Source organism: Oceanotoga sp., from assembly GCF_030445905.1.
Classification (GTDB): domain Bacteria; phylum Thermotogota; class Thermotogae; order Petrotogales; family Petrotogaceae; genus Oceanotoga; species Oceanotoga teriensis.
Window position 1 is genome coordinate 1 of sequence record NZ_JASUSU010000015.1, and the last position, 57,671, is coordinate 57,671.

52 protein-coding genes and 4 tRNA genes (1 of these 56 running past the window's edge) are annotated in these 57,671 nt (G+C 27.0%); 37 read left to right on the plus strand and 19 right to left on the minus strand.

Annotated elements, in window-relative coordinates; all coding sequences use genetic code 11:
* The first annotated feature begins 307 nt into the window (after window positions 1–307).
* Genes PWP28_RS06015 through PWP28_RS06025 form a run of 3 tightly spaced genes read left to right on the plus strand, consistent with a single transcriptional unit; the run spans window position 308 to window position 12,246 of the window.
* Window positions 308–2,188, plus strand: coding sequence for a hypothetical protein (locus PWP28_RS06015; RefSeq protein ID WP_308644417.1), 1,881 nt, complete (start codon window positions 308–310; stop codon window positions 2,186–2,188).
* A gap of 1 nt (window position 2,189) precedes the next feature.
* Entirely contained in the window at window positions 2,190–6,932 is a 4,743-nt protein-coding gene (locus PWP28_RS06020) for a hypothetical protein (protein WP_308644418.1), read from the plus strand.
* 10 nt (window positions 6,933–6,942) lie between these two features.
* Window positions 6,943–12,246, plus strand: coding sequence for a hypothetical protein (locus PWP28_RS06025; protein WP_308644419.1), 5,304 nt, complete (start codon window positions 6,943–6,945; stop codon window positions 12,244–12,246).
* Between the two features lie 70 nt (window positions 12,247–12,316).
* Here the strand turns inward: PWP28_RS06025 and ackA are convergent, their stop codons facing one another.
* Window positions 12,317–13,534, minus strand: a complete 1,218-nt coding sequence (ackA, locus tag PWP28_RS06030; RefSeq protein ID WP_109606329.1) for an acetate kinase — start codon at window positions 13,532–13,534, stop codon at window positions 12,317–12,319.
* A gap of 170 nt (window positions 13,535–13,704) precedes the next feature.
* Entirely contained in the window at window positions 13,705–14,973 is a 1,269-nt protein-coding gene (gene glyA / locus PWP28_RS06035) for a serine hydroxymethyltransferase (RefSeq protein WP_305081429.1), read from the minus strand.
* 242 nt (window positions 14,974–15,215) lie between these two features.
* On the opposite strand from glyA, the gene PWP28_RS06040 reads away from it, so the two are divergent.
* From PWP28_RS06040 to PWP28_RS06080, 9 genes are read left to right on the plus strand one after another with little or no spacing between them, the layout of a single operon-like run.
* Window positions 15,216–16,451, plus strand: a complete 1,236-nt coding sequence (locus PWP28_RS06040) for a PLP-dependent aminotransferase family protein (RefSeq protein ID WP_109606333.1) — start codon at window positions 15,216–15,218, stop codon at window positions 16,449–16,451.
* A gap of 14 nt (window positions 16,452–16,465) precedes the next feature.
* Entirely contained in the window at window positions 16,466–17,533 is a 1,068-nt protein-coding gene (gene buk, locus PWP28_RS06045; protein ID WP_308644420.1) for a butyrate kinase, read from the plus strand.
* 2 nt (window positions 17,534–17,535) lie between these two features.
* Window positions 17,536–18,438 (plus strand): bifunctional enoyl-CoA hydratase/phosphate acetyltransferase, encoded by a 903-nt coding sequence (locus PWP28_RS06050; RefSeq protein WP_308644421.1) that lies wholly within the window; start codon window positions 17,536–17,538, stop codon window positions 18,436–18,438.
* Between the two features lie 10 nt (window positions 18,439–18,448).
* The gene (buk, locus tag PWP28_RS06055; protein WP_264150488.1) at window positions 18,449–19,516 is read left to right on the plus strand and encodes a butyrate kinase; all 1,068 of its coding nucleotides are present in this window, start codon (window positions 18,449–18,451) and stop codon (window positions 19,514–19,516) included.
* A 10-nt stretch (window positions 19,517–19,526) separates the two neighbouring features.
* Window positions 19,527–20,192: a cobalamin biosynthesis protein CobQ gene (locus PWP28_RS06060; RefSeq protein WP_308644422.1), complete on the plus strand. Its 666-nt coding sequence runs from the start codon at window positions 19,527–19,529 to the stop codon at window positions 20,190–20,192.
* Between the two features lie 15 nt (window positions 20,193–20,207).
* Window positions 20,208–20,429, plus strand: coding sequence for a ferredoxin family protein (locus PWP28_RS06065; RefSeq protein ID WP_109606341.1), 222 nt, complete (start codon window positions 20,208–20,210; stop codon window positions 20,427–20,429).
* Between the two features lie 14 nt (window positions 20,430–20,443).
* Window positions 20,444–21,505 (plus strand): 3-methyl-2-oxobutanoate dehydrogenase subunit VorB, encoded by a 1,062-nt coding sequence (locus PWP28_RS06070; RefSeq protein ID WP_109606343.1) that lies wholly within the window; start codon window positions 20,444–20,446, stop codon window positions 21,503–21,505.
* A gap of 12 nt (window positions 21,506–21,517) precedes the next feature.
* Window positions 21,518–22,273, plus strand: a complete 756-nt coding sequence (locus PWP28_RS06075; RefSeq protein WP_109606345.1) for a thiamine pyrophosphate-dependent enzyme — start codon at window positions 21,518–21,520, stop codon at window positions 22,271–22,273.
* Entirely contained in the window at window positions 22,270–22,812 is a 543-nt protein-coding gene (locus PWP28_RS06080) for a 2-oxoacid:acceptor oxidoreductase family protein (protein ID WP_109606347.1), read from the plus strand. Before PWP28_RS06075 ends, PWP28_RS06080 begins: the two co-directional genes overlap by 4 nt.
* 47 nt (window positions 22,813–22,859) lie before the next feature.
* Here the strand turns inward: PWP28_RS06080 and PWP28_RS06085 are convergent.
* From PWP28_RS06085 to PWP28_RS06130, 10 genes are all read right to left on the minus strand, one after another.
* A tRNA-Ser gene (locus PWP28_RS06085) sits at window positions 22,860–22,948 on the minus strand.
* Window positions 22,949–23,272: 324 nt separating this feature from the next.
* Window positions 23,273–23,755 (minus strand): hypothetical protein, encoded by a 483-nt coding sequence (locus PWP28_RS06090; protein ID WP_109606348.1) that lies wholly within the window; start codon window positions 23,753–23,755, stop codon window positions 23,273–23,275.
* An 11-nt stretch (window positions 23,756–23,766) separates the two neighbouring features.
* Window positions 23,767–24,564: a hypothetical protein gene (locus tag PWP28_RS06095; RefSeq protein ID WP_308644423.1), complete on the minus strand. Its 798-nt coding sequence runs from the start codon at window positions 24,562–24,564 to the stop codon at window positions 23,767–23,769.
* Complete coding sequence (locus PWP28_RS06100; protein ID WP_109606352.1) at window positions 24,554–24,808, minus strand: carbon storage regulator; 255 nt, start codon at window positions 24,806–24,808, stop codon at window positions 24,554–24,556. The genes PWP28_RS06095 and PWP28_RS06100 overlap by 11 nt, the downstream gene beginning before the upstream one ends.
* A gap of 1 nt (window position 24,809) precedes the next feature.
* A complete protein-coding gene (gene fliW, locus PWP28_RS06105) occupies window positions 24,810–25,274 on the minus strand; it encodes a flagellar assembly protein FliW (RefSeq protein WP_109606354.1) in 465 nt (154 codons plus the stop codon).
* A 71-nt stretch (window positions 25,275–25,345) separates the two neighbouring features.
* The gene (flgL, locus tag PWP28_RS06110; RefSeq protein ID WP_308644424.1) at window positions 25,346–26,230 is read right to left on the minus strand and encodes a flagellar hook-associated protein FlgL; all 885 of its coding nucleotides are present in this window, start codon (window positions 26,228–26,230) and stop codon (window positions 25,346–25,348) included.
* A 12-nt stretch (window positions 26,231–26,242) separates the two neighbouring features.
* Entirely contained in the window at window positions 26,243–28,696 is a 2,454-nt protein-coding gene (gene flgK / locus PWP28_RS06115; protein ID WP_308644425.1) for a flagellar hook-associated protein FlgK, read from the minus strand.
* A gap of 2 nt (window positions 28,697–28,698) precedes the next feature.
* Entirely contained in the window at window positions 28,699–29,181 is a 483-nt protein-coding gene (flgN, locus tag PWP28_RS06120; protein WP_109606361.1) for a flagellar export chaperone FlgN, read from the minus strand.
* Window positions 29,182–29,183: 2 nt separating this feature from the next.
* Complete coding sequence (locus tag PWP28_RS06125; RefSeq protein ID WP_264150481.1) at window positions 29,184–29,453, minus strand: flagellar biosynthesis anti-sigma factor FlgM; 270 nt, start codon at window positions 29,451–29,453, stop codon at window positions 29,184–29,186.
* A gap of 115 nt (window positions 29,454–29,568) precedes the next feature.
* A complete protein-coding gene (locus tag PWP28_RS06130; RefSeq protein ID WP_109606365.1) occupies window positions 29,569–30,216 on the minus strand; it encodes a peroxiredoxin in 648 nt (215 codons plus the stop codon).
* 230 nt (window positions 30,217–30,446) lie between these two features.
* Between PWP28_RS06130 and PWP28_RS06135 the strand changes: the two genes are divergently transcribed.
* Window positions 30,447–31,631, plus strand: a complete 1,185-nt coding sequence (locus PWP28_RS06135) for a hypothetical protein (protein ID WP_109606367.1) — start codon at window positions 30,447–30,449, stop codon at window positions 31,629–31,631.
* A gap of 25 nt (window positions 31,632–31,656) precedes the next feature.
* Here PWP28_RS06135 and PWP28_RS06140 read toward each other — a convergent pair whose 3' ends face one another.
* Window positions 31,657–31,929, minus strand: coding sequence for a stage V sporulation protein S (locus PWP28_RS06140; RefSeq protein WP_109606369.1), 273 nt, complete (start codon window positions 31,927–31,929; stop codon window positions 31,657–31,659).
* Window positions 31,930–31,981: 52 nt separating this feature from the next.
* Window positions 31,982–32,058, minus strand: a tRNA-Arg gene (locus PWP28_RS06145).
* A gap of 200 nt (window positions 32,059–32,258) precedes the next feature.
* Here PWP28_RS06145 and PWP28_RS06150 point away from each other — a divergent pair.
* The 10 genes from PWP28_RS06150 to rpmB all read left to right on the plus strand — a co-directional run bounded on the left by PWP28_RS06150 (window position 32,259) and on the right by rpmB (window position 39,314).
* Window positions 32,259–32,558, plus strand: coding sequence for a hypothetical protein (locus PWP28_RS06150; RefSeq protein WP_264150480.1), 300 nt, complete (start codon window positions 32,259–32,261; stop codon window positions 32,556–32,558).
* 16 nt (window positions 32,559–32,574) lie between these two features.
* Entirely contained in the window at window positions 32,575–32,877 is a 303-nt protein-coding gene (gene zapA, locus PWP28_RS06155) for a cell division protein ZapA (RefSeq protein WP_158274908.1), read from the plus strand.
* Between the two features lie 7 nt (window positions 32,878–32,884).
* A complete protein-coding gene (murI, locus tag PWP28_RS06160) occupies window positions 32,885–33,688 on the plus strand; it encodes a glutamate racemase (RefSeq protein WP_264150478.1) in 804 nt (267 codons plus the stop codon).
* Window positions 33,688–34,545 (plus strand): RNase adapter RapZ, encoded by an 858-nt coding sequence (gene rapZ / locus PWP28_RS06165; protein ID WP_109603947.1) that lies wholly within the window; start codon window positions 33,688–33,690, stop codon window positions 34,543–34,545. The genes murI and rapZ overlap by 1 nt, the downstream gene beginning before the upstream one ends.
* A 6-nt stretch (window positions 34,546–34,551) precedes the next feature.
* A complete protein-coding gene (gene yvcK / locus PWP28_RS06170) occupies window positions 34,552–35,490 on the plus strand; it encodes a gluconeogenesis factor YvcK family protein (protein WP_109603948.1) in 939 nt (312 codons plus the stop codon).
* Window positions 35,491–35,492: 2 nt separating this feature from the next.
* On the plus strand, window positions 35,493–36,434 hold the full coding sequence (gene whiA, locus PWP28_RS06175; protein ID WP_109603949.1) for a DNA-binding protein WhiA: 942 nt from the start codon (window positions 35,493–35,495) through the stop codon (window positions 36,432–36,434).
* Window positions 36,431–36,883, plus strand: coding sequence for a transcriptional regulator NrdR (gene nrdR / locus PWP28_RS06180; RefSeq protein WP_109603950.1), 453 nt, complete (start codon window positions 36,431–36,433; stop codon window positions 36,881–36,883). The genes whiA and nrdR overlap by 4 nt, the downstream gene beginning before the upstream one ends.
* Window positions 36,884–36,985: 102 nt before the next feature.
* The gene (gene greA / locus PWP28_RS06185) at window positions 36,986–37,462 is read left to right on the plus strand and encodes a transcription elongation factor GreA (protein WP_264150477.1); all 477 of its coding nucleotides are present in this window, start codon (window positions 36,986–36,988) and stop codon (window positions 37,460–37,462) included.
* Window positions 37,463–37,487: 25 nt separating this feature from the next.
* Window positions 37,488–38,999, plus strand: a complete 1,512-nt coding sequence (lysS, locus tag PWP28_RS06190; RefSeq protein WP_305081418.1) for a lysine--tRNA ligase — start codon at window positions 37,488–37,490, stop codon at window positions 38,997–38,999.
* A 123-nt stretch (window positions 39,000–39,122) separates the two neighbouring features.
* Window positions 39,123–39,314 carry a 50S ribosomal protein L28 gene (rpmB, locus tag PWP28_RS06195; RefSeq protein WP_109603953.1) on the plus strand — a complete coding sequence of 64 codons (192 nt, stop codon included), beginning with the start codon at window positions 39,123–39,125 and terminating at the stop codon, window positions 39,312–39,314.
* Between the two features lie 135 nt (window positions 39,315–39,449).
* On the opposite strand, the gene PWP28_RS06200 is transcribed toward rpmB, so the two are convergent.
* Both PWP28_RS06200 and PWP28_RS06205 read right to left on the minus strand, forming a co-directional pair.
* Window positions 39,450–39,527: transfer RNA gene (locus PWP28_RS06200), tRNA-Ile, on the minus strand.
* 84 nt (window positions 39,528–39,611) lie between these two features.
* Window positions 39,612–39,689 (minus strand) — tRNA-Ile (locus tag PWP28_RS06205).
* A 111-nt stretch (window positions 39,690–39,800) separates the two neighbouring features.
* Here PWP28_RS06205 and PWP28_RS06210 point away from each other — a divergent pair.
* The gene (locus tag PWP28_RS06210) at window positions 39,801–39,971 is read left to right on the plus strand and encodes a hypothetical protein (RefSeq protein ID WP_308644426.1); all 171 of its coding nucleotides are present in this window, start codon (window positions 39,801–39,803) and stop codon (window positions 39,969–39,971) included.
* Window positions 39,972–39,985: 14 nt separating this feature from the next.
* On the opposite strand, the gene murJ is transcribed toward PWP28_RS06210, so the two are convergent.
* Together murJ and upp are read right to left on the minus strand one after the other, a co-directional pair.
* Window positions 39,986–41,470 (minus strand): murein biosynthesis integral membrane protein MurJ, encoded by a 1,485-nt coding sequence (murJ, locus tag PWP28_RS06215; RefSeq protein WP_264150475.1) that lies wholly within the window; start codon window positions 41,468–41,470, stop codon window positions 39,986–39,988.
* 54 nt (window positions 41,471–41,524) lie between these two features.
* On the minus strand, window positions 41,525–42,154 hold the full coding sequence (gene upp, locus PWP28_RS06220; protein WP_264150474.1) for a uracil phosphoribosyltransferase: 630 nt from the start codon (window positions 42,152–42,154) through the stop codon (window positions 41,525–41,527).
* Window positions 42,155–42,508: 354 nt separating this feature from the next.
* Between upp and PWP28_RS06225 the strand changes: the two genes are divergently transcribed.
* The 4 genes from PWP28_RS06225 (at window position 42,509) to murB (ending at window position 47,346) form a co-directional block, all read left to right on the plus strand.
* On the plus strand, window positions 42,509–43,087 hold the full coding sequence (locus tag PWP28_RS06225; protein WP_264150473.1) for an HAD-IA family hydrolase: 579 nt from the start codon (window positions 42,509–42,511) through the stop codon (window positions 43,085–43,087).
* 15 nt (window positions 43,088–43,102) lie between these two features.
* Window positions 43,103–44,524 carry an NAD(P)/FAD-dependent oxidoreductase gene (locus PWP28_RS06230; RefSeq protein ID WP_264150472.1) on the plus strand — a complete coding sequence of 474 codons (1,422 nt, stop codon included), beginning with the start codon at window positions 43,103–43,105 and terminating at the stop codon, window positions 44,522–44,524.
* Window positions 44,525–44,702: 178 nt separating this feature from the next.
* Window positions 44,703–46,301, plus strand: coding sequence for a methyl-accepting chemotaxis protein (locus PWP28_RS06235; protein WP_308644432.1), 1,599 nt, complete (start codon window positions 44,703–44,705; stop codon window positions 46,299–46,301).
* Between the two features lie 91 nt (window positions 46,302–46,392).
* Window positions 46,393–47,346, plus strand: coding sequence for a UDP-N-acetylmuramate dehydrogenase (murB, locus tag PWP28_RS06240; RefSeq protein ID WP_308644427.1), 954 nt, complete (start codon window positions 46,393–46,395; stop codon window positions 47,344–47,346).
* Between the two features lie 62 nt (window positions 47,347–47,408).
* On the opposite strand, the gene PWP28_RS06245 is transcribed toward murB, so the two are convergent.
* Window positions 47,409–48,482 (minus strand): hypothetical protein, encoded by a 1,074-nt coding sequence (locus tag PWP28_RS06245; protein WP_308644428.1) that lies wholly within the window; start codon window positions 48,480–48,482, stop codon window positions 47,409–47,411.
* 284 nt (window positions 48,483–48,766) lie between these two features.
* Between PWP28_RS06245 and PWP28_RS06250 the strand changes: the two genes are divergently transcribed.
* The 9 genes from PWP28_RS06250 to PWP28_RS06290 form a co-directional block, all read left to right on the plus strand.
* On the plus strand, window positions 48,767–50,314 hold the full coding sequence (locus PWP28_RS06250; protein ID WP_308644429.1) for a sodium-dependent transporter: 1,548 nt from the start codon (window positions 48,767–48,769) through the stop codon (window positions 50,312–50,314).
* Between the two features lies 1 nt (window position 50,315).
* Window positions 50,316–50,429 carry a MetS family NSS transporter small subunit gene (locus PWP28_RS06255; protein WP_305081414.1) on the plus strand — a complete coding sequence of 38 codons (114 nt, stop codon included), beginning with the start codon at window positions 50,316–50,318 and terminating at the stop codon, window positions 50,427–50,429.
* Between the two features lie 76 nt (window positions 50,430–50,505).
* Complete coding sequence (gene rfbC / locus PWP28_RS06260; protein ID WP_109603963.1) at window positions 50,506–51,036, plus strand: dTDP-4-dehydrorhamnose 3,5-epimerase; 531 nt, start codon at window positions 50,506–50,508, stop codon at window positions 51,034–51,036.
* Entirely contained in the window at window positions 51,033–51,863 is an 831-nt protein-coding gene (gene rfbD, locus PWP28_RS06265; RefSeq protein ID WP_305081413.1) for a dTDP-4-dehydrorhamnose reductase, read from the plus strand. Before rfbC ends, rfbD begins: the two co-directional genes overlap by 4 nt.
* 40 nt (window positions 51,864–51,903) lie before the next feature.
* On the plus strand, window positions 51,904–52,839 hold the full coding sequence (gene earP / locus PWP28_RS06270) for an elongation factor P maturation arginine rhamnosyltransferase EarP (protein WP_305081412.1): 936 nt from the start codon (window positions 51,904–51,906) through the stop codon (window positions 52,837–52,839).
* Between the two features lie 40 nt (window positions 52,840–52,879).
* Window positions 52,880–53,437: an elongation factor P gene (efp, locus tag PWP28_RS06275; RefSeq protein WP_305081411.1), complete on the plus strand. Its 558-nt coding sequence runs from the start codon at window positions 52,880–52,882 to the stop codon at window positions 53,435–53,437.
* 197 nt (window positions 53,438–53,634) lie between these two features.
* Complete coding sequence (locus PWP28_RS06280; RefSeq protein ID WP_308644430.1) at window positions 53,635–54,966, plus strand: methyl-accepting chemotaxis protein; 1,332 nt, start codon at window positions 53,635–53,637, stop codon at window positions 54,964–54,966.
* 114 nt (window positions 54,967–55,080) lie between these two features.
* Window positions 55,081–55,395: a hypothetical protein gene (locus PWP28_RS06285; RefSeq protein ID WP_109603968.1), complete on the plus strand. Its 315-nt coding sequence runs from the start codon at window positions 55,081–55,083 to the stop codon at window positions 55,393–55,395.
* A gap of 604 nt (window positions 55,396–55,999) precedes the next feature.
* On the plus strand, window positions 56,000–57,671 hold the 5' end (the start) of the coding sequence (locus PWP28_RS06290) for a reverse transcriptase domain-containing protein (protein ID WP_308644431.1). It continues 2,321 nt past the right edge of the window; the window shows 1,672 of its 3,993 coding nt (coding positions 1–1,672); its start codon is at window positions 56,000–56,002; its stop codon lies beyond the right edge, outside the window.

Genomic DNA, 57,671 nt, shown 5'->3' on the forward strand with positions numbered 1-57,671 from the left:
TTTATTCCTTTTTTTACTTGTTTTTATTTTTGTTGCTTTTCATTTACTTGTTTTTTATTTCATATCCCTTTTTTATTGCTCTATTTTTCAAGTCACTATGTTTGAAACAATAATCTTTTTATTTAAAGTTTCACATATCATATATATCTTACAATATAATTATAACATTTCTTGGTATAAAATATAAAAAAATTATATAACAGGAATTTGAACATGTCATATAGAAAAATTAATCGTATAAATTAAAAAAAATAAAAATTCAGACGATTAAATAATAGAAAAAAAATAAAAATTTGGAGGGGTAAAAATGAAAAAAATAAAAATCTTGATAGCTATATTAATATCATTAACCTTTATTTTAACTGCCTGTACGAATGGTGTTGGAAAGGAGAGCCTTTTTTTAACATTATCTATAAAACAACCCGATGCAACTAAATCTTTACAAACCAATCAAGAGTTAGAGTTTATACTTTCATTGAACCTTCCTCTTGCCAACAATGAATTGAGTAGTTTTAGTTTAGAAGTTGAAAAAGATAAAATTAAGGATATTATTACCCCAGACTCAACAGATGGTAAATTCGAAGTATTGAATAACAAATCTGTTAGTATAAAATATACTCCAATCGAGAATGGAAAGTATTATTTTGTTGGAAAGTATAGACTTGCAAATTCAGAAGAGATTATTTCAAAAGAAATAATAAAAGATATAGGGGCTTCCGATAATAACTACATAAAAGATATAAGGGTTTTAAATGGAACAGAAAAAAATATAGAAAATCTAGAGGGTAAAACATATGTTATAAAAAAGAGTCAAAAAAACTCTGCTTCTATAAAACTTGATATAGAGTTGAATGATCTCGGAAATCCTTCTTTAATAATATTTGATGAGGATGGAACTGAAGTAAAAAAAATAACTGATAAAGAAGATTTGTTTAATGCATTTCCAATTTCTGGTAAAGAAGATGATTTAAAAAAATTTATATTTGTACTTTATGATCCCAATAATCCAAATACAAACTTTGAAAATGAAAATTTAAAAAAAATGTTTTTGAATTTGATAGTGTCTGATGATAATTATAATCCAGAGATAACTTATATGGAAAATACAGGTTCTCTTGAAATTGTTTCTGGAAATGATATTAAAGTTGAAACTATTGCAGATACTTATAATTTAAACTTTAAAGTTAAAGATCTGAAAGACTTTGGAAATACTGGTGTTTATAAGATAAAAGCATCTATTGTTACAGATGCGAGTACAGAACAGATATTAGTTGATAAAGTATTTAACTATGGTGAACGTTATGAGGATACCATAAGTTTAAACCTGGATACAAATATTTCTGATCAAAATATAAAAATAATAGCTGAAGATTTCATAGGAAATACTACAATAGAAAATTATAAGATCAAAATAAGTAAAACCTCATATGAAGTGAAATTACAGCCTAAATATCTTGATGGAAGAGCTTTAGAAGTTCAATCTAATAGATATGTATATGAGGATGATGAATCCAATAATAAATTTATAAATCTCATAGCTGAGATGAGAACTAATAAAAATATTGAACAAGATTATACATACTCTTTTGAAATATTTGATGGAGTGGATGATAAATCTTTGATGAAAGAAGACTTATTATATCAAAATAGATACACTTTTCCAGCTGTTTCCTTGAAGGAAGGAGAAAATGTATTCAATTTAAAAGCAGAAATAAAAGATTCAGAAAATATTGTAAAAGCTACAGATAATGATACGATAAGGGTTTATCTTGAAGATAAAACACCTCCAAAGATAAAAAATGCAATAATAACTTTGAACAGTTCTGGAAAAAATTTTGAAATCAATCCACCTAATAGGGGAAATGTGGAATATGAGGCCAATACATCATGGAATTTTGATATAAATATAGAGGATACTTCTGAAATAATTTTAAATACAGATACAATTTTGGGTGAAATACTTTATGAAGGGCAAAGTGTTGTTAATGATCCTACTTTTAATTATGTTTTGAGTGAAAATACACTTAGAATATCTGCACCATCTGGATTTAATGATACCTTGAAAAAAGGTAGATATATAATAAAGATTTATAGAGATTCTTTTGGTGGAAATATTCAGATACAAGATGAAAATGGAAATTATTTAAAAGAAGGACAAGATTATATAATAGAATTTGAGGTGAGATGAGATGAAAAAAACTCTTCTATTCACCATACTTTTGTTGCTATTGATGAGTTTGAGCAGTTGTATGTTTCTCGAAGATAATATTAATCCTAAGTTCAACGAGGCACCAACTATAGAAGGTGAAAATAAGGGAATATATTCAAAGAAACTTGGTGACACCATAACTATAAATATAGATGTCGAAGATAATCAAGGAATTCAGGAGATATCTGTTTATAAAAGTGGTGATACTGTTCCTTTCACGAAATTAGTAGAAAAATCAAATAATAAAAAAATAAATGATCTATATTCCATAAATCTACCGCCATCTAAGGGCTTTTATAGTTTGAATATAAAAGTTATAGATACAAATGGAAATGCAGTGACAGCTCCAGTTAAAAGTGGAAAAGATATAGCAAAATTTATGACTGAGGATGATATAAGACCAACTCTTGAAGATTTTGAAGAAAATGTAGAACTGGGAGAAGATTTTTCTTTTAAATTTCAAGAGATAGGTGAAGGAATAGAGAGTATTAAAATATCGATAAACGGTGAATTACAAGAAGGAAATTATGTTATAGAATCTAAAAATTATTGGCAAGAAACTGGAACTTATTATATAAAGAATAAGTTTACTCCTGGAACATATGAATTTGTAATAAAAGTTAAAGATAAATTTGATAATGAAATATCTAAAGAAGATTTGAAAAAAAATATTACTGTTGAACAAAGAGGTGAAGGGTTAGATGATTTACATCTGAACTTATACTATCCAAATAATATAGTTCCAAATATTCCGTACACAATAACTATAGATGCATCCAGCAATAATTATATAGAAGATGTGCTTTTTGATGGCATATCTAAGTACGACAATCCAAAAAAAACAAAAGAGTTTAAGGATAATGTATACAGAAACGGAGTAGATAGAACATCTGGAATTATAGAGCATGAAATAAAATTAATTGGATATTCGAGTGAAAAAACTGAAAAGATAAAAATAAATATAAAACAGGATGAAAATCCTGATTTTGAATATTTTGATATATATAAAATAAATGGAGAACAATTGATACCCATTGAACAAGCGGATATATATCCAAATGATCAGGTGATGGTTAAGTTTAAAGTAGTCGATGATATAGCGCTTGATAAAGTTGTTTTGAATTATGGAAGAGATGGGATTAAATCTTTTAATAATTTTAAAAATTATAAAGATTCCAATGAATATAATGAATACTATGAAGGCGAAGAAATAATAACTGTTGATTCTAATAATTTTAATATATCTTTATATGTTAAAGATAAAAAAGGTAATTATATAGATTATAAATCAAATTCTTTATTAAAAAAGACTATAATGCTTAAAGATACGAGTACACCTGTCATAAGCTCTATTTCTTTAATACATAATAATAGGGAGATAAACGGTGTAAAAACTTTTAAAGTTGTTCAAAATGCTGATATATTTTTTAATATCAAGATAGAAAGAAAACAAACAAAAATAAAAAATGTTGAAATAAGAGTAAATGGAAAAACATTGGCTGCAAAATCGAGTGCAAATCCTTTTATTTTTAAGACTGATACAGGGTATCCTATACCTTCTTATGATATGTCGAATAATAGAATTAATTTTGATATTTTTGTTGAAGATGAAGAAGGAAATACAGAGCTTAAAACAGGATATGAAATAATAATATTTGAAAATGAAAGTGATATATATATACCTAATATAAAGACAAATATAATAGATAAAATAATAATACCTGAGAATATACCTGAATTTACGGGAGTTTTTTCTGATGAAGGATTGTTGAAATTAATTTCGATACAGATCTTTAAACTTAGTGAGGGAACTATACAAGAAATAAAGAATGAGGATGGAACTTTAGATAGTTCAACATTTGTTCAAAGTGGTTCAAATGATTCTCCGCTCAATTTAAAGAATGCAACTCTATCATTATTGAATTGGACTCCAAAAGAAGATGGGTATTATAGAATAAGATTCAAAGCCATAAATACATTAAACTATTCCAATACCCTTGATATAGATGTTGAAGTTAGAAATATATCTATAAAATTAATTCAACCACCTAATGAAAATACTTATTTTTATGGTGGTGAGATATCTATGGAAATAAGTACATTATCAGATTCTGAAAATAATTTAAAAATTTATTATGATTCTAATAATGATGGAACTTATTCTGTTGATGAAAAAACATTTGAAAAATCTTATGCCAAAGAAAATATAAGTCCAGATGGAATAATAAAGGATAGTATTAAAATAAATAATTATGATATATTTCCCAATATCGGAAGATATAAAATTGAAGTTCAAAGAGAATTTAATGGAAAGATTACAAATGATTATATACTTTTCCAACTCGAAGATGGTAATAAGTTTGAAATTTATTCTGAAAAAGGTTTAATAATAATGAGCGATACATCTATAAATGAACTTGTGGATAATGGCTTTTATTCTGATAGATATTATATACCTGTGAAAACAGAAGAAGGAAAAAATATATCAGATTTAAATTTACAGTTGAAACTTCTGAATTATAGTGATATAAATAATGCGAAAATAAGAATAAATAATTCTAAAGATTATGAATTGGATTTAATATCCCAAGAAATAGATGATAAATCTAAGAAAAGATTGTATACTTTCAAAACAAAGATATTGGCAGAAGATGTAAATTTAAAAGGTAATACTATATCTGTATATATAAATGATGAATCAACTCCTTCAGATATGATAGATATAAACCTATTTACAATAGGGTTAAATAATCCAGATATAAATTATTTCAAATTAAATATAGAAAATTCGAATAATAATCAAAGTTATTCTTTGGACAAAGATAATTATGAATCTTCGGATCCAAATATAGAAATTATAAAAGATGAAGATTATAGCTTTAGTTTTTCTCAGGGAAGTTTCTTAGATCCTTTGGGAGTTTCTGAGATTGAAATGTATATCATAAATACATTGAATGGAAGTACCGAAACTATATTTAAAAGAGCATTTGATCAAGTAAGTGTTGATAATTGGGGATATAATTTCAATTATAATTTTATGAATAATCAGGGGAATTATAAATTAGTTATAGAACTAAGAAATTCTAGCTATAAATACTTAGAAAATAATAATTTTCCGGATTATATGATGGGTTTAAAAGAATATACTTCAAAGAAGATAGTTAAAGATATAAGAATATTGGAAGTTCTTGATATACTTGGTAGTATAGTTTTTAATCAAGAAGATATAAACAATAAAGGCTATGGGGTTATAAGCTCTAAATTCCCTACTTTGAATATGATAATTCAAAATGTTGATTCTTTGAATAAATCTAAAGATAGTTTCAATGCTTATATAACTCAGAATGGTATTGATAATAAATTAAGTATCACAGAAGTTAATTTTGCACAAAAAAATGAAATAAATAGAAACTTCTATTTGAATGTTGAAATGCCAGATTCTGTATACGATGGTGAAGCCAAACTTTCCATAGAATTCGAAAATGTTCAAGGGAAAGATTTTAAAGCTGAGACACAGATAATAATAGATAGAGAATCAAGCTATGCTTTACCTGAATTAGAATATGATACAGATAAAAATGAAATATACTTAGAGATAATTGAAAAATTTAAATATGATATAGAAAATATATACTTTGAAATTAGAGGAAAAGGTATAGTACAGAGTAATATACTTCAAAAAGAAAATATAAAATATTTTTATTCTTTAAATGATTTTTATCCGGGAATATACGAGATTAGACCCGTTATAGTAGATAAAAATAACAATATTTTCATAAGAAATAATTTTAAACAAATAGAGATTAGAGGTAATATGACAGTAATAAATAATATGAATAATTATGGTTTATATAGAGGAATTATGGCTTTAAATGATGGAGATACTTTCAAATTCTATAATTCAAACTCTTTTAAAAGTGTTTTAATCGAAATCGATGATCAAGAGATAACTCTTCCAGCAACATCGAATAAAGAATATGCATATGATATATTTTCTAAAACAAATCCAGATGAAATCAACTCATCCTTTATAAGTATTTCTACTACAAATGGATTGGATGAAAGGGATATAATCAATTTGGATCTTTTTAAGTATGATAGTACAAAAGAAGCGGATATAGATTCATACAATGAATTACAAATTTATTCGAATAAAAATACTGGCTTAAATCCTTTAAATATTAAATTGAAAAAAGATATAAAAGTGAGAGCAATTTCTATAGAGGATGATGGTAGTTTATTTGAAAATCTTTCGGATCATATATTTATGAGTAAAACAAGTTTTGATAATGAATTTAGATTAAACTTACCTGATTTGAGAAAGGATATATCAGAAGATAAAAATATAAATATAACTTTATATGATATCTCTGGAAGAACTAAAGAAATTACAAAAGCGATAAAAATAGATACTAAAAAACCAGAAATCAATAATGTGAATATAATCAATGCCACTCTAAAAGATGGAGTTTATGAGATATCTAAATCAGATATAAGTTCTTTAAAAATTGAGTACAGTGTTTTTGATGATAATATTAGTGGTGGTAAGGTTAGCATAATAGTTAATGATAAGATAATTGATGTTGATGTTTCAAGTACTGAATATGATTTCAGAGATTTTGATTTTATGCCAAAAAATGAATATGAAATATATGTTTATGCAGAAGATTCTGTTAAAAACTTTGTTATGAGTGAAAAAAAGACTTTAAAAATAATAGATTAGGAGGTGCTGTATGAAAAATAGATTATACTTTATTATTATGCTTTTAATTTCTATGTTTTTGTTGACGAGTTGTATGATGTTTCAAGATAATCAGCCTCCTGAATTCTATGAAAAACCATCTATTGAAAGATTTCAAAGTTCTAAAGGGGTTATAACAAAACTTTATAAGGCTAATGATGAAATAATAATCAATTTTAAGGTTAGAGATAATCAAGCTATAAATTATGTCCAAGTTTTTAAAAGTACAGATTTGACTAAACCTATAAGAACTTTGGTCAACAATTATGGGAGAAATGATTATAAAGCTGAAGGTATAAGATTGAATTTACCTTATGATGATAGTTCATACAGAATTTTTATAGTTGTGGCAGATACATCTGGAAATAAAACAAGTCAAATATTAGAGGGCATAAGTTTTAATGTATCTGATGATCAGAAACCAAAAATGATTTCAGATAAAGAAAAAAGTAAAAGTGATTTATACCAAAAAATAAATGATGAAAATCTTTATAAAATGAAATTTTATTTTGAAGAAGTTGGAAGTGGAATTAAAAATTTTATAATCAATGGTTTTACGATAAATTCTAAATATGATAAAGATCCGAATATTGTTTTAACTAGCAAAAATGGATATTATGTTGTAGAAGAAGATGATGGAATAACTCAAAGAGGGTATTTGGTATTTTTTGATAATTTGATTGTTGGAGATAATGATTTTAAAGTTTCGGTTTCAGATAATGTAAATAATAAATCTGAAAATAATCCATATTCAATAAAAATTGAATCACCAAATCCTGAATCTGAAATAACTCTAGATCTTGATTATAAAAGGTATTATGTGATAGATGATATAACTGGTAAAACTGATAATATAATATTAGGTATTAAAGCTGAAGATGAAATTTCACTTATAGAAAAAATCGAAATATTTATAAATGTAGATAAAATAAAAAAAATAGAAAAAAAAATAAAACTTCAAAGACCTTTAGAAAAATATTCTTATGAATTTAAAGAGATAGGACAAAAATCTTCTGAACAGACTATAAATGTAAGGGTTGTTGCTTATAATACAGTTGGAAATAAAATTGAAAAAAATATAGAAATAAAAGTTGGAAAGAAAAAAGATCCTGTTTTGAGTTTAACACCTAAAAGTATATATAAAAATGGAATTGAAGAAGAATGGAATAAATATACTGTAAATGACAATATATTTATAGAAGATGGAGATAAAGTATTATTTGATGTTTCAGCAGAGTCCTTTTTAGGTGCTGAAATAAAGAGCTTGGAATTATTTGCAAGAAAAGATTTCATAAATACAACTCTTTTTAAAAAAGAATTTTTGAGAACAGAAGAAATAGTGTCTTATAAGGAAATTGTAGAAACAGAATTTTTAGAAAAAGGAGTTTATGAAATATATTTGAAGGTTGAAACATTTGAAGATGGAATAAATAATACAGTTAAATTAAAACAAAATATAGTGTACAGTGATGAACTATACACAGCTTCAAATTTGAAATTAAATGTAAACTTTTTTTATAATTCTAAAGAAATTTCTCAAGATATATATTATAAAACAGTTTCAGCAAAAAAAACATTTAAAATATCTAAAAATACTAATTTAAGTGTTATTTCTGAAATTAATTCTAAATTTCAAAATATTCAGAATGTAACATATATAATAAATGGACAGGATTTTGAAGCTGATAGATATGATGCAAAGAAAAATATTTGGCAAACTAAAGAAAGATATAAGGCTTTAAATATAGGTGAGTACGAATTAAAAATTAAAATTACAGATACTTTTGATAAGGCCTATATATTGGAAGATATTTATTATATAAAAGTTGTTGAAACTGTTGAAGAAGCTTATGGATCAAGATTGAAATTATTTCCAGATAATTATGAACCTGGAATAGGAGATCCTATAAATATAAATTATGAAATAGATGACGATTTTGGTATAGATACTTTTAAAGTTGAGGTATTTGAAAGAATCACCCCTGATAGTTCTAAGTCTATAAGTAGTAATCCTTTTATAGATAAAAAACTTGATGAAAGCAAATTAGAAAAAAATAGTAAAGAGTGGATATCTTATAGAACTACTGATTATGTTTTTAAATTAAGTACTATTAATATACTTGGTATAAAAACAGAACTTGAAGCTGATAAGGTTTCTATAAAGAATTTACATCTTGAAGTTATTGAACCATCTATAGAAAATATAACTGTTAGAAGATCTCAAGACTTTATAAATTTTAAGGTTGATACTTCTGGTGGTGCGAGTTTAACTGTTTTTGCAAAAAAAATTAAAGATGGTTCTCAAGAACTCAAATTGAGAGATGAATTGAGAGAAAACAAAGATAATACATTTACAAGATATGAATTTCCTATATTTTTGAATGCAATAACAGAAGATAAAAAATTGATATTTGATGAGCCTGGAGATTATGAAATAATCTTTAGAAGTAAGTATGGTGATTATGATAAACAAGTTAAAAAAATTTTAACTATAAGAGATGATAGTGAAATCATATTTGAAAAACCATCATTAAAGGTCATTACTGATATAGCGACTCCAAGTGAATTAAAGTTTGAGACTTTTTTCAGAGAAGGTTATAGGGAAGATAAAGAATATGAAAATACAGAATATTTTATCCCTATAAATTATGATATATCCAATAAAACAAATATAGATATTAGTTTTAATCTAATAGACTATAATAAACCTGAAAAGGTTGATGTATATATAAATGATAAAATTGTTTCAGAAATAATAAATCCAGAAGATATAAATCCTTCAACAGAATATGAAGGTAAAAATGTTTTTTCATATAAGTCTAATATATCAAAAGAAGATTTTAATATAGGAACAAATAATGTAAAAATATATGTGAAGAAACCTATATATGATGAATCGAAAAATATATATGAATTTAATTTAAATACTCTTGATTTTAAGAAACCAGAATTAAATGATTATGAATTTGAAATATCTAATATAAGAATAAAAAAAGATGAAGTATCTCAAAAATATTTTACAATAGGTAATCATGATTTGAACTTCATAAATATAGATATGCAGGATAATCATTATATAGGAGGATTTGATATAGAACTCTATCAAAGAAACTCTGAGAATTCATATACTTTTAAAAAATCACTGTATAATGGAATGAAAGAAACTATAGAGAATAAATCTATAATAAATACTGAAAATATTAGATCTGTTTTTGGAAGTACTGGTTTAAATATATCTAATTTTGACTTTAAAGAAGGTATAGGACATTATAAACTCGATATAATATCTTATGATAAATCTTATATTTTAGGACTTAAAGCAAAGACTAATTCAATAGTTAGAGATTTTATAAACTTTTATAATAAAACAGAAGATCCTATATATATTTATTTAACTGAAAATGCCAAAGCTAAAAGATTGAGTATAAATAATGACACAAATATTATAAATGATAATGAATTTAAAGCTTCGCTCGAAATAGAGATGTCTGAAGGTTTGGATGTAACAAATATTATAAATAAAGATTCTATACAATTAAAACTTGAAGGTCCAAAAATAATACAACCAAGTATAGTTGTTGATTATTATGGAAATAATAAATACATAATAATAGCAAAAATAAATGATTCTATAATAGATGGGAATTATACAGCAAGACTTAATTTTAAAACTAAATACAGTGATAAATTAGAAGAAATTTCTCAGAAAATACTCATAGATGCAGATGGAACTAGAACTATTGGTAAGATTGAGAGAGTTTTTAAAAATGGTTATGGAAGAGCTTCATTTGATGTAAATATAAACACAAATAATTCTGAAAATCTTATTTGGGATGTTGATGATTATTATTTTGAGTATAATTTAAAGGGTTCATCTGATAAAAAGAAAGAAAGTGGATTTTTAATTCCATATGAGAATAAAGCTTCATTGGATTTAGATTATTTGAAAGATGGAGAGTATGAAATTAAATACTATTTGAAAGATAAAGCTGAAAATTTGATTCAAAGCCAGATTACTTCATTTATAATAGAAAAGAATTTGCCAGTATTAGAAGATTTAATAATAGATGAAAATGATAGAAATAGAAATGTGTTGGCTTATAACGATCTTAGCGATGATTTTAGTAATTCCATATTATCTATTTATGATGATAATAAGCTTTATAAAACAGTATTTTATTTATTAAATGAGAGTTATGTTTTTACAGATAGTAAAAAGTATCATAGTTTTAATTTAGGAAATATTTTATTAGAACTTAATGATACTACGAGTTATTCAGATGGAGATAAAGTTACTTTAAAAATAGATTCTACAGATATGAATTCTAATTTTATTTTAAAAGAAGTTGATATTTATAAAGATAATACTGCTCCAAATAATATATCTAAAAAGAATATTCCAGATATCATAACTAATACTGATAAAATAGTAGATTTATTCGTTGAAGATAATGTTGCCACTGAAAAAGTAGAAATAACCTTTATAGATAAAGAATTAAAAGAAAAGTATAAGGGATTTATGGAAAAACTTTCGAATGATTTTTCTATTCAAGATTGGACTTATACTTTGCCAGATCTTGGTATAGTAGAAGGAGAGTACACTTTGAAAGTAAAGGCAACGGATTTAGCCGGAAATATATCTCAATTAACTCTGCCCGATAAAGTCAAGATAGATAATAAAAAGCCAGTAGTTAAATTTGAAATAAAAGATTTGAACCCTATAGACAATAATAGATATTATCTTAATGATTCTACTAAAAAGATATTGAGTTGGGAAGTAGAGGATTTTACAATTGATGCAAATCAAGGAACTGTAGAGATTGGTTTTAATACTTCCAAAAAGAGTGTAGTTGGAGATGAAAAGAATATAGCTTTAAAATCATTAGATGATATAGGAATTAGTTCTGATGGTGTATATGATATATATTTGAAAGCAGTTGATGAAGCTGATTTACAGATTATAACTGGATCATATACAATAGTTTTAGATACTAATCCACCAATAATAAACTCCGTGATTTCTGATTCTACGCCATTGATTGAAAATAAAGAAGTAGCCCTTGGAGAAGATATAGTTGAAGTTAATGTTAATTTTTCGGAGAATAATTATAGTAGTGTTTTAATTACTTATAATGGAATTCAGAAGATTGGTACTGTTGATTATAATGAAACAGCTGGGACTGGAAATATCAGTATAAAAAATTTGGACCTTTTAAGTACATCAAAAGATTTAGTGATTAAGATAAAAGATAAATCAGGAAATGAAATCACAAAAACATATAAAATAAAGAAATAAAAAGATAAAAAATACTCGGTTTCTATATAATTTAGAAACCGAGTATTTTAAATTATAAAATTATTATTTTTTAATTCAATTCTTCTAATTTATTTTCAACTATTTCTTTTGTATCTCTTGCAATCATCAATTCTTCATTTGTAGGAACTACCACTACAGTTACTTTAGAATCTGGAGTAGAGATTATTTTTTCTTCTCCTTTGAAATCATTTATATTTTTATCTATTTTTACACCTAGATATCCAAGATATTGTTCACAAATTTCTTCTCTTAATATAGGAGAGTTCTCTCCAACTCCAGCTGTGAATACAAGAACATCAACACCATTCATCGCTGCAGCATATCCACCTATATATTTTGCTATACTATATTCATATATATCAAAAGCAAGTCTTGAAACTTTTTCACCTTCGATGGCATTGTCTTCTATATCCCTCATATCAGAAGAAAATCCTTTTGTAACTCCATACATACCTGATTTTTTATTTAGAATATTTATAACTTCTTTAGCTGTGATTCCTTCTTCTTGAGCTATAAAACCAACTATTGCTGGATCTATATCTCCAGATCTTGTTCCCATTACTAATCCTGCAAGAGGCGTAAAACCCATAGATGTATCTATTGATTTTCCTTCCTTTACTGCTGCAACAGATGCACCATTACCAATATGTGCAGTGATTATTTTTAAATCTTCTATATTTTTTCCAAGTATATCTGCAACTCTTTTTGATACATATCTATGAGAAGTTCCGTGAAAGCCGTATCTTCTAACTTTATATTTTTCATAGTATTCATATGGAAGTCCATATAGATATGATTTTTCTGGCATTGTTTGATGGAATGAAGTATCAAATACTGCAACTTGAGGTGCTTCTGGTAATAATTCCATAGCAGCCTTTATTCCCATAGCATTTGCTGGATTGTGCAAAGGTGCTAAGAAAGAAAGCATTTCTATATCAGATAATTTGTTTTTATCAATTCTTACAGATGTCTTGAATCTTTCGCCGCCATGCACTATTCTATGTCCACAAGCATCTATTTCATTTAGTGAATTAAGAACACCTTTATCTTTTGAAACTAAAATATCTAAAACCAATTTTAGTCCAATTTCATGATCTTTTATTTCTTTTTCAATAACATGTTTTTCTCCATTAACTTTATGAACTATTCTTGAACCATCTATTCCTATTCTTTCTACAAGTCCTTTAGCGAGTACGGATTCATCTTCCATATTTAATAATTGATATTTTATAGAAGAACTTCCAGAGTTAATAACAAGTACTTTCATCATCCAACCTCCTGTTTTCATTGTTTAATTGTTTTGTATATCTATTTTATTCTATATTATAATATCATATTGTGAGATATTTTTTCAATACAAAAATATGAAAGAAATGTGTCAAAAAAACAAAAAGGTTGCTTTATGATTATCATAAGCAACCTTTTTATATCTTTGTTTTATATAAGTTCTTTATAAAGAGGGTGTTTTTGGCATAATGATTTAACTTTTGAAGTAACTTCTTCAATTATAGAATCATCTATAGTTCCTTCTTCATCTTTTATATTTTTTGCAACTTTTGATATTAATTCTGCAATTATTATCATATCTTCTTCTTTCATACCCCTTGTAGTTAAAGCGGGTGTTCCAATTCTGATTCCGCTTGTGACAAAAGGTGATCTCTTTTCTTTTGGAACTGTATTTTTATTTACAGTTATGTGACATTTGCCTAGAGCTTCTTCAAGAGCTTTTCCTGTTATATTTATATTGTTTAAATCTATTAGTAATAGGTGTGAGTCTGTTCCTCCTGATACTATATCTAAACCTTGTTTTTGTAATTCTTCACCAAGTTTTTTAGCATTTTTTACTACTTGTTTTTGATAATCCTTAAAAGATTCACTCAATGCTTCTTTAAAAGCAACAGCTTTTGATGCTATGACATGTTCAAGAGGTCCGCCTTGTATTCCTGGGAATATGGATTTATTAACAGCTTTATATATATCAGAATCATTTGTTAATATAATTCCACCTCTTGGACCTCTCAAAGTTTTATGTGTTGTTGAAGTAACTACATGTGCATATTCAAGAGGATTTGGGTATATTTTAGCTGCAACAAGTCCGGCAAAATGAGCCATGTCTACCATCAAATAAGCATTTATTTCATCTGCTATTTCTCTGAATTTTTTAAAGTCTATTATTCTTGCATAAGCACTTCCGCCTGCAACTATTAATTTAGGTTTATGTTCAAGAGCAATTTTTCTGACATTATCATAATCTATTATTCCAGTTTCTTCATTTACTCCATATGAAACGACATTATAAAGTTTACCAGAGAAATTAACAGGAGAACCATGAGTTAAATGACCACCATGACTCAAAGCCATTCCCATTATAGTATCTCCAGGTTTTAATAATGCGAAGTATACTCCCATATTGGCTTGTGATCCAGAATGAGGTTGTACATTTGCGTATTTTGCATTGAATAACTCTTTTAATCTATTTCTTGCTATTGTTTCTATTTCATCAACAAATTCACAACCACCATAATATCTTTTTTTTGGATAGCCTTCTGCATATTTGTTGGTTAAGATACTTCCCATTGCTTCCATAACTGGTACTGAAGCAAAATTTTCAGAGGCTATAAGTTCTAATCCAAATTCTTGTCTTTTTAATTCTTTCATCATTATTTCATGAATATCGATATCAGAATTTTTTAGGTTTTCCCACATTCTCTTCCACCCCTTTATTATGATTTCTATTCTATTATAAACTATTTTATAAAAAAATGAAATCCATGATATAATATAATTATGAAATCTATTTCATGAAATTTTTTTCATATCGCCTATAATTCACTCTAATTCAAATTATTTGACTATATATAACTTATATGGGTTTTGTTTAAAAATGTTAAATTGAATATAATTGAAAGTGAAAATGGGATATAAAAAAATACAAGGGGGTAGTTTATATGAATTTTGAAAGTAAACTTTCTGAGGTTTCAAAAAGAATTAAGTCAAGTATTATAAGAGAATTATTAAAAGTAGCAAATAATCCAGGTATGATTTCTTTTGGTGGTGGAGTACCAGATCCTGATACTTTTCCAAGAAATAAACTTGCAGAAATATCTAAAGAAATTCTTGAAAATGAACATCGCTTTGTTTTACAGTATGGTACAACAGAAGGAGATGTAGAATTAAAAAAAGGATATATAAATTTATTGAAAAAATATGATGGTATTGACTGGGTTAAAGATGAAAATATGGTTATAACTGTTGGTTCTCAACAAGCACTTTATTTAGTAGGAATGACATTGCTCGATAAAAATTCTTATTGTGGAGTTAGTAGACCAATATATCTTGGTGCTGCAAGTGCATTTTCTCAAAGGGCTCCTAAATTTATAAATATACCATTGACTAAAGATGGTTTGGATTTGGAGTATTTAGAGAGAGAACTTGAAAAACTTTATGAAATTGGTGAAATAGATAAATTTAAATTTGTGTATGCAATATCAAATTTCCACAATCCTGGTGGAGTTACAATGAATCTTGAAAAGAGAAAAAAATTAGTTGAGTTAGCAGAAAAATATGATTTTCTAATAGTTGAAGATGATCCTTATGGAGCCTTGAGATTTGAAGGGAATAAAGTTCCAAGTATATATTCTCTTGCACCTAATAGAACTATATTGTTGAATACTTTTTCGAAAGTTTTAGCTCCTGGATTGAGACTTGGTGTCATCATAGGAGATGAATTCTTAATAAGAAAGATTACCATGACTAAACAGGCCGCAGATTTGTGTTCTCCTTCATTGACTCAAAGACTTGCTGCAAGATACATTCAAAGATATGATTTATACGATGAAATAGCTCCTACAATTAAGTTATATGGAGAGAAAAAAGATACTATGATGAAAGCTATAGAAGAAAATCTTGGAGATATAAAAGATATAGATTGGACAAGACCTGAAGGTGGACTTTTTACTTGGATAACTTTACCAAAAGGAATAGATACAATGGAAATGTTTGAGATGGCTAAAATGGAAAAAGTGTTGTATATTCCTGGAGAAGCATTTTATGTTGATGAACCTGATAGAAATACTATGAGAATATCTTTCTGTTTACCATCACATGAAGAAATACATGAGGGTATGAGAAGACTTAGAAGAGTAATAGATAAATATGCAAAAGAAAAAGGTATTGAGATATAAATAGGAGGGGAGTAATGTATAAAATACTTACGATAAATCCTGGATCAACATCTACTAAAGTAGCTGTTTTTGAAGATGAGAAGATGATATCTTCTGAAACTATAGAACATAAAAGTTCTGAACTAAAGAAACATGAAAATATAATGGATCAAATTGGTTTTAGAAAAGAAGCGATTCTAAAATTTTTGGATAAAAATGGACTTAAAATCAATGATATTCATTCAGTAGCTGCAAGAGGGGGGATTCTCCCCCCATTAAAGAGTGGAACTTATTTAGTAAATGAAGATATGGTTCATTATTTAAAATTTGAAACTAAGACAGAACATGCTTCAAATCTTGCGGCAGTTATAGGATATGAATTATCTGATAATAAAATACCTGTTTATGTAACAGATCCCGTGTCTGTAGATGAATTTTGTGAAGAAGCACGTGTTTCTGGAATTAAAGAACTTAAAAGAAAAAGTTTATTACATGCTTTGAATATGAAGATAGTTGCAAGAAAAGCTTCTGAAGAAATAGGAAAAGAATATAATTCTTGTAATTTTGTAATAGCACATCTCGGTGGTGGAATTTCAGTTGGAGCTCAAAAAGAAGGAAAAATGATAGATGTAAATAATGCAAATGATGAAGGTCCTTTTAGTCCTGAAAGAGCTGGAGAATTGCCGATGGGAGATTTGTTGAAAATAATATTCTCTGATTTATACAATCATAAAGAGTTAAAAAAGAGACTCATCGGTCATGGTGGATTGGTAGGATATCTTGGTACTAATGATTTAAGAGAAGCTTTTAAAATGGCCCAAAAAGATGAAAAAGCTGAACTTGTAATAGAAGCCATGGCATATCAAATTGCGAAAGAAATAGGTGCAATGACTGTTGTTTTAAATGGAGAGGTTGATGCGATAATAATAACTGGAGGTCTTGCAAATTCTGAACCTTTCATAAATTTAATAAAAGAAAGAGTTTCTAAATTAGGATTAATAATGGTTTATCCAGGATCTTTTGAAATGGAAGCACTTGCCTTAGGAGCTTTTAGGATACTTAATAATTCCGAAAGTCCTTTGAATTGGAGTAAGGAGGTTTGAATGTGAGTTTAACTAAATTATCAGATCTTATAGATATGAACAAAAGCATAACACCTAAAAAGAAAGTCGCTGTAGCAGTTGCCGAAGATGATGTTGTATTAGAAGCTTTGAACAAAGCTGTAGATCTTGGCATTTGTGAAGCTGTTTTATTTGGGAATGAAGATGAAATAAAGAAAATTTCTACAGGATTAAATATCGATTATAAAAAATTTGAGATAAGAGATTTTAAAAATAAAAATGATGCGATTAAAGCTACTATAAAATCAGTATCTGATGGAGAAACAGATCTGCCAATGAAAGGTAAGATAACCACTGGGGAACTTTTATCTGTTTTTTTAAAAGAGGAGTATGGTTTAAGAACTAAATCTACTATGAATCTTATAAGTGTTTTTGAAATTAATAAATATCATAAACCTTTGATAATGACAGATGGTGGAATGGTTATTGCTCCAGATTTAAATCAAAAGATTGATTCCATAAATAATGCGGTTAAAATTTCAAAAAAAATAGGTGTTAAATTACCAAAAGTTGCCATAGTGGCAGCACTTGAAAAAGTTAATCCTAAAATGCAACCCACTGTTGATGCAGCTATAATTTCACAGATGAATAGAAGAGGCCAAATAAAAGATTGTATTGTTGATGGACCTTTTGCAATGGATAATGCTGTTTCAAAAGAAGCGACTAAACATAAAGGTATTGAATCTGAAGTTGCTGGAGATGCAGATATAATAATAATGCCAGATATAGAAGCGGGTAATATCTTTTATAAATCTATGGTATTTTTATCAGATGCCAAGATTGCAAGTACTATACTTGGAGGTAAAAAACCAATAGTTTTAACTTCAAGAGCCGACTCTAATGAAGCAAAATTATATTCGATTGCATTATCGGTTTTAATGTCATAGGGGTGATGAGATGTTTAGAATACTCGTTATAAATCCAGGGTCTACTTCTACTAAATTGGCCATATATGAAGATGAAAATGAAGTTTTAAATCAAACTGTTAGACATAAAACAGAAGAAATATCTAAATACGACACTATAACTCATCAATATGAGTTTAGAAAAAATGTGATAGAAGAATTTTTGAATAAAAGTGGATTTCCACTTGCAAGTTTTTCAGCAATAATAGGAAGGGGAGGACTTTTAAAACCTATTCCTGGTGGAGTATATAAAGTCAATGATAATATGATTGATGACTTAAAAAAAGCGATATATGGAGAACATGCATCAAATCTTGGGGCAATAATTGCTAAAGAATTGGCAAAATCTGTAAACATAGAAGCTTTTATCGCTGATCCTGTTGTTGTCGATGAAATGATGGCTGTTGCAAGAATATCTGGACATCCAGATTTTGAAAGGAAATCTATTTTTCATGCTTTAAATCAAAAAGCTATTGCAAGACAGCTGGCTGAAAAGCTTGGGAAAAATTATGAAGATATGAATATCATAGTTGTACATATGGGCGGAGGTATATCAATAGGTGCTCATTATAAGGGAAGAGTTGTAGATGTTAATAATGCACTTGATGGAGATGGACCTTTTACTCCTGAAAGATCTGGTACATTACCTTTAACAGGTGTTTTAGAACTTGGATTTAGTGGTGAATATACTTTATCTGATATGAAAAAACTGATAAAAGGTAATGGAGGTATGACCTCTTATTTAAATACGAATGATGCTCAAATGGTTCAAAAAATGATAAAAGATGGAGATGAGAACGCCTTATTGATTTATAAATCTATGGCATATCAAATATCTAAATGGATAGGAAAAATTTCAGCAGCTCTTGATTTTGAAATAGATGCAATAGCTTTAACTGGTGGTATTGCATATGATGATAATTATATAAATAAATGGATAAGAGAAAAAGTGGAATTTCTTGCTCCAATCTATGTTTTTCCAGGTGGAGATGAAGAACTCGCACTTGCTTTATCGGCTTTAAGAGCTTTAAGAGGTGTGCAAGAAATTAAAGTTTATTGAGGTGTTTTAAATGATTGAAAAATATAAGAATAATATATTCATAGGAATGTTTGGATCAGGAAAAACAGAAATTGCTATAAATACATCTTTAAAGTTAAGGGAAAAGTTTGAAAATGTTGCTATTGCCGATATAGATACAATAAGTCCTTATTTTAGAACGAGAGATGTTATTTCTGAATTAAAAGAAAAAAATATAAAGGTTGTAACGCCTCCTGAAAAATATATGCATGCAGATGTTCCCATAATTCCCCCATCTGTAGGAGGTTATATTACTAATCCTGACTATAGACTTGTTATAGATGTTGGTGGAAATGATGATGGTGCTGTAGTCTTAGGATCTTTAAATAACTTTGTTAAAAAGGCTGATTTTGCTTTATACTTTGTTATAAATACAAATAGGCCTTTTACTGATACGGAAGAAAAAATAATAAAAAATATACAAAATTTATCAGCTAAAGCAAGGTTGAGTGTAGATTATCTGGTATGTAATTCAAATATTATGGAAGAAACGACACAAGAAATAATTACAAATGGTGAAAATATATTAAAAAATGTTTCTGAAAAATTAGGAATTCCTGTTGCTTTTACAGTTGTTGAAGAAAGTATAGAAAAAAACATTAAAACTAATTATGAAAAATTTATTTTAAAAAGATACATGTTAAAAGCCTGGGATTGATAAGGAGGGAATGGAATGGAATTTAAAAACCTTGTGGAGATAGACCAAGAGAGATGTAAAGGTTGTGGATTATGTATAAATGCATGCCCTAAAAAGGTTCTTGGTTTTTCTGAAGGATATAACTCTAAAGGTTATCACCCATCCGAAGTACAGAGACAGGAAGATTGTATAGCCTGCGGATTCTGTTATCAGATGTGTCCTGATGTATGTATAACAGTTAAAACACTTGCTAAATAAAGGGAGGGAAGTTCATGTCAGAAAAAGTAATGGTAAAAGGCACGGAGGCTATTGGAGAAGCTGCTTTAAGGGCGGGATGTAGACATTATTTTGGATATCCAATAACACCTCAAAGTGAACTTACTGAATATATGGCAAGAAGATTGCCGGAACTAGAAGGAGTATTTTTACAAGCTGAAAGTGAAGTTTCAGCAGTTAATATGATATATGGTGGAGCATGTACAGGGAAAAGAGTTATGACTTCTACATCGTCTCCTGGTTTTTCACTTATGCAGGAAGGTATGTCTTATATTGCTGGAGCAGAATTGCCATCGGTTTTTGTTAATGTTGTTAGAGGTGGCCCTGGTCTTGGAGATATACAACCGGCTCAATGTGATTATTTCCAGGCTACAAAAGGTGGAGGACATGGAGATTATAGACTTGTTGTTTATGGACCAGAATCTTTACAAGAAGCGGTAGAGTTGACTATAAAATCTTTTGATATTGCAGATAAATATAGAAATCCTGTTTTAATACTTGCAGACGGTATGCTTGGTCAGATGATGGAACCGGTAAGTTTCCCAGAATTTAAAGATTTAAATTCATTTGTTGATCATTCTGATTGGGCAATGGTTGGTACAAAGATGGAAAGAGATGCTCATAGGGTTACTTCTTTTAATATAGATCCTTATGGACTTGAAAAGATGAATATAAAATTTCAAAAGAAATATAAAGAGATAGTTGAAAATGAAAAGATGTATGAAGAATATATGCTTGATGATGCTGAAGTTGTTATTGTTGCGTATGGCACAATAGGAAGAATAGCTAAATCTGTTGCTAAAATGGCAAGAGAAAAAGGTATCAAAGCAGGAGTTTTTAGACCGATAACATTATGGCCATATCCATACGAAGCATTGGCTAAACATACAGATAAAGCAAATATGTTTTTTACAGTTGAAATGAGTGCTGGTCAAATGATAGAAGATGTAAAACTCGCTGTAAATGGTAAAAAACCAGTTGAGTTTTATGGGAGAATGGGTGGAGTTGTACCAACACCAGGAGAAATATTTGCTAAATTAATGGAATTAGTTAAATAAGGAGGGAATAATATGGCATATGTAGAAAAATTCAAAGGCCCTCATGCTCTAAGTGGAAAAGAATTTACATATTGTCCGGGATGTCATCACGGAATTGTACATAGATTAGTTGCTGAAGTAATAGATGAGTTGGGGATAGAAGGAAAAACATTGATGGTTGCTCCTGTAGGATGTTCTGTTTTTGCATATGAATTTTTTAATGTTGATGGTACTGTTGCTGCTCATGGTAGAGCACCAGCTGTTGCAACAGGATTGAAGAGAACAACACCAGATAAAGTTGTATTTACTTATCAGGGAGATGGTGATTTAGCAGCAATAGGAACTGCAGAAATAATTCATGCTGCTAACAGGGGAGAAAAAATAACAACAATATTTGTAAATAATGCAATTTATGGTATGACTGGAGGTCAGATGGCTCCTACTACATTACTTGGAATGAAGACAACTACTTCTCCTTATGGTAGAGATGTTAATAAAGAAGGTCATCCATTACATGTTTCAGAGGTATTAAAAGAATTGAGAGGAGTTGCATATTTATCAAGAAATAAAGTAGATACTCCTCAGGATGTTATAAAAACAAAAAAAGCGATCAAAAAAGCCTTTTTAGCTCAAATGAATAATATAGGTTTTGGTATAGTTGAAATATTATCGACATGCCCTACTAATTGGGGATTAACGCCTATAGAGTCTATGAAATGGCTTGAAGAGAATTTAGTAAAAGAATATCCACTTGGTACATTTATCGATAAGGTGGGTGATGATAAATGAGTTATCATGGAGTAATTGCTGCAGGATTTGGTGGTCAAGGAGTCATGTTGTTTGGTCAAATTTTATCTTATTCAGCTATGATGGATTCTAAATATACTACTTGGCTTCCTTCTTATGGACCAGAGATGAGAGGTGGAACTGCAAATTGTACAATTGTTGTTTCTGATGAGTATATTGCATCTCCAGTTATAGATAAACCTGGTGAAGTAGTAGCTTTTAATATACCATCTATGACAAAGTTTGAAAAACAAATGGCTGAAAATGGAGTTATGATAATAAATTCTTCTGTTATAGATAGAGAATTGACCAGAAAAGATATAAAATTGATAAAAGTACCAGCAAATGAAATTGCTGAAAATCTCGGTAATATAAAAATTCAGAATATGGTTATGTTGGGTGCATATATAGGAGCAACAAAAGCTGTTTCTATAGAAGCAATCAAAAAAGCACTTGAAAAGAAACTTACGGGTAAAAAAGCAGCACTCATAGATCTAAATCTAAGGGCAATAGAAGAAGGTATGAGCGCTGCTACAAAATAAAAAAGTATTAATAAAAAAGATGTGCATGATATGCACATCTTTTTTTATGGCGGAGAGAGTGGGATTTGAACCCACGAATGGGGTTGCCATTACACGCGTTCCAGGCGTGCGCCTTCGGCCGCTCGGCCATCTCTCCATAACCAAAAAATATTATAACATAAAAAGCTTTATTAGTCAATTTTTGACTGTATATTTGATGAAATTTTTTGTTAAAAAGGTAAAAAAAGGTGGGTATGCTTAAATCAATTAGGCATACCCATATAAGATCCCCAAATTCCCCCTGTTTCATTTTTTATATACATTTCCTTAAAGATTTTAACATTTTTTGTTATTTTTGTCAACTGTTTTTGAACATTATGTTTATTTTTAGTAAGTTTTAAAAGTTTGACGGCTTATTTTAGCATATAAAAAAGAAAAATGTGTTTATTTTGTAATAAACACATTCAATTACCAGAGAATACTAAAAAGTTAGGTTAAAGCCTAACATGAAATTGGGTTGAAAACCTTTTTTATTTAAATCTTGTAGAGATTCTTTTATTCCAATTTGAATTAAAAAATCTTTATTTATATAAAATCCAGTTCCAATTGTAAATATATATTTTTCAAAATTTGAAAAATATTTTATCGGTGTTTCTACTGCAAATCTCAATTCTAAATTGTTTATTTTTTCTTTTAGAACATTCAATCCAAGATGAATTTCATTAAGATTAAACTCTTTATAAGGTGTGAATACAATTTTTTCTATATCTTTTTCTATATAGTTATCCAATGCTATTGGAACATTTGCGAACATGAATAAAAAATCAACTCTTGTAAAATTATCGAAATAAAATCTTTCAGAATTTTCAAAATTATTACTTGAAAATTCTAAAGTTAATCCTATACTTTTTGAGAATGTCAGTAAAGATAAAAGAATAATAAATAAAATAAGAGTTTTTTTCATATTTTTCCTCCTCAAATTTTTCCGTCTTTATAAGTTTTGTTAAAAGCTTCTAAAGCCAGTTCATTTGCTTTTTCAATAGTTCTTTTTGTCATTATATAATATATAAATACATTTTCATAGGCACTTATTGCTTCATCAAAAAATAAATTGTTTTCATGATCTTTTATCTTTATTTCTAAGCCATTTTGAGTTATTTTATCTTCATAAAATGATATATAATAATCACAAGTTATATTTTGAAGGTTTTTTCTATCTAAATTTCTTATAAAGAGATAATTGGTTGTAAATGAAGCATTTTCATAATCATAAAATTCATCTATATCTGTGAAAATTTTTCTTCCTTTTATATAATTAAAGTCTATTATTTTTGAGTTCCATTCTTCATATTTTATAAATATATGATTTATATTACATAAGGCTTCTTCAAGAAGTATAGGGTTTATTTCTTCATGAACTTTATTGATCTCAAAAAATTTTCTTTTTTCATCGATTATTCTTATTATATGATTATTGCCATTTTTATTTACACCCCAAGTCAGAGGTATTCCATTTTTATCAAAAGTTTTTAAAATCATATTTAAATATACATCATCTCCTAAAAAAGTGAAAACTGTTGGAGTTAATTTATATTTTTTTAAATAAAAAGCAATTCTACCACCACTATCTCCAATTATTGTTTTTATTTTGGTGTTTTTTTTATTAAATATTAAATTTTCTATTGCAACACCACCAATAATAGCAATATCAGGTTGTGTTCTATTTGTAAAAATTGATAATGCTTGTTCTCGATATTCATACTCAATTCTCACTTTCAAGACTCCCATAAATATGTTTGCTTATATCTTTGATTTTTTCTATATTTATATTTATAGAATTCTTATTTTCTTTGACTATTTCTTCATACAATTCTCCCCTGTATATTTTGAATTCAGGGGGACCATCAAAACCAATTTTTATATTGCCTGGACCATCTTCCACTATTTTTATTTTTAATAGTTCTTTTCCAACTTTTATGATCAAAGTTTCACCTTTTTTTCTGGAAAGTATAAGCATGTTATTTCACATCCTTATTTGAATTGGATAAGTCCTTACTTCTTTTTATTTCAGTATTTAGATTATGTTTTATATTATAATCTGATTTTTCTATTAATACTTGAGCTCCTTTTTTTGTTTTATTGGAGATTAAAATCGGTGCAGCTAAGTTTATTGTTATATCTCCATTTTGTGGAATTGTTAAAATTGATAATAATACTAAATCTTCTTTATCTTCTATGTTTAAGTATTCTATGATATCTTCTGGAATATAAATATCATAATCAATTCTCACCATATTTGGTGGTAATACTGGTAAAGCAACATTTTCATCTTCTAAAGAAGCTAACCACATTATAGGTTTAGTTTCTTCTGGATTTAGGAGAGTAAATTTGTTAAGATTTTCGAATCCAGGAAGACCGTATTCAAAATTTATAATTCTATTAGTATCTATAGAAATTTTTCCGAGTTTTGTATTAAATTCCATAAAGTTCCCTCCTTGATTTTTATAAATTTAAAGGGAGGATTTTTCTCCTCCCTTTATTATACTTTAATTTACTATATAAAATCAATAAGACTTTTTGGTAGTATATTTGCAGCAGTTTTTAAGGCATTGTTTAAAATAACCTGCTGCATAGATAAATTCATTTGTGTTTCGGCAAGGTCGGCATCAGCCTCTTTTGAGAGAAATTCAGTATTAAAATATTTGAATTCTTCTATTCTTTTGGCTGAAAGATCTAAAAGTCTATCAACTGCACCAATTGAAGATAGATTTCCTAAAGCGGCATGTTGAATTTCTTCTATTGCTCCGAGTTCATTTTGTATGGCATCATGATCTTCATTTTCAATGGCATCTGCGAGTCTATCTATTAATTTAAAAGCTGAAGTACCACTTTTAGTAGTAAAAACGTCGTATACAGTTTTTCCATATTCTACATCATATCCTCCAACTGATACTTTTTGATTTATGTTAGATATAGCTGGAGTTTGTATTTCTCCTGTTGGACTAACTGGAGCTGTATCAGAAGCAGCACCACCAAATATATAACTTCCACTTACTTTTGTATTTGCTATTGAAATTACATGATCTTTGATCTTTTTTAATTCTTGAACTATGGCTCCGCGATCCTCTTGGCTTAGAGAATCACTTGATCCTCTTACAGAAAGTTCTTTCATTCTTAAAAATACATTATTTAATTCTTGAACAGATTGATCATACATATTATTATAGCTTTTTGCAAGTTCTATGGATGATTTATATCTTTCCATCTGTCTTATTCTACTATCTAAATTTGATACTCTTGAGGCTATTGCAGCGTTGTCTGAAGGGTATAATACTTTTTTACCAGATGTCATCTGTTTATTTAATTTTGTGTATTTTTGTAATACTTTTTGCATATCAGCAAGAGCTGTACTAGACATATATTTTTCAGTTACTCTCATATTTTATCCTCCTTATCTTCCAACTGTTCCAAGGCTATTAACTATTTTTTCCATCATTTGATCTATTGCCGTTATAAATCTTGCAGATGCATTGAAGGCTTTTTGATATTTGATCATATTACTAACTTCTTCATCTATTGAAACACCTTGAACTCTATCTCTTTCTCCATCAATTTGTGAATGTAAAGCTTCTGCATTTCCTTTCATTTTTTCAGCAGTTTCTCCTTCTATACCCATTTCAGCTATTGTATTGGCTAAGAATCCACTAAATCCATCTTTTCCATCATTTAAAACTGCTAAATCTTTTATACCGGACAGTACATCCCATACTGATACATTTTTAGGCCCTACTGGTACATATTTATTAGAGTTAGTTAATATACCAAGATCTACTGAAAGGTTAGAAGGATTATCTTTTAATCCATCAGTTACTTCCATTCTATTCACAAGACCGATTTCATTATCTAATCTTAATATATCAGCTTTGTTGAACATATTGTTTATATCTTCCCATTTGGAGTCTGTAGATACCAATGTCATTTCATTTTCAGTTATTGGGGTTTTATCTATTAATCCAAGAGATTGAAATATGTTATCTTTACCAGAAATCTTTGAATTTTTCAGGTCAAAGTTTAAAGAAGCACCTGCTCTTAAAACAAATTTTCCATGAGGAGTTATAAAGGCCGTTACACCAGTATTAGATTTATTTATTTTTTCTGCGAGATCTTTTAATGAGTCTGTTCTCGTATCAAATTCTATTTTTATTCCATTTATCTCAATGCTTTCAGTTCCATTTACAGGATCACCATTTTTGTCTTTTATAAAGTTATTTAAAGTTGGATTTGAAGTATCTAAAACATCTACACTCACTTTTTCACCATTTGATAAAACACCTTTATCATCTTTTATTACAAGATTTTGCATAGATTTTTCGGCTACTTTATCTGTTGCAACTATATAAACATTATCTCCTTTTACTATAGCCCTTATATAATCATTTCCTGATGAATTGTTTATTGAATTTGCAAAGGTATTCAAATCTGTTCCATCTATACTGTTTATACTTATATTAGTTCCGCCAACTTCGAAAGAAATATCTCCACTTTTTAATCCTTCTTTATTTATTTTTATAGCTTGTACTGAAGATGTATTTAATCCCATTTTACTGAGATAACTTCCATCAACATCATATATTGTCTTATTGACATCACCATCAGATTCTATATAAAATTTTCCATTTTCATATTTTCCAGATAATTCAATAGAAGATAAATCACCGGCTGTTGAATTTTTTATTGTATCTTTATTAGAATATATTAAATATAAATCATTATCTTTTATATTTGTTGAAGGATCTGAAGTGAAAGTATTTTTTGAATAAAAATACTTTATAGGATTTGTAAATAAATCTTTAAATCCTGCCACTCTAAAAAATCTTGCATCTTCACCAGATTTTACAGCCTCAATACTTTTGAAAAAAGATGAGCCTGTTATCGTACCTGTTTTATCCCATCCTTCTTTGTGAATTAAATTTACTGTATCTACTAAGTTTACAGCAAACTCATCCAATTTCCCCCTATATTTTGGTATGATTTCATCACGAAGTTCGAATAGAGCCTTCATTTTTCCATCGGCAAACTCTACTTGAGAATTATTAGAAAAAATTCCATAAGTTTCACCTTTTCCTGGTATCATCTCAGCATATAATTCTTCATAAACTCCACCATGAAGAATTGTCCTGTCTCCAAGACCAAGTGAAATTTCTCCTGAAGGCATTTGAGTTACTTTTATATTTGTTAAATTAGATAATTGATCTATAACTCTATCTCTTTCATCCAATAAATCATTTGGAGTTGAACCAGATATTTCAACAGATCTTATTTTATTGTTTAAATCAGCCACTCTTTTTAGATAGTTATTCATTTCATTTACTCTTGTTGCAATTTCATTGTTTATATCTTCTTGAAGTTGATCTAATCTGTAATCAAGATCTTTCATAGTATTTCCAAGTTCATCAGCTCTTGCAACTATCTGACCTTTAGCAGCTTCATTATTTGGATCTGATTTTAATTCTTCCATTGCAGACCAAAAATTGTCGAATAAAACTCTGATGCCATTTTCTCCAGGTTCACCAAATAATTGTTCAATGTAATGCATATTTCCATATATATTATCCCAATAATTTTTTCTATTATTGGTATTTCTATATTGTACATCTAAAAAAGCATCTCTAACTCTCTTTATATCAGCTACTTTAGAGCCGGTACCCATTTGTAATGGAATACTTGGTTGTGCAAGCGTAGGTATACCAAGAGGTGGTGTTGTCACTATAACTGCTCTTTGTCTTGAATATCCTTCAGTGTTGACATTGGACATATTATGACCTACTACATTCATAGCAATTTTATGAGTATAAACTCCAAGTAAACCCGTGTTTAAAAGTCCATGTAATGATATCCCACTCATTATTAACCCCTCCAAGTATTATTGGAACTATTAAAATTATTTTGATTATATCCTTTTTTACCATAAGTTGTTTTTCCAGTTTTTTCAATATTTGTCAATTTCATAAAAAGATTATTGAAGTTCATTTGAAAATTTATAACTTCATTTAACATATCTATATTCATCATAAAATCGTTTATTTTCTGGAAAAAATTAGCAAAAACAATAGCAGTTTCTGAATCTTTTACTTCCATGAACTCTACTATTGTTTTTATATTTTTATCTATATTATTTTCTTTTGAAAATATATCGATTAATTCATTTCTTTTTGAGTCTATTTTTTGAAATTCAAATGCAAGATCTTCAATTTCTTTTATTTTGGGAGATACATCATCAATTTTTTCTTTGTCTGAAAGCAAATCTCTGAGTTCTTGAACACTTTTAGTCATATCATCGAGTAATATATTTTCTTTTTCTATTATTGAGTATATATTTTTATATATCAAAATTATTTACCCCCAAGCATTTTGTTGACTATATTATTATGGTTTATTTCATAATTATTATTTTCTATTTGTTTTTTGTATTCTTCAACAAGATTTGTCCTAACATTTGGAAGTTTTTTTGCAAGTTCAATATATTGCATCGATTCGCCTGAAACATTTAAGGCATTTTTTTGATTTTCAAATTCATTATTAAAATTAGAATTTTCAGCTTTATATTTTTTATTGATCTTTTGATAGTTTAAATTATTATGACCTATTTTGTTTATATCCATTTCAATAACCTCCTCATAATTTCTTTTTCATAATATTATCGGACAAATTTTCAATACATTAAATAAATAAAAGGAGATGCATTTATGCATCTCCTAAAATAGGGATATAACTTTATTATAGCTTTTTAACTTTAAACCACCAATCATAGCCTTCAATTGTATCATCATTTCTTCTTTCTTGAGCAGTTTTATAATCTGCTGCTGGAGGAATTATTACCTTATCTCCCAATATTGAATTATTAGGCCAATTTTCTGGCATTGCAACTTTACTCTTATCGGCAACTTGTAAAGCTTTAACGGCTCTATATATTTCATCTATACTTCTTCCAGCTTCTTGTGGATAATACATCATTAATCTCATTATTCCATCAGGATCTATTATAAAAACGGCTCTTACAGTATTTGTACCTTTTGCCGGATGTAACATACCCAATTGAGAAGACACTCTGCCAAGTTCATCTGCAATGACAGGGAATGGTATTTCAATATTTAGATTATCTTTTATCCATTCAACCCATTTTATATGAGAGAAAACCTGATCAACTGATAATCCGATTAATTCAACATTTATATTTTTAAAATCTTCGGCTCTTTTTGCAAAACCAGCAAATTCTGTTGTACAAACAGGTGTGAAATCTCCTGGATGACTGAATAATATAAACCATTTTCCTTTAAAATCTTCTGGCAATTTCATTTTTCCAAAAGTTGTTGTTACTTCCATTTCAGGGAATTTTTCCCCTAATAAAGGCATCTTATTTTCCATTTTAATATCTCCCTCCTGATTTTGTTAATTTTTAAAATGATTTCAATTTCAATTAAATTATATAATCAAAACAGAAATAAGTCAAGTAACAAAACGATAATAATTTTTAAATTATGAAAAATAAAAAGATAATATTATATTAATAGAAAAATGGTTTTCTTCTTTAAAAATATATTTAAATTATGTTATAATATAAAAAAGAAAGTAACCAATAAAAGGTAGGTGAAATAATGCAGTATATAAAAAAAATATTGGAATTGGTCAGTAGTTTGGGGACTCCTTCTTTTCATAGCCAGCTTGGAGAATTAATTAAAACAGAAACCAAAAGTACAAAAGTAGTTTTTATAAGATATATAGAAGATATGTTTATAATTTTTGATGCTCAAGGTGTTGTTCCTAAAAAACTTGAGTATATTAATTTAGATGAAGCTGTTCAAGAATTTGATCAGCTGAATATGTTTGAATTTTCTTTCAACACTTATATACTATGTGATGGTGAGTTTGAAGATTATGAAGTTATAGAACTTTTGAATAGATCTTTTGAAAAAGAAGAAGATCTGTATGAAAAAAACAGATTGGAAACAGTTATAGATAGATTATCTTATCAATTATCAGCTATTAAAGAACTTGTTTTAAGCCTTTCAGAACCTCTAAATGAAGAATCTTTTATAGAAATAGTTCAAAGTACTATTTCAGAACTTCTTTTTTCTTCAGCCATTACATATAAAGTAAATGCTATGAAAGCAAATAAAATATCCAATATAGGATATATAGATCTAGATATTGATAGTATTAAAATGGATGAAATACTTATTTCAAGTATTGAAATGAAATATGCTCTGATAATGGAAGATATTCAAGAATTAGAATATTTAAAAGAAAAGAAAGTAAAATCTATAATTCCTATAGGGGAACTTGATAATGAAGCTTATTTAATAATGGTAATAAGAGATACTAAAATAGATCCTGAAGAAAAATTATTTGTAGAAGCTATATTTAGAATAATACAACATTTTTATATAAAACAATTTGTAGAGTTAATAGATTTTAAAGAACAAATAACTATGAAAACTCTGAGAATTTTACAAGTTTTCGATAATCTATTAGATATAGTTAAAAATCCTGTGAATTTAGAGAAAAAATTTATAGAAACTATAAATTATCTTTCAGAAGTTCATAATGTATCTTCAAGAAAATTAGCTCATGATTTACCAGTTGGAGTATATTCGAATAGAGAAATAAATGATATAGATTGTGATATGATGATCGTTTATACCTGTGAAGAAAATAGTTCGAATATGAAAGAGATATGTATAAATATAAGTGAAAATCATAAAGAAAATTATTTAGAGCTTTTAAATATAATGACTTTAATTCTTGAAAGCTATGAAACTGTTTTAGAATCAAAAAAATGAAAGGGGGAAAATCCCCCTTTTTTATTTATGGTTTTGGTTTAACGACAAATTTTATGGCTGTTCTTTCTTCCCCTTCGATGCTTACATCAGAAAAGGCTGGTACACAAACTAAGTCCACCCCACTTGGTGCGACATAACCCCTAGCAATAGCTACAGCTTTAACTGCTTGATTTACAGCACCAGCACCAATAGCTTGCAATTCAGCTTGACCTTTGTCTCTTATTATAGCTGCTAAAGCTCCTGCGACTGCTATAGGTTTTGAATTTGCTGCAACTTTAAGTATTTCAAGTTCTGCCATGAACATTACCCCCTTTTATACTCGTGTTGTGCAATATAGTATATCGTATACATGGCGCGTCTGGCGGGATTTGAACCCACAGCACTCGGATCCGAAGTCCGACGCTCTATCCATTTGAGCTACAGACGCAAATCATTATAAATTATACATTAAATAATGCTTTAAATCAAGTACTAATAGTTATCAAAGGCTTTTTGAATATTTTTTTGACTATGACATATAAAAAGATTTTTTCATTTATTTAATTTTTATTGCTTGTTTTATGATAATTCTAAGTATAATATGATATAATAAAATTGTTGATTATTATATTATGAGGGGGAATAAGAATGGAAGTTTTAAGAGAATTAGAAAAAATGATATCAAGCCTTGTAGAAAAGTATAATAGTGTGAAATTGGAAAAAGCAGATTTACAAAAACAGTATGATGAATTATTTGAAGAATTTGAAAAAATCTCAGAAGAAAAAGAAAATTTAAATCATGAATTATCAGAAATGAGAGAAAAACAGAGAGAAGTTGAAACATCTCTAACTCAAATAAAATCAGATTTGATCAATAAAATAGGTGAAGAATTTGAAAATAAATCTGAAACAAATGAGTATTCTCAAAATGCTGATATTCATAATTAATCGGTAGGTGATAAAATTGGCCGATTATAGAAGTGTGGAGATAGAAATTCTGGGAGAAACTTATAAATATAAAGTTGATGAACCAGAAGAGGTTATAAATAAAATTTTAGAAGCCATAAAAGTTGATGTTGAAGATTATTCCAAAAGTTTTGGGAAGTCTAAGGTTAATCATATTTTACTTTTGATGCTTTTAAATGAAAAATTAAATACTATAAAGGCTAAAAATCAGATTAAAGAGATTATTAAAAAGTTTGACTCTTTAGTAGAACCTCCAAAAAATGAAGATCAAACTAATGAAACTGTATTCTATTGGGAGTGAAATATAAATGAGAATAGGCTTTTTTGACTCGGGAATTGGGGGACTTACCGTATTAAAAAAAGTGGTTAAATTTTTTAATAACCACAATTATTTTTATTTTGGAGATACATTAAATGTGCCTTATGGTTCAAAACCAGAAAACTTTTTAATAGAAAATCTTGAAAAAACATTTGATTTTTTTGAAGATTTGAAAATTGATTTAGTTATATCTGCATGCAATACCTCTGATTCTATGGTTAAAAAAGGTCTTGTAAAGTTGAATAATAGATCTTTTGATTATATAAGTATAATAGATAGTGGAATAAAACAAGTAAAGAATGGAGAAAAAATATTATTGCTTGCAACTGAAAATACCATAAAAAGTGGAAGTTACAGAGAAGGTTGTATAAAAAATGGTGTCAAAAAAATAAAAGAAGTTCCTTGTCCTTTATTTGTACCTTTGATAGAAGAAGGATATTGGTATGGTGCCATGTCAGATTCAATAACGAGATATTATCTTCAAGATAGTGAAAATAAATATGATAAGGTCATACTTGGCTGTACTCATTATCCTATTTTAAAGAATCATATAAATAAAGTTCTAAATACTGATATAATAGATCCTGCAGATGGAGTTATTAATAGCTTAATAGTGGATAAAAAAATTCCATATATAAAGGGAAAAGCACATATAGAATTTTTTATAACTGGAAATGTGGAAAAATTTAGAATTCTTTCAAGAAGGTTTATGAAGAACATTAGATATTCTGCAAATTATTCTAAAATAGATACAAAAAAATATTTGATCAATATTAGAGGTGGAGATGTTTAATGGACACAAAACCGAGAATATTTATAATAACCGGTCTTTCTGGAGCAGGAAAGACCTTTTTATTAAAAACTTTAGAAGATGAGAATTATTATACTGTTGATAATGTACCTCCTCATCTTATAAATTCTTTTTTAGATGTTATAAGAACTTCAAATGTTAGGAAGTTAGCTCTTGTAAGTGATTTGAGGTGGAAAAATCCTCAAGAACTAGTTAATTCATTTTTGAGTATAGAAAATAATGCCCCAGAAAATATGGAGATAAAAAAAGTTTTTCTTGAAGCAGATAATCAAACTCTTATGAATAGGTTTAGAAAATCAAGGAGAAGTCATCCGCTTGGGACACCAGTTTTAGAAGCAATTGAAAAAGAAAGAAAATTATTGAATGAAATAAAGAATATATCTGATATAATAATGGATACTTCGAATACGGAACCATATGAATTTAGAAAAAATTTTCTTATGAGAATAAATGAAGGAAAAAGAACTCTAAAAATGAATATAATGAGTTTTGGATTTAAACATGGTATACCAGAATATTCTGATTATATATATGATGTTAGATACTTACCAAACCCTTATTATTTTACTGATATGTATAAACTAACTGGACTTGATGAAAAAGTAAGAATATATTTAGAAGAGTTTGAACAAACACATAAAACAGTTCAAATTCTCGAAGAAGCTATAGAAATAATAATGAAAGAATATACAGAATCTGGTAGAGTTGAAGCTTATTTTTGTGTTGGATGTACTGGTGGAAAACACAGATCTGTATATGTAGCTCAAAGAATTTATGATGAGATGAAAAAAAGAGGTTTTGATGTTATATTGCAACATAGAGATATTGATAAGGAATGATTTTTTATGAAGAATATAGTGGTTATTGGCGGAGGAACAGGATTAAATCAATTGCTTAGAGGATTAAAATGGGAAAAAGAATTTTCTATAATATCGGTAGTAGCAGTTACAGATGATGGAGGAAGTTCTGGTATAATACGAAATGATTTTGAAATTCTTCCACCAGGCGATATAAGAAATAATATAGTAGCATTAGCTGAAAAGGAATCTCTCTTGACTGATCTTTTAAATTATAGATTTAAAGAAGGTTTTTTGGATAATCATAATTTAGGGAATATCATATTATTAGCACTTACAAGATTGAACAATAACAATTTTCCAATGGCTATAAAAAATTTATCAGAATTTTTAAACACCAGAGGAAAAGTCTACCCTTCTTCTACAGAATTGATAACCATTGCAGCTGAATTTGATGATGGTGGAATTGAATTTGGTGAAACTAATATTGTTAATAAGAATAAACCAATAAAAAGAGTATGGATTGATGGTAACAATGAAGCTTATGAACAAAGTAAAACGGCCTTGAAAGAAGCTGATGCTATAATATTAGGCCCTGGAAGTCTTTATACAAGTGTTGTGACTAATATTCTTGTAAAAGGAATAAAAGAAGCAATAAACGAATCAAATGCTAAAAAGATATATATATCAAATATAATGACTCAATTGGGCGAAACAATAGACTATGATTTAAAAAAACATGTTGATATAATTGAAAATTATTTGGATTCAAAACTCGATTATATAATAGCAAATGATGGAAGTATTCCTGATTTTGTATATAATAGATATAAAAAACAAGGTGTTGATAATGTTAAAATAGATTTTTATGATGACAGAATTATACAAAGTGATTTGATTTATTTTATCAATAAAGAAAAACCTATAATTAGACATGATTCAACGAAAATCTCTAAAATATTAAAAGAAATTATAATTGGTGATTAAAAATGGCTACTTTTTCAGAGGAAGTAAAAATGTCTTTAGTGAACACATCCTTTCTTTATCCCGAAATAGAACTTTTTGGGGCTATAAAAGGGAAGGGTGATTTTGTTTTAGATGGACATAAAAAATTTATAAAAATAACGGTTAGTTCTATAAGCTCTATGAAAAGAGTTTATAAGCTTTGTAAACAACTTTTTGGAGAATTTATCAGCGCATATGTTAAAATAGAGAGAAGATTAAACCTTGGAAGAACGGGAGAAATTTTATTAGATTTAAACTTTGTAGATAAAGTTTTATCTTCGCAAGGAATAAATTTATATAAAGATACTCTTCCGAAAGTATTGAAAGAAGATCCAGTTAAATTTGGAGTTTTTTTAAAAGGAATGTTTCTTACAACTGGTTCAATTTCATTGAAATCTTCATATCATATGGAGTTTTATCTTGATATATCAGAAGAATTTGTTAAAGATTTGATAGATAATTTTAAAATTCTTTTGGGGGTTAAAAGTAATTATATACATAAAAATAATAAAATAAAGTTTTATATAAAATCTTCTGGAGATATATTGAATATTTTGGAAGCTATGGATGCTCAAGAATCATCTAAAAAACTTTTGGATATAATGAGGATAAGAGGAATAAAAGGGAATGTTAGTCGTACTATAAACTTTTTAAGTGCAAATGCATCTAAAACAGCTGAGAGTTCTTCGAAACAAATAGATGATATAAATTATATATGTTCAACTATAGGAATAGACTCTTTAGATGATAATCTTAAAAAAATAGCTTTGTACAGACTTGAAAATACTGAAGACAGTTTAAAAGAAATGGCTGAAGCTTTAAATATGAAAAAATCTACTCTTTATAGCAGAATAAAAAAGATAAAAGGAATATCTAAACAATTACAGGATGAACAAAATCTTGAAGAGGAGGGTGAAAAAAAATGAAATGCCCTTTTTGTGATAATGAAGAAACAAAAGTACTTGATTCAAGACCTGTTGGAAGTGGTAACTCTGTCAGAAGGAGAAGAGAATGTTTGAAATGTGAAGGAAGATTTACGACTTATGAAAGGTATGAAGAGAGTAAGATAAGGGTAGTCAAAAAAGATGGTAAAAGGGAATTATTTGATAGGGAGAAACTAAAAGATGGTATAATTAAAGCCTGTGAAAAAAGACCTGTTTCTTCAGAAGATATAGAAGAAATAGTAGAAGAAATAGAAAATCTAATAAGAAGAAGTGGAAAAAGTGAAATCTTTACAACAGACATAGGTGATAAAGTTATGGAAAGGCTTAAAAAAATAGATCAGGTTTCTTATGTCAGATTTGCTTCTGTTTACAAAGAATTTAGAGATTTAGATAGTTTTTTAAATGAAATAAAGAACTTAAAAAATAACTAATAAAAATTTATACTAAATTTAATAAAAAAAAATATTAATTAAAAAAACTGTGATATCTTTAAATGAATAAAAATTCCTTATGATACTGGGGAGGTATTATAGATGGCCGAAGAAATTTATCAACTTACCAAAGAAGGTTATGATAGGTTAAAAAAAGAAAGAGATGCTTTAAAAGTAAAACTAATGGGTGAAATTGCTGATAGAATAAAAGATGCAAGAGAACTTGGAGATCTTTCTGAAAATAGTGAATATGAAGAAGCTAAAAATGAACAGGGTAAAATAGATTCAAGGATAAAAGAAATAGATTATATACTTGATCATGCTGAAATAATAATTGAAACAGCTACAAGTGATGAAGTTAGACTAGGTACAAAATTAAAGATATATGATTTTAAATTAAAAAAAGAAAGAGAATTTATGCTCGTTACACCACAAGAAGCAGATTTATCTGAAAACAAATTATCTTCTGATTCTTTGATAGGTAAGGCTGTTTTAGGTAAGAAAAAAGGTGAAATAATAAGCATAAAAACAATAAAAGGTCAGATAAAAAAAATAGAAATAAAAGATATAAATCTATAAACATTACAGTAATCGGAGGTGTAAGATGAGTGATCTAAAAAAGCAGAGATTGCAGATGATAGATGAAATTAGAAATTCAGGAATAAATCCTTATCCATATAAATTTGAAAAGGAAATGTCGGCTTCTGAGATAAAAGAAAAATATGATGAAAAAATAGAAGCTGGGAATCTTTTAGAAGAAGAAGTTTTTAAATATGCTGGAAGAGTAATGACTTTAAGAAGTCATGGTAAATCAGCTTTCTTACATATAAAAGATGATACAGGAAGACTTCAAATATATATAAGAAAAGATAAACTTGGAGATGAAAAATATGAATTTTTCAAAAAGTATATAAATCCAGGTGATTGGATTGGAGTAAAAGGATTTCCTTTTAAAACTAGAACTGGAGAATTAACTATTTTAGCAACTGATTTTGAATTGTTGACCAAATCAGTTAGGCCTATGCCAGAAAAATGGCATGGATTAAAAGATAAAGAAATAAGATATAGACAAAGATATGTAGATATGATATCTAATGATGAAGTTATAGAAACTTTTAGAAATAGATCTCTTGTTGTTAGATATATAAGAGAATATTTAAATGAAAGAGATTTTTTTGAAGTTGAAACTCCTATACTTCAAAATATAATGGGTGGTGCAAATGCAAGACCATTCATAACACATTTAAATGTATATGATATACCTATGTATCTTAGAATTGCCACTGAACTTCATCTGAAAAGACTTGTTGTTGGCGGAATGGAAAGAGTATATGAACTTGGAAGAATTTTTAGAAATGAAGGAGTAGATTATAAACATAATCCGGAATTTACAACGATAGAATTATATCAAGCTTATGCTGATTATAATGATATTATGGAATTGACAGAAAATTTATTAGCTTATGTTGCAGAAAAAATACATGGTACTACAAAGATTAAATATGGAGAATTAGAAATAGATTTTAAACCTCCATTCAAAAGAATAGATATGAGAGAATTTATAAAAGAACATCTTGGTGTAGACATATTAGAAGATTCAATAGAGACTATGGACAATTATTTAAAATCTAAAGATATAAACGTGGAAATAAAAGAAAGAGGTAAATATATAGATGAACTTTGGGATTTAGTAGAAGATAAGTTAGTTCAGCCAACATTTATAATGAATCATCCTGTAGAAATTTCACCTCTTGCAAAAAGACATAGAGAAGATCCAAGACTTACAGAAAGATTTGAACTTATAGTAAATGGTACGGAACTTGCAAATGCATTTTCTGAATTAAATGATGCTGCAGATCAATATTCAAGATTTAAAGCACAAGCAGATTTGAAAGATCTTGGAGATGAAGAGGCACAATTGATGGATTTAGACTTTGTAAGGGCTCTTGAGTACGGTATGCCTCCTACAGGAGGTCTCGGAATAGGTATAGATAGATTTGCCATGTTTATGACAAATACTCAAACAATAAAAGATATAATACCATTCCCACTTTCAAAACCTATGGCTTTTGAAATGGAAGAAGCTATGATGGATGAAAGTGAAAAAGAAGAATAAAATGCTTGAGATTAATTTTTATTAAAAATAAAGTAAAGAAATTGATAACCCATTAAATCTTATTGTATAATATATAAGGAATATAATGGAAAAATTTAATATATGGAGAGGAGGAGCACTGAAATGGCTAAAAGATGTGATATTTGTGGAAAAGAACCTAAAGCTGGTAATAAAGTAGCTCATTCAAAATCAACAACAAGAAGATGGTGGAAACCAAACGTACATAAAGTTAAAGCTGTTCTTAAAGATGGATCAGTTAAAAAAATAAATGTATGTACTTCATGTTTAAAAGCAGGAAAAGTTACAAGAGCATAATTAAATCCGACTCATAATGAGTCGGATTTTTTTAATATAAAGAAATGTTAATAAAACTTGACAAAAACATTTAAATATTATACAATAATATGGGTGTAAAAACAAAAAACGTTGAAACAAAAAGTTTCAACGTTATGGTGGGCTCGGATGGACTCGAACCATCGACCACCCGGTTATGAGCCGGGGGCTCTAACCAATCTGAGCTACGAGCCCTAAACACGTAAATAATTCTATCATAAGTTTTGGATTTTGTCAACACCCTAAATAAAAACGTTGAAACAAAAAGTCTCAACGTTATGGTGGGCTCGGATGGACTCGAACCATCGACCACCCGGTTATGAGCCGGGGGCTCTAACCAATCTGAGCTACGAGCCCTAAATCCGTAAATAATTTTATCATAAGAAATTGCTTTTGTCAATACTTTTTTTTGTAAAAATGAAAAAATAATAAAATGTTCAAAATACTGCAAAAAAGAGGTGTTTTACCATGATAAAAGATTGCATTGAAAAAGATGCCGGTCTTGATCCAGTAAGGATTGCATTATCCAAATACCCCAGAATTGTAGTTATAAAATCTGTAATCAAGATTTTGCAGAAAAGGAAGATCATAACATTACAGAATGTAGAAGGTCAAATACTGGAAGAATTAAAAAAATAGTCAGAATTATCTGACTATTTTTTTAATTTGATTATTTTTAAAGCTTTATTTAAATATTTGACTTTTAAAAATGTACAAGATATAAAAAATACAAAAATACCTATTAAAATTTGTATTATTGTACCAAAATTAGAATTGAATATCAAAGTAGAATATATCAATGATAAACTCATTATTAAAGAGGCTATTATTATTTTTAAAATTTCTATTAAATCTTCGATTTTAAAATATTTAAAAGATCTGTAAGAAGATAAAAACATTCCAACTATACCAGATATTGAAGTTGCAAGAGCTATACCATATATTCCAAATTTAATGGCCAATAAAATATCCAAAATAATATTAATTCCAAGCATTATAGATGAAATTAATGTTGGAGCTTTAGTATTTAAATCAGAATGATAAGTTCTGACAAAAATTCCATGTAAAGAATAAAATGGTAATCCTATTGAATAAAATACTAAAGTTTTTGCTGTTATAAAAGTATCTGCTGATGTGAAATTTCCATGTTCATATATTAAAGATATGATTTGATTACTTAAAAATATCAATCCAAAAGTAGAAGGAATGGAAAAAAACAATATTAATATAACACTTTCTCTCAAATATTTTGAATAATCATTCTCATTCTTCATTTCTCGAGCATAAGATAGTTTAGGTAGCAATGCATTGGCAATAGAGACTCCAAATATTCCAAGTGGCAGTTGATAAAGTCTTAAGGCATATTGTATTGTAGAAACTCCACCTTTTCCCGTCCAAGTGGCAATATTTGTATCTATTACAGTATTAAAAGTAGAGATTGCAACTCCTAACAGTGCTGGTCCAAAGAGATTTAAAATTTCATTAATATATTTTTTTTCAAAATCAAAAGTTATTTTAAACCCTGTTTTTTTAAGAAAACACCATACAAATAAAAATTGAGCTAATCCACCTATTGTAAAACCGATAGTTGGTCCTAAAATTTTTGGAAAAAAGTAAGAAGAAGTAAATATAAATATTATAGTTAATATATTTGTCAATGCTGGAGCTATTGCAGGAATAAAAAATATATTTTTAGTATTTAAAACACCTGAAATTACTGCCCATAAAGATATAAAAATTATAAATGGATAAGTTATTTTCATCAAATTAGAAGTTAAAGTTAATAAAGAATCTGAAAGCCCAGTTCCCATTATATAAGCAATTCCATCAGAAAATAATAAAATTGGTATATAAAGAATCACAGTTGCTATCAAAGTTGCCCAGAAAGTTGTACTAAAAAATTTTTGGGCTTCATCACCTTTTTTTCTTGTAAATAAAGGTATAAATGCTGATGAAAGGGCGCCTTCAGCAAAGATACGTCTTAAGTAAAAAGGTAAAAGTATAGCTATTAAATAGGCATCATATTCTCCACTTCTTCCAAAATAATGAGCAAAGGCGGCATCTCTAAAGAGACCTAAGAATCTACTCAACATAGTTGCAAATGCAAAGAAAAAAGAATGCTTTAAAAGTTCAGACATTAAAATTCCTCCAAATAAAAAAAGGGTGCATAGCACCCTTGAATATAAAAGTTATTATTTTGTTCTATATAGCCTATCGCCAGCATCGCCTAATCCAGGAATTATATATGCATGATCATTGAGTTTTTCATCTACTTCAGCGATAAATATATCAACATCTGGATGGGCGTCTTGAACAATCTTAATACCTTCAGGTGCTGCTAATAAACACATAACAGTTATATTTTTACCACCTTTTGATTTAACAACATCAAGAGCATAATTCATAGAATGACCTGTAGCGAGCATAGGATCTAAAACAAATATTTGATGATTATCAGTGAGTTGTGGAAATTTGACATAATATTCTACAGCTTTTAAACTTTCTGGATCTCTGAAAACACCCAAAAATCCAACTCCAGCATTTGGAACTAATGAAAGAACTCCATCAAGCATTCCAAGGCCGGCTCTTAATATGGGAACTATGGTGACTTTTTTATCATCAACCATTTCACCTTTTGTTCTTATTATAGGAGTATCTACATCAATTTCAGAAGTAGGTAATCCTCTTGCGGCTTCATAAGTCAATAGAAGTGTAATTTCATTCAACAGTTCTCTGAATTCTTTAGGACCTGTTTCTTTATTTCTCATGATAGACACTTTGTGTTTTATCAAAGGATGATCAGCTACAAATAGTTTTCCCATAAAAACACCTCCACTTCAAAATATTTTATCATAATATGGGTAAAATTAGCTTAAAAAATTGATAACAAAAAATCGGGAAAAATATCCCGATTTAATATAAATAATATTTATTTTTAAAAAAGAAAAAATGAGGTATTACAGACAAAAAATTGCCTGCTGAAAACTTAAAAAATTTATCAGTAAGTTTTAAATTCATTACATACCTCCTCATTTTAACCTTTTAAGATAATAACAGATTAATATAAACATTTTAATACCATTAGATATAATTTTTATTTCAAAATAAATATTATATGTTATCATTATAATATTATAGTTTATCACTATATAAAATAAAAAAATGGAGTTGATATCATGAACATAATATTTGATATAGGTAATGTGCTTTTAAAATTCAATCCGGAGAATATACTCGAAAATTATCCTGTAAATGATAGAAAAAAATTAAGAGAAATTATATTTGAATCTAAAGAATGGAAAGAATTGGATAGAGGAACTATAGAATCTGATTATGCATTTGAAAAATTTAGAAATGAAAATCCAAAATTGAAAAAAGAGATTACTGAAATAGAAAATATTTGGATAGATTATTTGATACCGATTGAAAAAAATATAAAAATATTAGAAAAACTTGATGAAAAGAATGAATTATTATTATTATCAAATTTTCATAAAAAAGCTTTTGAAATAGTGGAAAAAAAGTATGAATTTTTTAAAGTATTTAAAAAACGTGCCATATCTTGTTATATAAACAAGTTAAAACCAGATTATGAAATATATGATTATATCATCAAAAATTTTGATTTAAATAAAGAAGAAACTGTATTTATAGATGATACATTAAAAAATGTTGAAGCAGCTCTTGAATATGGAATAAAATCTATTCATTATAAATATGATATGAACTTAGAAAAAGAGTTAGAAAATATATGAAATGAAGGTGATTGAATGTATGATATTTCCATAATTGGTGCAGGGGTAGTTGGCTGCAATATTGCAAGAGAATTATCAAAATATGATTTAAAAATAAGTTTGATAGAAAAAAGTTATGATGTTAGTAATGGTGCATCTAAAGCTAATTCGGGAATAGTACATGGCGGTTATGCTGCAAAACATGGTACACTCAAGAGTAAATTTAATGTTCTTGGAAATAAAATGTATGAAAAATTAAATCAAGAATTAAATTTTGGATATAGAAAAACTGGTGGCTTAGTAATAGGTTTTGAAGAAGATGATTTGCAAAAAATAAAGGAACTTTATGAAAATGGTTTAAAAAACAATGTAGAAAATATTAAAATAATAGAGCGAAAACAGATATTAGATATAGAACCCAATATAAATCCAAAAGTGAAATATGCATTGTATTCAGAAGATGTTGGAATAACTTCACCATATGAATTTACAATAGCCCTTGCAGAAAATGCTGTTGAAAATGGAGTCGAACTTTATTTAAATTCTCAAGTAAAAGATATAAAAAAAGAAAAACAGTATTTTGAAATATATTTTAATGATGAAATGATAAGAACAAAATATATTATAAATGCTGCTGGAATAAATTCAGATAAAATAGCTAAAATGGTGAATGCAAATAATTTTAAAATAATACCTAAAAAGGGTCAATATATAATATTTGAAAAGGGAACAGGTAAAAAGTTTAATAATGTTATATTTCAAGTTCCAACAAAAAAAGGAAAAGGTGTACTTGTTACTTCAACATATCATGGAAATCTTATGATAGGGCCAAATTCTGAAGAAACTGATGATAGAGAAGATATATCAACAGATATAGAAACATTAAAAAATATTATTAAAACTGCAAAAATGTCATATCCGGATTTAAATATGAAAAAAGCTATAAGAACATATTCTGGATTGAGGGCATCTTCTGATAAGAAAGATTTTATAATAGAAGAAAGTAAAATTAAGAACTTTATAAATGTTTCTGGAATAGAATCACCCGGATTGACATCATCTCCAGCAATAGCTATTGAAATAAAAAATATATTATCAAAAATAGGATTAAATCTAATAAAAAAAGAAAAATTTAGTAAATATAGAAAACCTATAATAATACAAAAAGAGTTAAGTGATGAAGAAGTAAAAAAATTATTGAACGAAGAAGGACCAAAAAAGATAATTTGTAGATGCGAAAGAGTTTATCAAGAAGAAATAGTTGATGCACTTACAAGAAATATAGAGGTAAAAACACTTGATTCTGTTAAAAGGCGTACAAGAGCAGGTATGGGTAAATGTCAAGGATCTTTTTGCTCTTCAAGAGTTTCTGAATTGATAAAAAAATATAAAGGAGTAGATCCTGAAACTTATAAAAATCAATGGGAGTTATTGAAGGAATTAAAAAAATTAACATAGGTTCACTTGAATTTAATTAAAATTAATAGTATAATAATATTACAGTTGATTATTTAATATTTGAGGGGTTGATAAAATGAAAAAATTGTCTATGAAGTTTTTAATTCCCACTGTTTTATCTATATTGATTTTTGGAATTATAATTTTAATATAGGGATACTATTCCAACTATAATTCTATTCTTCTCGAAAGAGAGAAACAAATAAGCGATATAGTTGACTATACTTATGGGTTTATGGAGAATACTTATAAAAATTATCAAAATGGTGAAATTTCCAAAGAAGAAGCTTTAGAACTCATAAGAGAAAGTATATACAATATGAAATTTTCAGAAGGTGGATATATTTTTGGTTATGATTATAATGCAAAAGTTATGATACCTTTTGCAGATAAAAAGGTTGGAGACGATCTTTCTAAGACTAAAGATGTAAAAGGTGCCTATATAGTTCAAGATATGGCAAATATAGCTAAAAATGAAGGAAAAGGTTTTTATAAATATTATTGGGAAAATTATGAAACTGAGACTATAGAACCAAAAATATCTTATGTTCGAGAATTTAATGATTTGGGTTTATGGTATGGAACTGGAGTATATATAGGATATATACAACAAAAAGCAATGGGTATACTTATACAACAAAGTCTTTTATTAATAGGTGGAATAGTTTTAATATTTATAATAATATATTTTATAGGTAGGAATATAAGCATAAGAGTAAAAAATCTTAATGAAAGTATTGAACAATTTTCTAAAGGTGATTTGACTGTAAGTTTTGAATCGAATGGTAAAGATGAGATTTCTCATATAACAACAAATCTTGATAGAATGGCGAAAGCATTGAACAAAATAATAACAAATATAGACGGATCTTCTGAAGATGTTAATTCTTCTGCAGATTCTTTATCCGCCTCAGCTGAAGAATCCAGTGCAACTCTTGAAGAATTGAGTTCTCAAATGGGAGTTATAAAAGAGGGAACACAAAATTCAGCTGAAAGTGTTGAACAAATCAGTTCTGGAGTACAAGAAGTGGCTTCAAGTTCTGTTTTAATATCAGAAACAGCGCAAGATCTTGCAAAGTCTGCTTCAGAAACGACACAAGCGGCACAAAAAGGCTCATATTCTATAAATGAAATGGGAAATACTATAAAAAAAGCTGTTGAAAAATCAACAAACACAGAAAAAATAGTAGAAAAATTATCTTCAAATGCAAAAAATATAGGAGAAATAGTTAGTTCTATAGAAAATATTACTGAACAGACAAATTTGCTTGCTTTAAACGCTGCAATAGAAGCAGCTCGTGCTGGAGAAGCAGGAAAAGGATTTGCTGTTGTAGCAGATGAAATCAGAAAACTTGCTGAAGAAAGTAAAAAAGCAACAGAAGAAATAGCTGATATACTTGAAAATGTTCAAAATGATACAAAAGATGTTAATGACGCTACTTTGGAAACTGTAGATGTGATAAAAGATATAAATATTGAAATGAAAGATGTTTTGGAACAGTTTGGGATTATCTTATCTAAAGTTGAAACTATGACAACTTCAACTGAAAATCTTTCTTCAAGTTCAGAGGAACAGAGTGCTGCGGCAGAACAAATGAGTGCGTCTATGGATAATATTACAAGAACTGTAAATGATATAAACAAACAAATAACTGAAATAGATACTGCTATAGAACAACAAGCACAGGTTGCTCAAGAAATAGGGGCAAGTTCAGAAGAACTTTCTGGTCTTTCTGCAAATTTAAAACAATTAATAAAAAAATTTAAATTGAATTAATGATAAAAGGGGGAAAGTTATTATTAACTTTCCTCTTTTTCTATTTCAATGTATAATATATTAAATATAAAAAAGAAGGTGAATATAAAATATGAATAATATAATAAAATATTTATATATAAATGGATGTGATATAAAAAAAGACGAACCTTTAAAAAATCATACATATTTTAGATTGGGTGGTAAAACTCCATATATGATATTTCCTAAGACTAAAGAAATTTTTATAAATACTTTAAAAGTATTAAAAGAAAATAATATTAATTTTAAAATTATTGGTGGAGGAGCAAATTTAATAGTTAAAGATGAAAACTTAGATTTTTTGATCTTATCTACTAAATATTTAAACAAAATCAATATAAAAAATGAAGATGTTTTAAATTATATACTTAAAGAAAGAAATAATGAAGAATATAAAAAGGTTGAAGTGTATGCTGAAACTGGTATATATTTAAGCAATTTAGTATATCAACTTGCAGAAAATAATTTATCTGGAATGGAATTTTCAAGTGGTATACCAGGTACACTTGGTGGAGCAATATTTATGAATGCCGGTGCATATGATGGTGAAATTAAACAAGTGATTTCTGAAGTTGAAATTATAGATTTAAATGATTTAAAAATAAAAAAAATTAACAATGAAAATATGAATTTTTCTTATAGAAGAAGCATATTACAAAATTCTAATAAAATAGCATTAAGTACAATATTAAAACTCGAAATCAAAGAAAAAGACTTTATAATAAATAAAATAAAGCAATTATCTGAGAAAAGATGGGAAAGACAACCCCTTGAATATCCATCTGCTGGGAGTATTTTTAAAAGACCTAAAGAAGATTTTTATGTGGGTACTACAATAGAAAAAATGGGTTTAAAAGGTTATAGAATTGGAGATGCTGAAATTTCAGAAAAACATGCTGGATTTATAATTAATAGAGGAAATGCAACTTTTAAAGATGTTATGAGTCTGATAGATTATATAAAAGAAAAAGTAAGAAAAGAACATAATATTATTTTAAATGTTGAGCCAGAAATTTGGAAATAAAAAACTCCGGAATAATTTATTCCGGAGTTTTTCTAATATACATGTTACGAAAAGGGGTATGGTTAAAAGTTATAACCTATTGAAAATGATAATATGTTAACTTTATTTATGAGCCCAAAATATCTTAAAGCTATGTATGAATTTCTTAAAAAGTTTATTGAAGTTCCAATATGAATACCAAGATCATTAAAATTAAAACCTTCTTGTAAAGCAGATGTATAAGTTCCAGTACCCAATTCTAAAGATAATGAAGGGTTAATATGATATATACCATATAATGAAAAAGAGATATCATTTGCATATTGTGAAACATCTTCAACGGTTCCAAGAGTATTTTTTTCTCTAAAGCTATATTTGTAAAAAAATCCATCTAATCCAATTCCAAACTGAGAATCAAGAATATTATTAATATTCACAGCAACCTCAAATCCTTGTCCTTTTTCATAATTATAAGAATACTCTTCTTTGTTATTAAACCCAATCATAGAATATCCACCAAATATTGTTAATGGGAATCTATAATTATTTATTTTTCTTTTAGTATCTTCATTTATGCTACTTGATACTGTTAGATTATTTCTCTTACCAGCTACAGTATAACTCAAATCAAAAATCATTGAATTTTGAGATAATTTTAGAGGCTCAAGTTTAAATTTAGCTTCAGTATCTTTTACAAAATTTCTATTGTTTATTAGAATATCTTTATTTAGAGATAGATCTGTTATTGGAACAAAAGGCATCTTAATCTTACCACCAGAAAAAATTACAGCTCTATCTTGAACTTCAAAAGGCGAAAAAGAAACAGGTCTAAAAGTTATAGGTCTTACTTGATTTCCAAAAGAATCTGTAAAAGTAGAACTATCCCAATCTATTTGAACAGTTTGCAAAGTTTTATTTATGATTTCTATATAATAATTATATACTTTTCCATCAGCTCCAAACCAATTTGTATATTGATCAAATCCATCAATTATTTCAAAATATACAGAAGAATTGCCAATCCAAGGACCATCTGGTTTTTCTACATATAGTTGAACTATTAAATCTTCGTTTTCTTCAAACCCAATATAATATCTTTTTGAAAAAATTGAAATAGATAATATTAATATAAAAATAAATATAAATATTTTTTTCATGATATTCCTCCCAAAATAAAATTATACTCAATTAATTATTCTATTAAAAAAAGTTAAATCCTCAAAATATTAGTATATTTGAAAAAAAATTCTGATGTATAAAACAATTATAATATAATTCAATAAAAAATCAAAAAATAAAAGAAATTTTTTTCACATGTATATACAGCAAATGAAAGAAAATTCAAGAAAAATAAAGATTTTTGGCTTTAATTATGTTTATTTGACAATAAAATCTGATTATATTATAATATACCTAATTTAATTTAAAAGGAGGGATTTTTGTGAAAAGACAAAGATGGGGCTCTCGATGGGCTTTTATTCTTGCGGCTGTTGGATCTGCTGCTGGGCTTGGTAATGCGTGGAGATTTCCATATAAGGCTTATACAAATGGAGGTGGAGCATTTTATATACCTTATTTTATAGCTTTATTTGTAGCAGGAATACCTCTTTTAATGGCGGAATTTGCTGTTGGTCAAAGTTTGCAATCAAGTGCACCTAAAGCAATGGCAAAAATTAATAAAAAAGTTGAGTTTATAGGCTGGTGGGGAATAGTAACTTCTTCTCTTGTAACATTTTATTATAGTGTTATTATGGGATGGATATTTAATTATCTTATTTTTTCATTTAATGTTTCATGGAAAGAAAATCCAGAAACATTCTTTATTGAATTTCTTCAAAGAAGTTCTGGACCTGGAGAAATAGGAAATATAGTTATACCTGTTGCTATAGGACTTGCAATAACTTGGTTATTTGTTTATATAGTATTAAGAAAGGGAACAGAAAGTGTTGGAAAAGTTGTTTTATGGACAGTTCCTTTGCCTATAATTCTTTTAATAATATTGGGAATAAGAGGATTCACATTAGAAGGGGCTTCAACAGGATTAGATTATCTCTTCAATCCATCTCTTGAAAAATTGAGTTCTCCCAGTGTTTGGGCTGAAGGGTTTGGACAAATTTTTTATTCTTTAAGTGTTGCTTTTGGAATAATGATAGCTTATGGCTCTTTTAATAAAAAGAAACAAGATATAGCTAATAATGCAATAATAACAGCTTTGGGTAATTCTGCAACATCTTTTTTAGCTGCAATAGCAGTTTTTTCGGTTCTTGGATATATGGCAAATGTTTTATCTGTAAAAGTTCCAGAAGTAGTTACAGGAGGGATAGGTCTTGCCTTTGTGACTTATCCACAAGCTATTGCTCTATTGCCTGGTGGAATAGTTGTTCAAGCAATATTTGGGTTTTTATTTTTTGTGATGCTTTTAACCCTTGGTATAGATTCTGTTTTTTCACTTGTTGAGGCTATTGAATCATCTTTTTCTGATAAATTTAATTTTAAAAAGAAAAAATTTTTAGGTATTTTCATGGGAATAGGTTTTATAATGGGATTATTTTTTTCTACTCAGGGTGGAATATTCTGGCTTGATATTTTTGATCACTTTCTTGGAACTTATGCTCTTTTAATGGTAGGAATATTTGAAACTATAATATTTGGATGGGTTATGGGTGCTGAAAATATTAGAGATTATATAAATGAAGTATCAGAAATAAAAATAGGAAAATGGTTTAATATAGCTATAAAATATATAATTCCAATAGTATTAAGTATAATTTTTGTAAATGGACTTATAGATGAGATAAAAAATCCTTATGAAAATTATCCAACATGGTCTCTTATAATTGGATTTATGGCATTTGTTTTAACTCCTTTAATTGCGCTTATATTCAGTATGTTAAAAGCCAAAAATCCAAAAGAGTTTTATAAAAAAGAAAAAATTGAAGAATCTCTAAAAGAAGATATAGAAAAAAACTTTGAATTGGAGGTTGATTAAAATGAGTTTAGGATCTATTCTTTTCATGATTTTTGCTGGAATTATATTATTTGGTGGCCTTGGAATATCCCTAAATATCGCATACAAAAATATAAAAAAAGAAAAAAAACAATAATAAAAAAGATTCATATGATATATATCATATGAATCTTTTTTTTAGGGTATAATATACTGGATAATGGAGGTAGATTATGGATATTAGAGAACTTGAAATAAAAAATGTTTATCAAATAAAAAATAAATTATATGAAGATAAAAGGGGATATTTTTCAGAAATATATAGAAAAAATGATTATGAATTTTTGAAAACTAATTTTGTTCAAGAAAATTATTCTTTTTCAAATAAATATACTTTGAGAGGAATGCATTATCAAATAAAAAAACCGCAAGCAAAATTAATAAGATGTTTAAATGGTCAAATAATAGATGTTATATTAGATCTCAGAAAAAATTCAGAAACTTATTTAAAAGCTTTATCTATAAAATTAGATAAAAATTATACATTATACATTCCAAAAGGAATAGCACATGGATTTTTAACTCTTAAAGATGAAACTATTGTATATTATAAAACTGATGAATATTTTAATTCTAATGATGAAGATGGATTTATATGGAAAGATCCAAAAATATTTGAATATTGGAATTTAAAAGAATTTAATATAAAAGAAGAACAATTGATATTGAGTCATAAAGATAAACATTGGGGATACTTAAGATGAAAATTCTTTTAACTGGATCTGATGGGCAACTTGGAAAAGAATTTTCAAAAATTAAACTTATAAACTATAAAACAAATAAAAAAGATTTTGATATAACAAATTATTATCAAATGAAAGAATTTATAGAAAAAAATAAAATCACACATATATTGAATACTGCGGCATATACAGATGTTGAAAATGCAGAAATAAAAAAACAATATACTTTAGAAGTTAATAATCCAGAAAATTTGATTGAAATATGTAAAGAATATAATATAAAATTAATTCATTTTTCTACAGACTATGTTTTTAATGGTAAAAAAATAAATTATACTGAAAAAGATGAAACTAATCCAATAAATTATTATGGCTATAGTAAACTATTGGGAGAAAAAAACATACAAAGAAAATTAAAAAATTATCTAATATTGAGAACTTCATGGTTATATGGAGAAAAAGAGAATAATTTTATAAAAAAAATAATAAAAAATACTGAAAATAATGAAATTATAAAAGGTACCATAGATGAGATATCATCTCCGACTAATGTTAAAGACTTATTGATTCCAACTTTAAAACTTTTAAAAAAAGATAGTGTAGGTATATATCATATATCTGGAGATGGAATATGTTCAAGATATTTATGGATAAAATATATATTGAAATACTTACAAAGAAATAATAAATTAGAAAGAGTTTATCAAAAAGATTTCAAATTGATAGCTAAAAGGCCTATTATATCAGTTCTTTCAAATGAAAAGATAAAAAATGAATTAAATATAAAAATAAATAATTGGAAATATTCTACTTTTGAATATATAAACTTTTTAAAAACAAATTCATAATAAATTAGAATAAAAATGATATATTATAATGGTGATAAAAATGATAGATATATTCGTTACGGTAATAGACAATTATGGTGATGCTGGATATACTATAAGATTAGCTTCTGCACTTCAAAAAACATATCAACAAAAAGTAAGAGTAATAACGGATTATAAAAAAATATTTTATGATATAAACGATGAAATAGACTTTGAAATTTTAGAAATTAAAGATATAACAAATTATAGAAGTTCAGAAAAAATAGTATTTATGTTTCAGTATTTCCCAAATGAAGATTATATAAAAATAATAAATAAATATTCAAAAATATGTGTAACTATTGATTATTTTACTCCAGAGAAGTGGGCAATTAATTCAAATAACACGATGTCATATCATCATGGTTTGAACATAAAAAATACTTTTCTTGTTCCAGGTTTATACAAAGAAACTGCGGGTATATTAAACTATAGTTTCTTTACTTCAAAAATAAAAGGGTATCATAATGTTTATATGTATACCCCAGAAAAACTTAATTTTTTAAATGATCCCATAACCCTTTGGGGGAAAAAAATAAAAAAAGAAAATATAAAAAATATGGATATATCTCCTCAAAGAATATTTGATAATTATATTTATGGTGCTAAATATAATTGGATAAGAGGAGAAGACTCTCTTCAACTTGCTTTGAATTCTGGAATACCATTTTTTTGGGAAGCTTATAAACAAAAAAATCAAATACATCATTTAAAAGTTGAAGCTTTTTTACACTTTATTAAAAGCTTTTTTGAAGAAGAATATCTTTATAATTCTTATTCTTTAATGATAAAGTATTTAAATGATTATAAAATAAAACAAAATATAATTCAAGAATATAAAAATATAGATAAAAATTACAATTCTTTACAAAAAACATTTAAGAAATTAAAAAATTATTTTCAAATAACATCAAGTCTTCAAGAAAATTTAATACAAAAACTTGAGATAATATAGTAAAATAATCTTGAAAATATTAAGAAATGGAGTGATATAAGTGATTTTTGCATCAGAATTAAAACCAGGATATGTTATAAAATACAATGGACAGCTTCATACTATACAAAAGTATAAATATAACTGGTCTGGAAGAAATGAAGCTACAGTTACATTAAAAATGAAAAATATTGAAAATGGTTCAACTGTAGACACATCCATGAAAGGTGGAGAAAAGTTAGAAGATGTAGTTTTAGACCAAAGAGAAATGAATTATATATATAAAAATGGAGATTATTATGCACTTATGGATAATGAAACATATGAACAAATAGAAGTTCATATAGATGATCTTGGAGATATAGTAAACTTTCTTGCAGAAGAAGGAACAGTTTTTGTATCTTTCTATGAAGAAAGACCTGTATCTTTTTCATTGCCTAAAAATGTTACATTGACTGTTGAATATACAGAACCAGGTGAAAAAGGTGATTCAACAGGAAATCCTTTAAAGCCTGCAAAATTGAATACAGGTGCAGAGGTTAATGTTCCATTGTTTGTTAACATAGGAGACAAAATAGTAATAGATACATCAAATGGTGAATATTTATCGAGGGCATAAAAGTATAACTCAAAATTATTTTTGCTGTACTTCAACATTGAAGTGCAGCTTTTTTAATTTAAAATTAAAAAAATAAATTATAATATAATAAAATACATAGAGGGGGTAAAAAATGAATTTTTTAAAAGTAAAATCAGAACCCATACAATTAAAAATAAAAAGATTAAAAGAAGGAAATTTAAACGAAACTTTATGTGATGAAAAATCAAAAAAAAAATCCAGGTATTGGTGAATTAGAAATAATAAGACAAAAAATACTTGGAACATTAAAATCAATATTTTATACAACTCAAGTTTTAAGTGTTAACTCATCTAAAATACAAAGAATAACTGATAAAATAATACAATTGACAGAAAAATTAGATGATTTTATAAATGAAACACAAAATAAAATAGATGATACAGTTTCTTCAACAGAAGAAGTAAATGCTGGTTCAGAAGAAATAGCAGTGTCTTCACAAGATATTGCAAATTCGTCTGAAAAAATAAGAGAAAGTTCTGACAATCTTTTAGATAAATCAAAAATTGGAAAACAAAAAATAGAAAATATAACTAAAATATCAAAAGATTCATCAAATCAATCTGAAAATACTTTTAAAATAATGAGTGAATTAACTGAGAATATATCAGATGTTTCAAGAATATTAGATACAATAAATTCAATAACTGAACAAACAAATCTTTTAGCTTTAAATGCTGCAATAGAAGCTGCTCGTGCGGGAGAAGCAGGAAAAGGATTTGCCGTAGTTGCTGATGAAATAAGAAAATTAGCAGATGATAGTAAAAAGGCAACGCAAGAAATAGCTCAAATAATACAAAAAGTTCAAAACACAAGCAATGAAGCTGAAAAGTCTGTAAAAAAGACAGTTAATAATATAAATGATACTTATAAATATTCTTTTGAGATTTCAAAAATGTTTGATGAAATAACACAAGATGTATCTCAAGTGCATAAAATGATAGAATCGTTGACTTCATCTTCAGAAGAACAAAGTGCTACAACCGAAGAAATGTCTTCGGCAATGAATAATATAAGAAACATAATAGAAGATATATCTTCCGAAATGCAAAATATATCATTTTTGTCAAAAGATGAAAAAGAACTTACCAATATTTTGGAACAAGTATTGCCAGAACTTACAGAAACAAAACAAAAACTTTTAGATGTTTTTAAAGAATATAATATAGCTGAAAAAAATTTTGTTCAAGAACAAACTGAAATTGCTATACAAGCACATCAAAAATGGGTTCAAAACTTAAATTTAGCAATAGAAAATAAAAATTTTATGAATATTGAAAATGATTCTAAAAAATGTAAATTTGGTATATTTTTGCAAATAATTGAAAAAAATATAGAAGATCAAAATTGGAAAGAGGTTATAGACTTACATGAAAAACTTCATGATATATCTAAAAAGGCTGAAAATAACATAAAAAATAAAGATTTTGAAAAGGCAAATGAAAATTATGAACAAGCCGAATTGATAAGTGAAAAATTAATTAAAAAACTTCAAAAAACTAAAGAATAAAAAATTAACATTTTTTTAAACAAAATTATATATAATAATTATGACAGGGGAAGCATATATAGATTATAAAAAACGGTTAATCCGTTCAAATACAACAATAAGGGGGATCTATGTATGAAAAAAATCCAAAACAGAATATCTTATCAAAGGTTTACTCAAAAAAAACCAGAAGGTTTTGTGATGGTGTTCAAGAATGATGAAAAAGAAATCGAGGTACATGATTTTAATTGTAAACACGTAGATTTAGGTTTTTTTGAAAAAAATTCAGAAGATCTCGAAAAAGGCAAAAAAGAATTTTATTTTACTACAAGGCTTCAAAAAAATGTAAGGTCAAATAAAGGATCATATAAAATTAAATTTTGTCCAGAATGTATAGAAAATAAAACATCCATGATGACAAGAATGAATAAAGTTATGAGTGAATTATAAATATATAGCTCCTGTATAAAACACAGGAGCTATTTTCATATAAAATTATAATTTGATAAAATTTATTATAAATTAATGTTTCAATTATTTCTATAATTAGATGATTATATAATGTATTAATTTGGTGACTTTAAAAATAATGTAAAAAAACAAGCGAGTAATGAAACAGAAAATTAAACAAAAGATGAAATAAGATAAAAACTAGAAAATAATATTAGGTTTAGTTTTTTCTTCAACATCTTTCCCTTCTATGAAATCTTTACCTCTAATAAATTTTCCTTTAATTCTTCTAAAAATACTTGCTTTTCTTTCTTTTGGTCTATGATATAACCATTCTTAATATACAATATTATTATTAATTGAAAAACTATTTGAAACCTTGTAGCAGTTTCAAGAATAAAAAGCTTAAAAAATAATATCTAATCAAAAATTATCTTTCTTTTGAATTTAGGTGTTTAATTTTAAAATGAAAATATTTAAATATCTATTTAAACAAACAACAACAGAAAAACAACATAAATTAATTAAATAATTAACAAATTATTTGATTGAAAATTAAAGATAATATAAAATAAAAATATAACAAAGCGGGAGGATGGGTTTAATGAAAAAAGATTTTTTATCAGAATTAAAAAAATCAGAGAATATAATTAATGCTTATGTAAAAGCAAAAAGTAATGTAGAGAAATATGCGATGACAAAATCTGAAATTTTCGAATGGGAATATAATATTGAAGAAAAAATAAAAGTTTTAAGGAATAAAATTAAATATCTAATTAATGGAAACTATAGAATAAAACTAAAATATTATAAAATACCAAAAAAATTAGATAGCACAAGAGATTATTTTTATGTTAGTTTTGATGACCAAGTCTTATGGTTATGTTTTTTAAATGTAATAGGTCCTTTAATAGATAAAATAATGCCAAGATTTTCTTTTGGTAATAGACTTTGGAGATTACAGTATAAAAAGGATAAAAATTGGGAATATGGTGAATATAATATTCCAGATGGTAATATATATAAAACTTACAATCAATCTTATAAATTATATAGAAGATATCAAAAAATATTCTTGTACAAATGCTTTTATGGAACAAAAAATAAATATTTAGAATATGAAAATTTATCAGAAATAGAAAAAGAGATTATTAAGTATGAAAGTAGTAGCAATAATAATACATGGGTATTTGAAAAATTTGAATCTGGATATACCAAAAATATTGATGTCTGGAAAAATAAATTTCCTTTATTTTATAGAAATAATTTCAACGAAAAAATTTATAAAGAATTATTTTATATAAAAATTGATATAGAAAAATATTTTTATAAAATCATAAAAGAGAAATTGTTTGAGGAATTTGAAAGAATTATAGAATTTATTATCAAATTGAAAGAGAATAGTTGGTTAAAAAAAGATAAAAAACTTATAGTTGATTTATTAAAAAAGTTATCAAATTATAAATTAATAGAATCTGATGATAAAGTGAGAAAAGAAATAGAAGATAGAAAAAATGTACCCGTTGGACTTCTTACAGCAGGTTTTATTTCGAATATTTATTTATTTTCATTTGATTTAAAAATGGAAGAGAAAATTAAAGAAAAAAATGAAAAAGGAAGAATATTTGGTTTTTTTAGATATGTTGATGATATGGTTCTTATATCATCTGATTTTGAAGATTTATTGGATCAATTCTTTGATATAAAAAAAGAGTTAAAAAATTTAGGATTGAATATATCTCTAAATAAATTAAAACCGAATATATTTAAATTTTTCATGAATGAAAACGAAAAAAAAGTTATAAAGATTTTGACTGATGAAATAGATGATGAAAACGAAAGTAGAAAACAATATTTGAAAATAATGTATGGATTGGAAGAGGATTATACAGAAAGAGTAAAAAATGAATTTAAAGTAACTAAAGAGAATTACGATAATTTTAAAACAAATGTTTTCGATGAAATGTCTCAAATAAACAATAAATTATTTGATTTTATTGGTGAAACAGAAATGATAGAAACCTCAAGCAGAATTAAAAATTTAATTAAGGCTTATTATGATAAAGATAAAATAGAAGAAAAAACAAGATTATCTTCTGGATCTTATTATTATTCAAAAATGATTAGAGCATTAATTGATTGGGATATAGACAATAAGGGAGAAGATTGGTTATCTTTTGAAAAAGATCTAAATCTTTCACAATTATCTAAGGAATTATCAGAACAGAAAACAAAAGAAAAGCAAGAATTAAAAGAGAATTTAATTTACAATAGTT

Coding starts and splice junctions, on each gene's coding strand:
- lysS (WP_305081418.1), top strand. CDS start 37,488: ATGAGTGATCTAAAAAAGCAGAGATTGCAGATGATAGATGAAATTAGA.
- glyA (WP_305081429.1), bottom strand. CDS start 14,973: ATGTGGGAAAACCTAAAAAATTCTGATATCGATATTCATGAAATAATG.
- rfbC (WP_109603963.1), top strand. CDS start 50,506: ATGGATATTAGAGAACTTGAAATAAAAAATGTTTATCAAATAAAAAAT.
- PWP28_RS06015 (WP_308644417.1), top strand. CDS start 308: ATGAAAAAAATAAAAATCTTGATAGCTATATTAATATCATTAACCTTT.
- murJ (WP_264150475.1), bottom strand. CDS start 41,470: ATGTCTGAACTTTTAAAGCATTCTTTTTTCTTTGCATTTGCAACTATG.
- murB (WP_308644427.1), top strand. CDS start 46,393: ATGAATAATATAATAAAATATTTATATATAAATGGATGTGATATAAAA.
- rpmB (WP_109603953.1), top strand. CDS start 39,123: ATGGCTAAAAGATGTGATATTTGTGGAAAAGAACCTAAAGCTGGTAAT.
- murI (WP_264150478.1), top strand. CDS start 32,885: ATGAGAATAGGCTTTTTTGACTCGGGAATTGGGGGACTTACCGTATTA.
- greA (WP_264150477.1), top strand. CDS start 36,986: ATGGCCGAAGAAATTTATCAACTTACCAAAGAAGGTTATGATAGGTTA.
- PWP28_RS06285 (WP_109603968.1), top strand. CDS start 55,081: ATGAAAAAAATCCAAAACAGAATATCTTATCAAAGGTTTACTCAAAAA.
- PWP28_RS06060 (WP_308644422.1), top strand. CDS start 19,527: ATGATTGAAAAATATAAGAATAATATATTCATAGGAATGTTTGGATCA.
- PWP28_RS06075 (WP_109606345.1), top strand. CDS start 21,518: ATGGCATATGTAGAAAAATTCAAAGGCCCTCATGCTCTAAGTGGAAAA.
- rfbD (WP_305081413.1), top strand. CDS start 51,033: ATGAAAATTCTTTTAACTGGATCTGATGGGCAACTTGGAAAAGAATTT.
- buk (WP_308644420.1), top strand. CDS start 16,466: ATGTATAAAATACTTACGATAAATCCTGGATCAACATCTACTAAAGTA.
- PWP28_RS06080 (WP_109606347.1), top strand. CDS start 22,270: ATGAGTTATCATGGAGTAATTGCTGCAGGATTTGGTGGTCAAGGAGTC.
- fliW (WP_109606354.1), bottom strand. CDS start 25,274: ATGGAATTTAATACAAAACTCGGAAAAATTTCTATAGATACTAATAGA.
- flgL (WP_308644424.1), bottom strand. CDS start 26,230: ATGAGAGTAACTGAAAAATATATGTCTAGTACAGCTCTTGCTGATATG.
- PWP28_RS06090 (WP_109606348.1), bottom strand. CDS start 23,755: ATGAAAAAAACTCTTATTTTATTTATTATTCTTTTATCTTTACTGACA.
- flgK (WP_308644425.1), bottom strand. CDS start 28,696: ATGAGTGGGATATCATTACATGGACTTTTAAACACGGGTTTACTTGGA.
- PWP28_RS06255 (WP_305081414.1), top strand. CDS start 50,316: ATGAGTTTAGGATCTATTCTTTTCATGATTTTTGCTGGAATTATATTA.
- rapZ (WP_109603947.1), top strand. CDS start 33,688: ATGGACACAAAACCGAGAATATTTATAATAACCGGTCTTTCTGGAGCA.
- PWP28_RS06020 (WP_308644418.1), top strand. CDS start 2,190: ATGAAAAAAACTCTTCTATTCACCATACTTTTGTTGCTATTGATGAGT.
- upp (WP_264150474.1), bottom strand. CDS start 42,154: ATGGGAAAACTATTTGTAGCTGATCATCCTTTGATAAAACACAAAGTG.
- whiA (WP_109603949.1), top strand. CDS start 35,493: ATGGCTACTTTTTCAGAGGAAGTAAAAATGTCTTTAGTGAACACATCC.
- PWP28_RS06135 (WP_109606367.1), top strand. CDS start 30,447: ATGCAGTATATAAAAAAAATATTGGAATTGGTCAGTAGTTTGGGGACT.
- PWP28_RS06225 (WP_264150473.1), top strand. CDS start 42,509: ATGAACATAATATTTGATATAGGTAATGTGCTTTTAAAATTCAATCCG.
- PWP28_RS06140 (WP_109606369.1), bottom strand. CDS start 31,929: ATGGCAGAACTTGAAATACTTAAAGTTGCAGCAAATTCAAAACCTATA.
- PWP28_RS06150 (WP_264150480.1), top strand. CDS start 32,259: ATGGAAGTTTTAAGAGAATTAGAAAAAATGATATCAAGCCTTGTAGAA.
- ackA (WP_109606329.1), bottom strand. CDS start 13,534: ATGAAAGTACTTGTTATTAACTCTGGAAGTTCTTCTATAAAATATCAA.
- PWP28_RS06100 (WP_109606352.1), bottom strand. CDS start 24,808: ATGCTTATACTTTCCAGAAAAAAAGGTGAAACTTTGATCATAAAAGTT.
- nrdR (WP_109603950.1), top strand. CDS start 36,431: ATGAAATGCCCTTTTTGTGATAATGAAGAAACAAAAGTACTTGATTCA.
- earP (WP_305081412.1), top strand. CDS start 51,904: ATGATAGATATATTCGTTACGGTAATAGACAATTATGGTGATGCTGGA.
- PWP28_RS06125 (WP_264150481.1), bottom strand. CDS start 29,453: ATGGATATAAACAAAATAGGTCATAATAATTTAAACTATCAAAAGATC.
- PWP28_RS06130 (WP_109606365.1), bottom strand. CDS start 30,216: ATGGAAAATAAGATGCCTTTATTAGGGGAAAAATTCCCTGAAATGGAA.
- PWP28_RS06040 (WP_109606333.1), top strand. CDS start 15,216: ATGAATTTTGAAAGTAAACTTTCTGAGGTTTCAAAAAGAATTAAGTCA.
- PWP28_RS06230 (WP_264150472.1), top strand. CDS start 43,103: ATGTATGATATTTCCATAATTGGTGCAGGGGTAGTTGGCTGCAATATT.
- yvcK (WP_109603948.1), top strand. CDS start 34,552: ATGAAGAATATAGTGGTTATTGGCGGAGGAACAGGATTAAATCAATTG.
- PWP28_RS06280 (WP_308644430.1), top strand. CDS start 53,635: ATGAAAAATCAAAAAAAAAATCCAGGTATTGGTGAATTAGAAATAATA.
- PWP28_RS06065 (WP_109606341.1), top strand. CDS start 20,208: ATGGAATTTAAAAACCTTGTGGAGATAGACCAAGAGAGATGTAAAGGT.
- PWP28_RS06210 (WP_308644426.1), top strand. CDS start 39,801: ATGATAAAAGATTGCATTGAAAAAGATGCCGGTCTTGATCCAGTAAGG.
- PWP28_RS06245 (WP_308644428.1), bottom strand. CDS start 48,482: ATGAAAAAAATATTTATATTTATTTTTATATTAATATTATCTATTTCA.
- PWP28_RS06025 (WP_308644419.1), top strand. CDS start 6,943: ATGAAAAATAGATTATACTTTATTATTATGCTTTTAATTTCTATGTTT.
- buk (WP_264150488.1), top strand. CDS start 18,449: ATGTTTAGAATACTCGTTATAAATCCAGGGTCTACTTCTACTAAATTG.
- PWP28_RS06070 (WP_109606343.1), top strand. CDS start 20,444: ATGTCAGAAAAAGTAATGGTAAAAGGCACGGAGGCTATTGGAGAAGCT.